The 56224-nt window shown below is 72.8% G+C and carries 50 protein-coding genes and 1 pseudogene (2 of these 51 only partly in view); 25 read left to right on the forward strand and 26 right to left on the reverse strand.

The window, feature by feature from the left end; genetic code table 11:
* A protein-coding gene (locus tag ABD832_RS21520) for a RibD family protein (protein WP_344898237.1) crosses the window boundary here: on the reverse strand, positions 1-350 show its 5' portion. 532 nt of this gene lie to the left of the window's left edge; only the first 350 of its 882 coding nucleotides appear in the window; it begins with the start codon at positions 348-350; its stop codon lies beyond the left edge, outside the window.
* A 132-nt stretch (positions 351-482) separates the two neighbouring features.
* On the opposite strand from ABD832_RS21520, the gene ABD832_RS21525 reads away from it, so the two are divergent.
* Complete coding sequence (locus ABD832_RS21525; RefSeq protein ID WP_344898239.1) at positions 483-1148, forward strand: AIM24 family protein; 666 nt, start codon at positions 483-485, stop codon at positions 1146-1148.
* Positions 1149-1349: 201 nt separating this feature from the next.
* Here ABD832_RS21525 and ABD832_RS21530 read toward each other — a convergent pair whose 3' ends face one another.
* A complete protein-coding gene (locus ABD832_RS21530) occupies positions 1350-2570 on the reverse strand; it encodes a damage-control phosphatase ARMT1 family protein (protein ID WP_344898241.1) in 1221 nt (406 codons plus the stop codon).
* Between the two features lie 96 nt (positions 2571-2666).
* Between ABD832_RS21530 and ABD832_RS21535 the strand changes: the two genes are divergently transcribed.
* Complete coding sequence (locus tag ABD832_RS21535) at positions 2667-3299, forward strand: helix-turn-helix domain-containing protein (protein ID WP_344898243.1); 633 nt, start codon at positions 2667-2669, stop codon at positions 3297-3299.
* On the opposite strand, the gene ABD832_RS21540 is transcribed toward ABD832_RS21535, so the two are convergent.
* The 8 genes and pseudogenes from ABD832_RS21540 to ABD832_RS21575 all read right to left on the reverse strand — a co-directional run bounded on the left by ABD832_RS21540 (position 3280) and on the right by ABD832_RS21575 (position 9441).
* The gene (locus ABD832_RS21540; protein ID WP_344898245.1) at positions 3280-4635 is read right to left on the reverse strand and encodes an FAD-dependent oxidoreductase; all 1356 of its coding nucleotides are present in this window, start codon (positions 4633-4635) and stop codon (positions 3280-3282) included. The two genes, ABD832_RS21535 and ABD832_RS21540, sit on opposite strands and share 20 nt — an antisense overlap.
* 43 nt (positions 4636-4678) lie before the next feature.
* Positions 4679-6025, reverse strand: coding sequence for a kynureninase (gene kynU / locus ABD832_RS21545; RefSeq protein ID WP_344898247.1), 1347 nt, complete (start codon positions 6023-6025; stop codon positions 4679-4681).
* Between the two features lie 229 nt (positions 6026-6254).
* Positions 6255-6863 (reverse strand): LLM class flavin-dependent oxidoreductase, encoded by a 609-nt coding sequence (locus tag ABD832_RS21550; protein ID WP_344898459.1) that lies wholly within the window; start codon positions 6861-6863, stop codon positions 6255-6257.
* A gap of 16 nt (positions 6864-6879) precedes the next feature.
* Positions 6880-7272 (reverse strand): annotated as a pseudogene (locus ABD832_RS21555) (LLM class flavin-dependent oxidoreductase); the annotation flags it as partial.
* A 9-nt stretch (positions 7273-7281) separates the two neighbouring features.
* Positions 7282-7692 carry a TIGR04076 family protein gene (locus tag ABD832_RS21560; RefSeq protein WP_344898249.1) on the reverse strand — a complete coding sequence of 137 codons (411 nt, stop codon included), beginning with the start codon at positions 7690-7692 and terminating at the stop codon, positions 7282-7284.
* Positions 7693-7749: 57 nt separating this feature from the next.
* Positions 7750-8175, reverse strand: a complete 426-nt coding sequence (locus tag ABD832_RS21565; protein WP_344898251.1) for a nuclear transport factor 2 family protein — start codon at positions 8173-8175, stop codon at positions 7750-7752.
* Positions 8176-8195: 20 nt separating this feature from the next.
* Positions 8196-8879 (reverse strand): amidohydrolase family protein, encoded by a 684-nt coding sequence (locus ABD832_RS21570; protein ID WP_344898253.1) that lies wholly within the window; start codon positions 8877-8879, stop codon positions 8196-8198.
* Positions 8773-9441 carry an amidohydrolase family protein gene (locus tag ABD832_RS21575; protein WP_344898255.1) on the reverse strand — a complete coding sequence of 223 codons (669 nt, stop codon included), beginning with the start codon at positions 9439-9441 and terminating at the stop codon, positions 8773-8775. The genes ABD832_RS21570 and ABD832_RS21575 overlap by 107 nt, the downstream gene beginning before the upstream one ends.
* 753 nt (positions 9442-10194) lie before the next feature.
* Between ABD832_RS21575 and ABD832_RS21580 the strand changes: the two genes are divergently transcribed.
* The 7 genes from ABD832_RS21580 to ABD832_RS21610 all read left to right on the forward strand — a co-directional run bounded on the left by ABD832_RS21580 (position 10195) and on the right by ABD832_RS21610 (position 18353).
* Positions 10195-11790 (forward strand): ABC transporter substrate-binding protein, encoded by a 1596-nt coding sequence (locus ABD832_RS21580; protein ID WP_344898257.1) that lies wholly within the window; start codon positions 10195-10197, stop codon positions 11788-11790.
* A 13-nt stretch (positions 11791-11803) separates the two neighbouring features.
* Positions 11804-12868 (forward strand): ABC transporter permease, encoded by a 1065-nt coding sequence (locus ABD832_RS21585; protein ID WP_344898259.1) that lies wholly within the window; start codon positions 11804-11806, stop codon positions 12866-12868.
* Positions 12869-12890: 22 nt separating this feature from the next.
* The gene (locus ABD832_RS21590) at positions 12891-13880 is read left to right on the forward strand and encodes an ABC transporter permease (RefSeq protein ID WP_344898261.1); all 990 of its coding nucleotides are present in this window, start codon (positions 12891-12893) and stop codon (positions 13878-13880) included.
* On the forward strand, positions 13877-14917 hold the full coding sequence (locus tag ABD832_RS21595; protein ID WP_344898263.1) for an ABC transporter ATP-binding protein: 1041 nt from the start codon (positions 13877-13879) through the stop codon (positions 14915-14917). Before ABD832_RS21590 ends, ABD832_RS21595 begins: the two co-directional genes overlap by 4 nt.
* Positions 14914-15879 carry an ABC transporter ATP-binding protein gene (locus tag ABD832_RS21600; RefSeq protein ID WP_344898265.1) on the forward strand — a complete coding sequence of 322 codons (966 nt, stop codon included), beginning with the start codon at positions 14914-14916 and terminating at the stop codon, positions 15877-15879. Before ABD832_RS21595 ends, ABD832_RS21600 begins: the two co-directional genes overlap by 4 nt.
* Before the next feature lie 183 nt (positions 15880-16062).
* The gene (locus ABD832_RS21605) at positions 16063-17277 is read left to right on the forward strand and encodes a metal-dependent hydrolase family protein (protein WP_344898267.1); all 1215 of its coding nucleotides are present in this window, start codon (positions 16063-16065) and stop codon (positions 17275-17277) included.
* Positions 17278-17291: 14 nt separating this feature from the next.
* The gene (locus tag ABD832_RS21610) at positions 17292-18353 is read left to right on the forward strand and encodes a LacI family DNA-binding transcriptional regulator (RefSeq protein ID WP_344898269.1); all 1062 of its coding nucleotides are present in this window, start codon (positions 17292-17294) and stop codon (positions 18351-18353) included.
* An 88-nt stretch (positions 18354-18441) separates the two neighbouring features.
* Here ABD832_RS21610 and araA read toward each other — a convergent pair whose 3' ends face one another.
* From araA to ABD832_RS21645, 7 genes are all read right to left on the reverse strand, one after another.
* Positions 18442-19938: an L-arabinose isomerase gene (araA, locus tag ABD832_RS21615; RefSeq protein ID WP_344898271.1), complete on the reverse strand. Its 1497-nt coding sequence runs from the start codon at positions 19936-19938 to the stop codon at positions 18442-18444.
* On the reverse strand, positions 19935-20606 hold the full coding sequence (locus ABD832_RS21620; RefSeq protein WP_344898273.1) for an L-ribulose-5-phosphate 4-epimerase: 672 nt from the start codon (positions 20604-20606) through the stop codon (positions 19935-19937). Before ABD832_RS21620 ends, araA begins: the two co-directional genes overlap by 4 nt.
* Positions 20603-22285 carry a ribulokinase gene (araB, locus tag ABD832_RS21625; RefSeq protein WP_344898275.1) on the reverse strand — a complete coding sequence of 561 codons (1683 nt, stop codon included), beginning with the start codon at positions 22283-22285 and terminating at the stop codon, positions 20603-20605. Before araB ends, ABD832_RS21620 begins: the two co-directional genes overlap by 4 nt.
* Positions 22282-23343, reverse strand: a complete 1062-nt coding sequence (locus ABD832_RS21630) for an ABC transporter permease subunit (RefSeq protein ID WP_344898277.1) — start codon at positions 23341-23343, stop codon at positions 22282-22284. The genes araB and ABD832_RS21630 overlap by 4 nt, the downstream gene beginning before the upstream one ends.
* Entirely contained in the window at positions 23340-24392 is a 1053-nt protein-coding gene (locus tag ABD832_RS21635; protein ID WP_344898279.1) for an ABC transporter permease, read from the reverse strand. The genes ABD832_RS21630 and ABD832_RS21635 overlap by 4 nt, the downstream gene beginning before the upstream one ends.
* A complete protein-coding gene (locus ABD832_RS21640) occupies positions 24389-25906 on the reverse strand; it encodes a sugar ABC transporter ATP-binding protein (RefSeq protein ID WP_344898281.1) in 1518 nt (505 codons plus the stop codon). The genes ABD832_RS21635 and ABD832_RS21640 overlap by 4 nt, the downstream gene beginning before the upstream one ends.
* A gap of 310 nt (positions 25907-26216) precedes the next feature.
* Positions 26217-27206: a LacI family DNA-binding transcriptional regulator gene (locus ABD832_RS21645; RefSeq protein WP_413224548.1), complete on the reverse strand. Its 990-nt coding sequence runs from the start codon at positions 27204-27206 to the stop codon at positions 26217-26219.
* 235 nt (positions 27207-27441) lie between these two features.
* Here ABD832_RS21645 and chvE point away from each other — a divergent pair, with 235 nt between their 5' ends.
* The 4 genes from chvE to ABD832_RS21665 all read left to right on the forward strand — a co-directional run bounded on the left by chvE (position 27442) and on the right by ABD832_RS21665 (position 32839).
* Entirely contained in the window at positions 27442-28578 is a 1137-nt protein-coding gene (gene chvE / locus ABD832_RS21650; RefSeq protein ID WP_344898285.1) for a multiple monosaccharide ABC transporter substrate-binding protein, read from the forward strand.
* 104 nt (positions 28579-28682) lie between these two features.
* Positions 28683-30212, forward strand: coding sequence for a multiple monosaccharide ABC transporter ATP-binding protein (gene mmsA, locus ABD832_RS21655; RefSeq protein WP_344898287.1), 1530 nt, complete (start codon positions 28683-28685; stop codon positions 30210-30212).
* Positions 30213-30221: 9 nt separating this feature from the next.
* Positions 30222-31475, forward strand: a complete 1254-nt coding sequence (gene mmsB, locus ABD832_RS21660; protein ID WP_344898289.1) for a multiple monosaccharide ABC transporter permease — start codon at positions 30222-30224, stop codon at positions 31473-31475.
* Positions 31476-31723: 248 nt separating this feature from the next.
* The gene (locus ABD832_RS21665) at positions 31724-32839 is read left to right on the forward strand and encodes a TerC family protein (protein ID WP_344898291.1); all 1116 of its coding nucleotides are present in this window, start codon (positions 31724-31726) and stop codon (positions 32837-32839) included.
* A gap of 40 nt (positions 32840-32879) precedes the next feature.
* Here ABD832_RS21665 and ABD832_RS21670 read toward each other — a convergent pair whose 3' ends face one another.
* Positions 32880-33665, reverse strand: a complete 786-nt coding sequence (locus tag ABD832_RS21670) for a maleylpyruvate isomerase family mycothiol-dependent enzyme (RefSeq protein WP_344898293.1) — start codon at positions 33663-33665, stop codon at positions 32880-32882.
* Between the two features lie 253 nt (positions 33666-33918).
* Here ABD832_RS21670 and ABD832_RS21675 point away from each other — a divergent pair, with 253 nt between their 5' ends.
* Both ABD832_RS21675 and ABD832_RS21680 read left to right on the forward strand, forming a co-directional pair.
* Positions 33919-34629 (forward strand): TetR/AcrR family transcriptional regulator, encoded by a 711-nt coding sequence (locus ABD832_RS21675; RefSeq protein ID WP_344898295.1) that lies wholly within the window; start codon positions 33919-33921, stop codon positions 34627-34629.
* A gap of 34 nt (positions 34630-34663) precedes the next feature.
* Positions 34664-36943, forward strand: a complete 2280-nt coding sequence (locus ABD832_RS21680) for an SDR family NAD(P)-dependent oxidoreductase (RefSeq protein WP_344898297.1) — start codon at positions 34664-34666, stop codon at positions 36941-36943.
* A 52-nt stretch (positions 36944-36995) separates the two neighbouring features.
* Here the strand turns inward: ABD832_RS21680 and ABD832_RS21685 are convergent, their stop codons facing one another.
* Together ABD832_RS21685 and ABD832_RS21690 are read right to left on the reverse strand one after the other, a co-directional pair.
* Entirely contained in the window at positions 36996-37667 is a 672-nt protein-coding gene (locus tag ABD832_RS21685) for an ArsR/SmtB family transcription factor (RefSeq protein ID WP_344898299.1), read from the reverse strand.
* Positions 37668-37671: 4 nt separating this feature from the next.
* Positions 37672-38166, reverse strand: coding sequence for a cupin domain-containing protein (locus tag ABD832_RS21690; protein ID WP_344898301.1), 495 nt, complete (start codon positions 38164-38166; stop codon positions 37672-37674).
* A gap of 255 nt (positions 38167-38421) precedes the next feature.
* Here ABD832_RS21690 and ABD832_RS21695 point away from each other — a divergent pair, with 255 nt between their 5' ends.
* From ABD832_RS21695 to ABD832_RS21720, 6 genes are all read left to right on the forward strand, one after another.
* Entirely contained in the window at positions 38422-39018 is a 597-nt protein-coding gene (locus ABD832_RS21695; RefSeq protein ID WP_344898303.1) for a DUF1349 domain-containing protein, read from the forward strand.
* 233 nt (positions 39019-39251) lie between these two features.
* A complete protein-coding gene (locus tag ABD832_RS21700) occupies positions 39252-40838 on the forward strand; it encodes a golvesin C-terminal-like domain-containing protein (RefSeq protein WP_344898305.1) in 1587 nt (528 codons plus the stop codon).
* Between the two features lie 226 nt (positions 40839-41064).
* Positions 41065-42063 (forward strand): FecCD family ABC transporter permease, encoded by a 999-nt coding sequence (locus ABD832_RS21705; RefSeq protein WP_344898307.1) that lies wholly within the window; start codon positions 41065-41067, stop codon positions 42061-42063.
* A complete protein-coding gene (locus tag ABD832_RS21710) occupies positions 42060-43094 on the forward strand; it encodes a FecCD family ABC transporter permease (protein WP_344898309.1) in 1035 nt (344 codons plus the stop codon). Before ABD832_RS21705 ends, ABD832_RS21710 begins: the two co-directional genes overlap by 4 nt.
* Positions 43091-44977 (forward strand): ABC transporter transmembrane domain-containing protein, encoded by a 1887-nt coding sequence (locus ABD832_RS21715; protein ID WP_344898311.1) that lies wholly within the window; start codon positions 43091-43093, stop codon positions 44975-44977. Before ABD832_RS21710 ends, ABD832_RS21715 begins: the two co-directional genes overlap by 4 nt.
* Complete coding sequence (locus tag ABD832_RS21720) at positions 44974-46731, forward strand: ABC transporter ATP-binding protein (RefSeq protein WP_344898313.1); 1758 nt, start codon at positions 44974-44976, stop codon at positions 46729-46731. Before ABD832_RS21715 ends, ABD832_RS21720 begins: the two co-directional genes overlap by 4 nt.
* Positions 46732-46858: 127 nt before the next feature.
* On the opposite strand, the gene ABD832_RS21725 is transcribed toward ABD832_RS21720, so the two are convergent.
* From ABD832_RS21725 to ABD832_RS21735, 3 genes are all read right to left on the reverse strand, one after another.
* Positions 46859-48055 (reverse strand): NAD(P)/FAD-dependent oxidoreductase, encoded by a 1197-nt coding sequence (locus tag ABD832_RS21725; protein WP_344898315.1) that lies wholly within the window; start codon positions 48053-48055, stop codon positions 46859-46861.
* Positions 48056-48148: 93 nt separating this feature from the next.
* On the reverse strand, positions 48149-49093 hold the full coding sequence (locus tag ABD832_RS21730) for an RNA polymerase sigma-70 factor (protein WP_344898317.1): 945 nt from the start codon (positions 49091-49093) through the stop codon (positions 48149-48151).
* 112 nt (positions 49094-49205) lie between these two features.
* Positions 49206-50228 carry an ABC transporter substrate-binding protein gene (locus ABD832_RS21735; RefSeq protein ID WP_344898319.1) on the reverse strand — a complete coding sequence of 341 codons (1023 nt, stop codon included), beginning with the start codon at positions 50226-50228 and terminating at the stop codon, positions 49206-49208.
* Positions 50229-50465: 237 nt separating this feature from the next.
* On the opposite strand from ABD832_RS21735, the gene ABD832_RS21740 reads away from it, so the two are divergent.
* Together ABD832_RS21740 and ABD832_RS21745 are read left to right on the forward strand one after the other, a co-directional pair.
* Positions 50466-50768 carry a hypothetical protein gene (locus ABD832_RS21740; RefSeq protein ID WP_344898321.1) on the forward strand — a complete coding sequence of 101 codons (303 nt, stop codon included), beginning with the start codon at positions 50466-50468 and terminating at the stop codon, positions 50766-50768.
* Between the two features lie 359 nt (positions 50769-51127).
* Positions 51128-51352: a DUF5999 family protein gene (locus tag ABD832_RS21745; protein WP_344898323.1), complete on the forward strand. Its 225-nt coding sequence runs from the start codon at positions 51128-51130 to the stop codon at positions 51350-51352.
* 49 nt (positions 51353-51401) lie between these two features.
* Here ABD832_RS21745 and ABD832_RS21750 read toward each other — a convergent pair whose 3' ends face one another.
* Positions 51402-52190 (reverse strand): GNAT family N-acetyltransferase, encoded by a 789-nt coding sequence (locus tag ABD832_RS21750; RefSeq protein WP_344898325.1) that lies wholly within the window; start codon positions 52188-52190, stop codon positions 51402-51404.
* A gap of 363 nt (positions 52191-52553) precedes the next feature.
* Positions 52554-53141, reverse strand: coding sequence for a TetR/AcrR family transcriptional regulator (locus tag ABD832_RS21755; protein WP_344898326.1), 588 nt, complete (start codon positions 53139-53141; stop codon positions 52554-52556).
* A 117-nt stretch (positions 53142-53258) separates the two neighbouring features.
* On the opposite strand from ABD832_RS21755, the gene ABD832_RS21760 reads away from it, so the two are divergent.
* Together ABD832_RS21760 and ABD832_RS21765 are read left to right on the forward strand one after the other, a co-directional pair.
* Positions 53259-54128 carry an alpha/beta fold hydrolase gene (locus ABD832_RS21760; RefSeq protein WP_344898328.1) on the forward strand — a complete coding sequence of 290 codons (870 nt, stop codon included), beginning with the start codon at positions 53259-53261 and terminating at the stop codon, positions 54126-54128.
* A gap of 214 nt (positions 54129-54342) precedes the next feature.
* Positions 54343-55125 carry a hypothetical protein gene (locus ABD832_RS21765; protein WP_344898329.1) on the forward strand — a complete coding sequence of 261 codons (783 nt, stop codon included), beginning with the start codon at positions 54343-54345 and terminating at the stop codon, positions 55123-55125.
* 184 nt (positions 55126-55309) lie between these two features.
* On the opposite strand, the gene yczR is transcribed toward ABD832_RS21765, so the two are convergent.
* Positions 55310-56224, reverse strand: the 3' portion of a protein-coding gene (yczR, locus tag ABD832_RS21770) for a MocR-like transcription factor YczR (RefSeq protein ID WP_344898331.1). It continues 573 nt past the right edge of the window; 915 of the gene's 1488 nt are visible here — the last part of the coding sequence; the start codon falls outside the window, past its right edge; its stop codon occupies positions 55310-55312.

The raw sequence follows: 56224 nt of genomic DNA on the forward strand, positions 1-56224 counted from the left end.
GCCACGGCCGGGGAGGCCGCGTACACGATCCTGGGCGCGTCACCGGCCGTGAAGAAGGCGGCGGAGGGGTCCAGGTCGCCGGTGGCCGTCAGCGTCACCTTCGCGGGCGACGGCGGCAGGCCGCGCGCGACCCGCTCCCGCCTGCGCTCGGGCGACCGGACCAGCAGCCGGGGATCGTCACGCCGTACGGTCTCCGCGCCGACCAGGATCGCGTCGCAGGTCGCGCGGACCGCGTCCACCCGGTCGAAGTCCTCGTCGTTGGAGAGCAGGAGCCGCCGCGGCGTGCGGTCGTCGATGTGGCCGTCGACGGACATCGCGCAGCTCAGCAGCACGTACGGACGCTCGTCCACGCTCTCCTCCGGGGTCGTGGCACCGGCTCCCCGCGCCGGGCACCGGCCGATGGTAACAACCGGACGGGAACTCCGGGGCGGCCGGATTCGTCGTTCAGGGTGCGACGTCCCCGACGCTGAGAGGCATCCTCCGTGCGCAGTTCGTTCTTCGGAAATCTCGACCACGGCCACTTTCCCGGCCACTTCACCCTGCAGAACAGCAAGATGCTGCGGGTGGAGCTGAACGGGGAGGTGATGGCCCGGCAGGGGTCGATGGTCGCCTTCCAGGGGCAGATGGACTTCGACTACGCGGGGGGCGGGGTCGGCCGGATGCTGAAGAAGATGGTCACCGGCGAGGGCGCGCCGCTGATGCGCGTCCGCGGCCAGGGAGCCCTCTTCGTCGCCTACAACGCCGACGACGTGCACCTGTTCTACCTGGAGAACGAGGCGATCACCGTCAACGGCTCCAACCTGCTCGCCTTCGACCCGCAGCTCACCTGGGACATCCAGCGCGTGCAAGGCGCGGGCATCGCCACCGGCGGCCTGTTCAACACCACGATCACCGGGACCGGCTGGGTGGCCGTCACCGCGCACGGCGCCCCGGTGCTGCTCGACACCTCCCACGCGCCGACCTTCGCCGACAGCCAGTCCGCGGTCTGCTGGAGCGCCGGGCTTCAGGTGGGCGTCAACCGCACCATGAAGGTGGGGGCGCTCATCGGGCGCGGGAGCGGTGAGGCCGCGCAGCTCGCGTTCCGGGGGCAGGGGTTCGTCCTCGTCCAGGCGAGCGAGGGGCCGCTCCTTCCCCAGTCCTCCGGCTGAGCCGTCAGGGCCCCGCGGGCGGGACCCGGCCGTCCCGGTGTCCCACCCGGGGCATCGGACGGGTCCCGCACCGGACCGGCACGCGGGCCCCCGGGGCCGCCCTGGACGAGCCGGCTCGCCCCTTCCCCGTCAGGCCCGCATCGGACCGGCACGCGCACGCCGACACCGCCCCGGAGCCGAGCCGGCCCGTGGCCCCGCCCCTCAGGCCCTGGCCTGGATCAGCGCGTGGGTGCCGGTGGTCAGCCAGGGGCGGCCCGTCCGTTCCAGGGCCTCGACCGTCCCGCCGGTCAGGCCGACCGCGACCTCGGACTTCAGGGTGCGCAGCGCCGCGACCGGGCCGGGGAAGTACGCGGTGGTCTCGGCGAACGGGGTGGTGTGCGGCCAGGCCCGGTCCCCGACGAGGCGGCGGTAGTTCAGGTCGCCCTTCATGATCGTCAATGACGCGGAGGCGAAGTCGTCGCGCATGCCGACCGGCATCTCGCGGTAGGGCAGCGGCGCGCAGGAGAAGGCGTGCGCCCGCAGCACCAGCCGGTCCGACCCGATCGCCGCCCGCAGCCTGCCCGCGACCCGTCCCGCCTCGCCGCCCGCGGCCGCCATGCGCCGCAGGCAGGCCAGGACGTCGGTCACGGTGGCGTCGGACACGTAGTACGGCAGGGGCTTGACGTGCAGGATCACCTGGCCCGTCCCGCGGGCGTGCAGCAGGTGGTCGATCAGGACGAGGTCGGGGAGCAGCTCGCTCCCGGCGTTGTCGGCGACCAGGCAGACCCGCCCGGTACCGGCCAGCGACCACAGCAGCGCGCTGTCGTCGGCCACCAGCCCGGCCTCCCGGTCGGCGAGGTCGGGTCCGGCCGAGATCCGGAAGACCAGGTCGGCCCGGTTGCCCCACAGCGCCCGCAGGATCAGCGCCTGGTCCCGCTCCCCGGCGGGTGCGTCGGCCAGTGCGTCGAGCTCCCGGAGCTCCTCGTCGACGGCCTCGCCCTCCAGCTCGGCCTGTTTGAAGGGCTCGAACGGGTCCACGCCGCGCCACGGCCCCGGCTCGAAGTAGCCGACCGCCGACAGCAGCCTGCGGTAGAAGTAGCTCTCCGCCCACAGGAACGGCACCTCGTCCCAGCGCCGCCCGATGTGGCCGCGGTCCCAGCTCTCCCAGAGGTCGCGGTCGTGCGCGGAGTCCTCCGGCGGCGCCATGATCCCCTCGATCTCCTCCAGGAGCGCGTCCAGTGCCCGGTTGCGGCGGGCGTCGTACGGGGTGGCCTCGCGGACCCTGGCGATCAGGGAGGGGTGCCGCTCGTGCAGCACCCGCCAGGTGAAGGAGCCGGGGACGTCGCTCATCACCTCCGGCGGCTCGTACGGTGCCGGGAGGCCCCCCAGCCGCTGCCGGACATAACCGACACCGCCGACACCGCCGACTTCACCGTCTGCCATTTCCCACTCCCTTTTGACGCGCGAGGACTCTTGCTGTGAAATATGTTTAGCTACAGCGAACAGGCGGCCACGCCGCTCGACGGAGGGGAGCCGCAGGTGGGCACATCGGAGCGCCGGGGCGGGGTGGAGCTGGACCGTCACGACGCCGTCGGAGCCCGGATGCGGCAGTTCCGCAAGGAGCGCGGTCTGACACTACGCGGTCTGGCCACCCACTCCGGGCTCTCGATCGGGTTTCTCTCGCAGGTCGAGCGGGGCATCTCCTCGATCGGCCTGACCGCGCTCAACAGCGTGGCCACGGCGCTGGACCGGAGCGTGGCGGAGTTCTTCAACGACGCCCCGGCCGAGGAGGGCGGGGAGGAGGACCGGCGGGCACCGGCCTCCCCGCTGCCGAGCCACTTCACCCTCACCCGCTCCAGCACGGCCGCCACCGAGTACATCTCGGGCCAGCAGACCTACCGCATGCTCTCGGCCAGGGGCCCGAACCTGGTGCTCGAACCGCTGCTGGTGCACATCGCGCCCGGCGGCAGGCGGGAGAACTCCTACGGCCACGCCGGTGAGGAGTTCGCCTTCGTCCTGGAGGGCGAGCTGCTGTACGAGGTCGACGGCGTCGAGCACCGGCTTCATCCGGGCGACAGCGTCCATCTGAGGTCGACCGTCCCGCACAGCATGTTCAACGACACCGACCGGGTCACCACGGTCGTGTCCGTGGTCACGCCCCGCCTCTTCTGAGGCGCCGCAGCAGCCCGGTGGTCACCGCCGCCGCGACCGGTACACCGAGCACAATGCCGAGCGCGACGGCCGCGACCGCCCGGTTCTGGCGGGCGATGCGCCGCCTGACCTCGGCGTAGGGCACCGTGCTGAACGACACGAGCTCGTAGCGGGAGACGTAGCGGCCGGGCAGCAGCCGCTCCAGGCCGTGTTCGAGGCGCTTGCGCAGCAGGAACGACCGGGAGGCGACCTTGTCGCGCATCTCGACGAAGTTCTCCAGCGCGAGCTCGGCGATGGTGTCGGCGTGCTCCTTGCGGCGGCTCCCGTACAGGGCCAGGGCCGCGGGGAAGTCGTCGCCGGTCTCCTCCAGGCAGCGGTCGAGTTCCACGCAGTCCTCGAAGCCGCAGTTGGCCCCCTGGCCGTAGAAGGGCACGATGGCGTGGGCCGCGTCGCCGAGCAGCCCGGTCACCGCGCCCGCGCCGCGCACGTGCCAGGGCCGGGCCCGTACGGTGACCAGGCGCCCGATCGGGTTGTGCGCGTAGTCGTCCGCGAGGTCGGGCATCAGGGTGCGGGCGTCGGGGTAGACGGCGGCGAAGAACTCCTCGAACCGCTCGGCGGTGTCCAGCTCCTCGAAGCTGCCGGGCCCGCTCCGGGGCCAGAACAGCGTGCAGGTGAACGACCGGTCCGGGTTGGGAAGCGCGATCATCATGGCCTTGCCGCGCGGCCAGATGTGCAGCGCGCCCGGGTCGAGGGCGAACTCGCCGTCGCGCGCGGGGATCGTCAGCTCCTTGTAGCCGTAGTCGAGGTGGTCCTGGGTGACCTCGACCCCGCCGGGCAGCCGCAGCCGCTCGCGGACCGCGCTGTAGGCACCGTCGGCGGCGAGCACGACCGTGGCGGTACGGGTGACCGGGCCGCCGGGCGTGTCGAACTCCATCCGGCCGGAGTCGGCGTCGAGCCCGGTCAGCCGGTGCTCGAACAGGGCCTGGACGCCGGGCATGGCCAGGGACGCCTCCAGCAGGGTGCGGTTGAGGTCGGAGCGGCTGATGGAGTTGATCGCCCGCTCCCCTCCGGCGCTGTAGGACTGGAAGCCGAGCGTGCCGTCGGGGGCGTGCATCATCCGGCCGGACATCGGCAGCGCGGTCTCCAGCACGGTCCGGTCCAGCCCGATCCGGCGCAGCGCGTCGATCCCCCGCTCGGAGATGGCCAGGTTGATCGAGCGCCCGCGTTCCGGCGCCGCCGAGCGCGGGTCGGGCCTGCGCTCGTACAGCACGACGCGGTGGCCGCGCCGGGCCAGGTAGCAGGCCGTCAGGCAGCCGACCAGCCCGGCGCCGACCACGGCGACCTCCTCGGACCTCATGACGACCCCCCGCGGGACCTCGTACGGGACCTCAGCGGGCACCTCATGACGGGCTCACCTCCGCGGCGAGCGCTTCGGCCGCCCGCCAGCAGTCGTGGAACGTGGAGTACATGGGCACCGGGGCCAGCCGGATGACGTCCGGGCGCCGCACGTCGGCGAGGACGCCGTGCACCCGGTGCAGCCGGTCGGCGAGGCCGGCGGCGTCGGCGTCCCCGCCACTCCCTGCACCCCCGCGGCCCCCGCCCACCCGCAGGGAGAGCTGGGCGCCGCGCCGGGCCGGGTCGGCGGGGGTGACGATCTCCAGCGGGCGGTCCCGGATCACCTCGGTGAGCAGCCGTTCCAGGTACCCGGTCAGCGCCAGGCTGCGTTCGCGCAGCCTGGCCATCCCGGTCTCGGCGAACATCCGCAGCGAGACCCGGACCGGGGCCATGGCCAGGATCGGCGGGTTGGAGATCTGCCAGGCGTCGGCCGTGGGGACGGGCACCAGCTCGGGCCGCATCTCGAAGCGGGTCGCCTGCTCGGTGCTCCACCACCCGGCCAGCCGGGGCAGATCCGGGTCGGTCACGTGGCGCCGGTGCACGAAGCAGCCCGCGACGGCGCCGGGCCCGGCGTTGAGGTACTTGTACGAGCACCAGGCCGCGAAGTCCACGTCCCAGTCGTGCAGCGCGAGCGGCACGTTGCCGACCGCGTGCGCCAGGTCCCAGCCGACCCGGCACCCGGCCGCGTGCCCGGCGGCGGTGATGGCGGGGATGTCGAGGAACTCGCCGGTCAGGTAGTTGACCCCGCCCAGCAGGACGAGCGCCACCCGGTGCCCCTCGCGGGCCAGGTGGCCGACGACGTCCTCGGTGCGCAGGCAGTCCTCGCCCGGACGGGGGCGCAGCCGGACCACGGTCTCGTCGGGGTCGAGGCCGTGGTGGACGGCCTGGCTGCGTACCGCGTAGCTGTCGGAGGAGAAGGCGTGGTCCTCGATGAGGATGCGGGTCCGCTCGCCCTCGGGGCGGTAGAACGTCGCCATCATCAGGTGCAGGTTCACCGTGAGGGAGTTCATCACCACGGTCTCCTCGGGGGCGGCGCCCACCAGCGTGGCGGCGTCCTCGCGCAGTTCCGCGTGGTAGGGCAGCCAGGGGTGGGTCGCCCGGTGGTGCCCCTCGACCGCGTGCAGCGCCCAGTCGTCCAGCTCCGCCAGGACCGCGGCACGGACGGCGCGGGGTTGCAGGCCCAGCGAGTTGCCCGCGAAGTAGGCGACCTCGGGGTGACGGGCGGACGCGGGCAGGGGCGGCAGGAGGAACTCGGCGCGGCGGCAGGTCGTGTCCCGGGCGTCGGCGTCCAGCGCTTCCTGCTCGCCGGGCCCTCCGGTCCTGGTCGCCGGGCCTGCGGTGCGCTCGCTCATCGCGTCATCTCCTTACGTCCCCTTCATGTTCACTCATGCTGAACGCAGGTGAAATCGGGAGTACGAGAGGATTCGGGGCGTTCGCTTTACGGATGGAAGGTTCTGCGGGCATCGGGTTTCGAGGTGACGGAGCGTCACCTCCCGGGGCTCGCGAGGGGTATACCCGTTCCGCTCGCCCGGTCACCCCGCCCACCCCGGCCCCGGCCGCCCGGCCCTAGGGGCGGGGCCGTCACCGGCGGCCCCGGGTGCGGTCCAGCAGCGGCAGCACCGCACCGCCCAGCAGCTCCACCCCGCCGTCGTCGGTCAGCCCGTGCGGGGTGCCGAACTCCACCCGGTGCGCGCCCGCGTCGATCAGGGCCTGGGCCTGGGCGGCCACCTGCTCCGGGGTGCCGGAGAAGGCGAACAGGTCGAGCACGTCGTCGGGGATCAGCCGCCCGGCGTCCTCGTCCCGCCCGGCGTCGACCAGCTCCTTGACCCGGCCGAGCAGGTCGGCGGGGACCCCCGCGGTCGGATCGAGGTCCGCGACCACCGCGAGGTACATGGCGACCTCGGTGCGGGCCCTGGCGCGGGCCGCGGCGCCGTCGGCGTCCACCACGGTCACCGCCCCCAGCACGACGCCGACCTCACCGGGGTCGCGCCCGGCCGGGACGGCCCCGGCCGCGACCCGCTCGCGGATCACCCCGACCATCGCCGGGTTCGCGCTGCCGCCCACCTTGATCTCGTCGGCGATCCGGCCGGCCAGGGCCGCTCCCTTCGGCCCCCAGGCGCCCAGCAGCAGCGGCGGGCGGGGACGCCGTACCGGGTAGCGCAGCCGGGTACCGGGCGCGAGGCGGAACATCTCCCCCTCGAACCCCCCCGGCGTCACCGGCCAGCAGCAGCCGGACCACCCGCGCGGCCTCCGCCAGCGCGGTCAGCGGGCGGGGCTGGGCGATGCCCACCGCGCCGAGCCAGGTGCCGCGCGCCAGCCCCAGGTAGGCGCGGCCGTGCGAGGCCAGGTCCAGCGCGGCGAGCTGCCCGGCGATCTCGTACGGGGCCAGCGAGTACGGGTTGAGGCAGGCCGCGCCGAGCCGTACCCGCTCGGTGGCGGCGGCCATCTCCAGCAGCGGGAAGATCGGCGGCTGGTACATCAGGTCGCCGAACACGCTCAGCACGTCGAAGCCGTGCTCCTCGGCGCGGCGCGCGAGCCGCGCGTAGTCACCGGCCCGCTTGTCGCTCTGCAGGCCGAGGCCGATCTCGGCGGTGCTCATGGGGTCCCCTCAGGTCAGGTCGGCGGAGTTCATCCGGCGGCGGCCGGTCCGCTCGACCCGCATCACCAGCCGTTCCTCCGGGTCGGGGCAGCAGAACAGGGAGTCGCGCGCCAGCCAGTCCCCGGGGGCCAGGTCGCGCTGCTTGGCCGCGAGGAAGGGCAGGACCGCGGCGAGCGCGTAGACGCAGAAGTGCTTGCCGTCGGGGAGCCGCAGGTGCGCGCTCCGTTCCAGGGTGAAGCAGTCGCCCACCTCCATCCCGCAGACGGACCTGCCCTCGATGCGGTCGACCACGACCCGCAGGTCGTACAGCTCCATGTCACCACCGGAGGCGCCGTCAGTGCCGTCAGCGCCGTCAGTCCCCTCGGCTCCGGAGGTGCCGTCGGCGACACCTCCGGCGCCGGTGTTCGCGTCGTCGCCCATGCCCGTCCCCTTTCCGGCCCGTGCGGGCCGCGGATCCCTTCCGCCCATGCCGTGTCCTCACCCGTGCCCGGTGAGCAGTTCCGAGTGGTGGTGGACGATGAGCCAGTCACCGCCGACGCGGCGGAGCACGTCGGTCACCCTGCTGTGCTGGGCGGGCCCGCCCGTCGGCTCGGCGACCAGCACGTACCGCGCCACCCCGGTGTCGCCCCACACGTCGATCCGCTTGTCCTCGGCCGCCAGCCGGTCGAGTCCGGGACGGGCGCCCGAGGTGTCCCGGCCGTCCCGGTAGGCGTCCAGCTCCGAGCGGGTCCGCAGCGGTCCCGGCAGATGCGTCTCCCAGGTGGTCACCTCGGCGTGCAGGTGCCGGTCGAACCGGGCGCGGTCGGCGGCCAGGAAGGCGTCGTACATGTCGTCGATGCCCGCGGCGATCGCGGTGGCGTCCGCCCCGGCGTCCGTTGCGGAATCGATTGCGCCGTTGCTCACGGGCCCTCCCGTCCGGTTGCTCACGGTCTCTCCCATCCCGACCGGTCGTCGCGGACGACCCGGCCCGCCTTCATCACCCAGCGGACCCCGCGGAAGGCCGAGGTGGCCTCCAGGGGGTCGGCGTCCATGGCGATGAGGTCCGCGTACTTCCCCGCCTCGACGGTGCCGAGGTCGGCGTCGGCGCCAAGCCAGCGCACCGGGCCGAGCGTCCCGGCGTGCAGCGCCCCGGCCGGGCCGAGCCCGCCGTCGGACATGAACTCCAGCTCCCGCACCGTGGCGTTGGTCCCCTCGAACGCCCAGAACGGCGGCATGTCGCTGCCCAGCAGGACCTCCACCCCGGCGTCGAGGGCCATGGCGTAGCTCTCCAGGTGCCGGGGTCCGGCGCCGAGCGAGCGGCACTGCATCCACCCGGGCACGCCCAGCTCGTCGAAGAACTCCTTGCAGCGGGTGACGAGCAACGTCGGCACCAGGGCCGTCCCGTGCCGGGCCATCAGCTCCGCCACCTCGGGGGTGAGCTGGTAGCCGTGCTCCACGCAGTCCAGGCCCAGCTCGACGGCCTCGGCGATCACCGCCGCCGGTCCGGCGTGCGCGGTGACCTTACGGCCCCAGGCGTGCGCGGTCCGCAGCGCGGCGGCCATCTCGTCGGAGAACAGCTGCGGGGTGTCGATCCTCTCGTGCTCCCCGGCGATCCCCCCGGAGATCATGATCTTGATGAGGTCCGCGCCGGCCTTGATCTGAGCGCGTACCCCCCGGCGGAACCCGTCGGCGCCGTCGCACTCCAGGGTGTCGCCGCCCTCGTGCCCGTGGCCCCCCGGTGCAGACCAGGGCGCGGCCCGCGGTGAAGATGCGCGGGCCGGTCGCCCTGCCCGCCTCGATCGCCCGCCGCAGCGCGAAGTCGGCGTGGTCCTTCTCGGCGACGCACCGCACCGTGGTGACCCCGCAGTGCAGGGTCCGGCGGGCACCGTCGGCCATGTAGAGGGCCAGCTCGTGCGCGGTCATGTCCCTGACGCCGTCGCCGGCCCGTCCGGGCAGCGACAGGGACAGGTGGGTGTGCATGTTGACCAGGCCGGGGGTGACGTGCGCGCCGCCGAGGTCGATCACCCGGGCGTCACCGGCCAGGCCCGTCACCTCCTCGCGGGGGCCGGCCGCGGCGATCCGGTCGCCCCGGACCCACACCGCCGCGTCGGCGACACGCCCCTCGGCGGTGCTCCCCCGTGCGGCACGGGCGTCGGTGACCGTGCAGTTGACGATGACCACGTCGTTCATCGGGGCCTCCACTCCGTAGGTCCGGCGGGTGACGTCCGCCGGGACGCGGTCGTCGGCCGTGTCCCGGCGGACCCGGTCCCGATCATGCCCGGCCGGTCCCCGCGCCCGGCTCCGGAGCGGTACCCGCCCCGGCCGCGCGATCGAGCCCCTCCGGCCCTCGTCGCGGACGTCGTGCCCCATCGCGAGGACGTCGTGAACGCGGACGTCGTGAACGGGGAGCGGCGCCGGGGCGCCCCGCGGGCGGCCGTGGACGGCCCGCCCGTTCCGCACATGCCGTATGTTCTATCAGACGCGAGTTCAGTGAACAAGCGAACAACGATCGTTCACGAGCAAACCCCTTGCTCAGAGCGTGTACGATGAAAAAGAAAGATCGTTTCACCGACTTCTGTTCATGGAATTTCACACAAACGTCTCCGATACGTGACCGAGGCGCCCTAGCCTTCGAGGCAGGATCGAACCGGTCCCCGGCCCTCCGGCACGCGACGGGGCCCTGCGGGACCGCGTCGTTCCGGGGCTCCGCCACCGCGGACCACCCCGGGGCCCGAGGGGGCGGGACGGCCGCGGGTTCCGGCGTGCCCGGACGCCTGCCGGGCCCCGCTTTGCAGAAACATTTCCGAAAGATTACATATACGCTCACCTGTGGTTTTATCGGTTGAAGCCTTGACATAAAAGAGGTTGACCGGAATCGTTTGCGTCCTTGCGGAACCGTCTCGCGCCATGAGCCCGGTACGCGACGTATGAGAGGCGGACAGGATGGTTGGTCGTAGAGGTCTCGCGGTCCTCGGCCTGGGCGTGGTGGCCGCGCTGACCGCCGCCTGCGGCGGCGGCGGAGGAGCGGCGGGCACGGCTCCCACGAGCGGCGGGACGGGCGGTGCGGCGGGCGGCGGCACGCTGGTCGTCGACACCTCGTTCCAGTTGAAGACCGCCGACCCGGCCCGGCAGTTCGAGCCCACGGCGCAGACGGTGCTCTATCCCGTCTACGAGACGCTGGTGACCTACAAGGGGGCCGACGTCAAGACGGCCGTCCCCGGGGTGGCCGAGCTGCCCAAGATCGACGAGAGCTTCAAGAAGTTCACCTTCACCCTGCGCGACGGCGTCAAGTTCAGCGACGGCACCCCGATGACGGCCAAGGACGTCGTCTACACCTTCGAGCGGATCGCCGGCCTCAAGGGCAACCCGTCCTTCCTGCTCGACGGCATCAAGACCGAGGCCCCCGACGACAAGACCGTGGTGCTGACCACCGAGAAGCCCGACTCGGCGCTGATGGCCAAGCTCTCCAACCCCGCGCTCGGCATCGAGAACAGCGCGGCGGTCGAGAAGATGGGCGGCACCAAGGACGCCGAGAGCGACAAGGCCGAGCCGGAGTTCGCCAAGGCCTCCTACGGCAGCGGCCCGTACAAGATCACCAAGTTCGACGCGGCCAGCGAGGTCGTGCTGGAGCGCAACGACGGCTACTGGGGCACCAAGCCCGTCTACAGCAAGATCGTCGTGCGTAACGTCCAGGCGAACGTGCAGCAGCTCAACCTCACCCAGGGTGGCAGCCAGCTCGCGCTGGACCTGCGGCCCGACCAGGCCACCTCGCTGGGCGAGAACGTGACGGTCAACAAGACCGCCGCCGCCGACATCGCGTTCCTGCTGGTCAACGACGACCCCGCGGTCTCGTCGACCACCTCGAACAAGGACTTCCAGGAGGCCGTGCGCTACGGCGTCGACTACGCGGGCCTGCTGAACCTGGTGGGCGAGGGCGCGGTCCAGCCGGGCGGCGTCGTCCCCTCGATGTTCTCCGGGGCGCTCGCGCCGGCCGACGCCGTCAAGCGCGACGTCGCCCGCGCCAAGGCGGCGCTCGCCAAGTCGGGCATCTCCTCCCCCTCGGTGAAGCTGAACTACGCCTCCGACCTGACCTACAAGGGCGTGGGCATGGCCGACATCGCGGCCCGCCTCCAGCAGAACCTCAAGGAGGTCGGCATCGACGTGCAGCTCGACGGCAAGCCGGTGACCACCGCGCTCGACTCCTACCGCGCCGGCAAGGACGAGCTGAGCCTGCAGTGGTGGGGACCGGACTACAACCACCCCAACGACTACCTGCTGTTCACCCCGGGCCAGATGGTGGGCCTTCGGGCCGGCTGGAAGGAGAACGCGGCGCCGGAGATCACCGAGCTCGCCGACAAGGCCGAGACCGCCGCCGACGCCACCCGCGACGCCGACTTCCAGGCGCTGCAGAAGGCCATGAACGCAGAAGGCCCCTTCATCCCGCTGTTCCAGCCGTCGGCCGTGGTCGCGGGCGCCAAGCAGCTCGGCCCGCTCGACTACAACCCCCTGTGGACCGTCGACCTGACCACGCTGCGCTAGCCGGCGCCGATCGATGACGTCGTTCCTCACACCGGTCGCCGGACGGTGGTACGCGTTACCGGGCCTGCTCCGGTTCACGCTCCGCCGGCTGGCGGCCGGCATCCTCCTCGTCCTCGGCATCACGCTGGTCTCGTTCGTGCTGACCCAGCTGGTGCCGGGCGACCCGGTCACGGCCAACCTGGGCGAGCGCGCCGCCGCCGACCCCGCGGTCGTCGAGGCCTGGCGCCGCCAGCACGGCCTGGACCTGCCGCTGCCGCAGCAGTACCTGAACTACCTGGGCAACCTGCTCGGCGGCGACCTGGGCACCTCCCAGCAGAGCCACCGGCCGGTCACCCAGGACCTCGCCCAGTTCATGTCGGCCACCTTCGAGCTGGCCCTGGCCGCGATCGCGGTGGCGCTCGTGCTCGGCGTCGGCCTCGGCGTGCTGGCCGCCATGCGCCGCGACCGGCTCGCCGACCAGATCATCCGGGTCGTCTCGCTGGCCGGGGTCTCGGTGCCGACGTTCTGGCTCTCGCTGGTGGCGATGTACGTGTTCTACGCCCGTCTCGGCATCTCGCCGGGCTCGGGCCGGCTGAACCCGGGCACCACCCCGCCACCGGACGTCACCGGCCTCTACACCGTCGACGCCGTGCTGAGCGGCCAGTGGACCGTGCTCGGCGAGGCCGCCGCCCACCTGTGGCTGCCCGCCCTGGTGCTGGCGATCTTCACCATCGGGTCGCTGACCCGTTTCACCCGGGCCTCGGTGCTGGAGGTGGTGGGCAACGACTACGTGCGGGCCGGCCGGGCCAAGGGCCTGTCGCCGTCGTACGTCACGTTCGGCTACATCCTCCGTCCCGCGCTGGTCAGCGTGATCACCGTGGCCGGGCTGGCGTTCGGCAACCTGCTGGGCGGCGCGGTGCTGGTGGAGACGGTGTTCTCCTGGCCGGGACTGGGCGCCTACGCCTACCGGGGCGCGCTGACCCTCGACCTCCCGGCGATCATGGGCGTGAGCCTGGTGGTGGCCGTGGTCTACGTGGTCGTCAACTTCGTGGTCGACCTGCTCTACGCGGTCGTCGACCCCAGAATCAGGCTGGGGTGAGTCCCTCGTGAAGCCCGCAGGCATGAAGCCCGGAGACGCGGAGCCCGGAGGCGTGGGCCCCGGAGGCGTGGAGCCCGGAGGCGTGGGCCCCGGAGGCGTGGACCTCGCGACGGTGAACGCGGGAACGCCGGGCCTCAGGGCCTCCGCGCGTGCCGCCCGCCGCCTGGACCGTGAGGACGCCTCGGCGATGCGCTCGCCCTGGCTCAGGCCGCTGGGCGTGATCGGCCTGGTCATCCTGGCGCTGTTCCTGTTCCTGGCGATCGCGGCCCCGCTGGTCGCGCCGTACGACCCCATCGCGCAGGACTCGATGAAGCTGCTCCCGCCCTCGGCCGAGCACTGGTTCGGCACCGACCAGATCGGCCGCGACGTGTTCAGCCGGGTGATCTACGGGGCCCGGCTCTCGCTGCCGGTCGCCCTGCTGCTGGTCGCCGTCGCCTGCGCGGTGGGCACCCTGCTCGGCGCGATCGCCGGTTACTTCGGCGGCTGGGCCGAGGGGCTGATCATGCGCAGCGCCGACCTGGTCTTCGCCTTCCCCGGGATCATCCTGGCGATGGCCGTGGTGGCGGCGCTCGGGCCCGACCTGGTCAACGCGGTGCTGGCGGTCGTGATCGTGAGCTGGCCCGCCTACTCGCGGGTCGTGCGCGGCATGATCCTCAGCATGAGGGAGGAGAACTACGTGCACGCCAGCCGGTTGCTGGGCGCCTCCAGCCTGCGCACCCTCTGGGTCGACGTACGGCCCGGCGTGGTCGGGCCGATCGTGGTCCTGGCCGCGCTCGACGTGGGCAACGCCGTGCTGACCCTGTCGGGGCTGTCGTTCCTCGGCCTGGGCGCCCGCCCGCCGGTCGCGGAGTGGGGGTCCATGGTGGCCAGCGGCGCGCAGTACTTCGACAAGTGGTGGCTCGGCGTCTTCCCCGGCCTGGCGATCCTGCTGGTCGTGCTGGCCGCGAACTTCCTCGGCGACACCGTCCGCGACGTGCTCGACCCGCGCTCGGCACGCAGGGGGCGGGCATGAGCGCCCCCTCGGAGCCGGCCGGCGCGCCCGCGCCCGTCCTGGACGTCCGCGACCTCACCGTCACGCTGCCGCGCCGCGGCGGCGCCCGGCTGTCGGCCGTCAGCGGCATGAACCTCGTCCTGCGTCCCGGTGAGATCGTCGGGCTGGCCGGGGAGAGCGGCAGCGGCAAGACGATGACCGCGCTCGCCGCGCTCGGCCTGCTCCCCGGCGGGGCACGGACCACCGGGGAGATCCTCTTCGAGGGCCGCGACCTGCTGGCGCTGCCGCAGCGGGCACTGCGCGACGTGCGCGGACGCGACATCGCCATGGTGTTCCAGGACCCGATGACGTCCCTGCACCCGATGCTCACCGTCGAGCGGCAGATCACCGACCACCTGCGCCACCACCGCAGGGTGAGCAGGGCCGACGCCCGCGCGCGGGCGCTGGAGCTGCTGGAGACCGTGCGCATCCCCGGCCCCGAGCAGGCGCTGCGCTCCTACCCGCACCGGTTCTCCGGCGGCATGCGCCAGCGCATCGCGATCGCGGTGGCGCTGGCCTGCGACCCGAAGGTGATCATCGCCGACGAGCCGACCACCGCGCTCGACGTCACCGTGCAGGCCGGCATCCTGCGGCTGCTCGACCGGCTTCGCCGGGAGCGGGACATGTCGGTGCTGCTGATCACCCACGACCTGGGGGTGATGTCCTCGCTGGCCGACCGGATCTCGGTCATGTACGCCGGCCGGGTCGTGGAGAACGGCCCGCGCCGGGATGTGCTGACCGAGCCCCGCCACCCCTACACGCGCGGCCTGCTGGACGCGCTGCCGCACCCGGAGGAGGAGACCTCCGAGCTCCGTCCCATCCCGGGCCAGCCGCCCTCCGCCGGTACGACGCCCGCTGGCTGCCCCTTCCACCCCCGGTGCGCGTGGGCGCGCGAGTCGTGCGTCGAGCGGCTGCCCGGCCTCGTCGAGCTGGCGCCCGCGCACTCGGCCGCCTGCCCGGTCGACCCGTTCGGCCCGCCGCTCTCCGGTCCGCCGCTCTCCCGGGAGGTCCCCTCATGACCCTGCTCGACATGAGGGACCTGGTCGTCACCTACCAGACGCCGGGCAGGCCGCCGGTGACCGCGGTCGCGGGAGCCGGGCTCTCCGTCGAACGAGGGCAGATCGTCGGCCTGGTCGGCGAGTCGGGCTGCGGCAAGTCCACCCTGGGCAAGGCCGCGGTGGGCCTGCTGGCCCCGTCGTCGGGCACGGTCGTCTTCGACGGGACACCGGTGGCGCCGCTCACCCGGCGGGCCAGGCCGGTCGCCCAGCGCCGGCTGCAGATGATCTTCCAGGACCCGTTCTCGTCGCTGAACCCCCGCCGGAGCGTCGGCGAGCAGATCAACGACGGGCTGCGGCTCGCCGGTCACCGGCGCGACGCCGGGCGGGTACGGGAGCTGCTGGAGCGCGTCGCGCTGCCGGTCGACGCGGCCGGCCGCTACCCGCACGAGTTCAGCGGCGGCCAGCGCCAGCGGATCGCGATCGCGCGGGCGCTGGCCGCCGAGCCGAGCTGCATCGTCGCGGACGAGCCCATCTCGGCGCTGGACGCCTCGGCGCAGGCGTCGGTGGCCACGCTCCTGGTCGGCCTGGCCAGGGAGCTCGACATGGGCCTGCTGTTCATCTCACACGACCTGGCGATCGTGCGGCAGATCGCCGACGTGACCACCGTCATGTACCTGGGCACCATCGCCGAGCACGGCCCCACCCACGAGCTGTGGGCCCGTCCCCGGCACCCGTACACCCGGGCGCTCATCGACGCGGTGCCCAGGCCCGACGGTTCCGGGACGCTCCCGGCGCCGCTCCCCGGTGACGTGCCCGACCCGGCCGCGCCCCCCACGGGGTGCCGGTTCCACCCGCGCTGCCCGCTCGCCCTGCCCGAGTGCGCCGTCCGGGTGCCGGAACGGCTGGAGGTCGCCCCCGGGCACAGCGTCGCCTGCCCGGTGGTGAAGGAGCCGCTCACCGTCCCGCTCACCCCCCGCCCCTGACCCGCCCTCCGCACCCGCGGCCGGGGTGCTCCCGCCCCGGCCGCACGTCCCGTCCCCCGCCCCCTCCCCCCCGTCCCGGCCACGCCCCCCGTGCCCGTCCCGGCCACGCCCCGTGCCCGTCGCGGTCACGTCCCCGCTCCCGTCCTGCCCGTCCGTCCCCCTGTCCCGGAAGGAGCCCCCACCGTGTGGCTCGCGAACTGCAACATCGTCGACGTGGAGTCCGGCACGGTCCTGCGCGGCCGGAGCGTCCGGACCGACGACGGGCTCATCGCCGAGATCACCTCCGGTGGCCCTCCCCCGGGTGCCGACGTCCACGACCTCGGGGGCCGCTACCTGCTGCCCGGCCTCATCTCCTGCCACACGCACCTGTCGGTCGTCTACCCGTTCTCGGCGACGGACGAGGCCGAGAACCCCGCGCTCACCGCGTACCGCTCGGCGGTCCGCGCCCAGGACGCGCTGCGCGCGGGGGTCACCACACTGCGGTGCGTGCACGAGCAGAACCGCGCGGACCTGCTGCTGCGCGAGGCCGCGGCGCACGGCTGGATCGACGCCCCGCGGATCTTCGGCGCGGGCCGGGCGATCTCCCGTCCCGAGGGGCACGGCAAGGGCGGCGCCTGCGCGTACGCCACCGGCGCCGGGGAGTTCGGCGCGGCGGCCAGGCAGGAGCTGCGGGCGGGCGCCGACCACCTGAAGATCTTCATCACCGGCGGGCTGGCGCACGAGGGCGAGGACTTCGCCGAGCCGGAGATGACCGACGAGGAGATCCGGGCGACGGTGGAGGCGGCCCACGAGCACGACACCTACGTCGCCGCGCACGCCGGGGCCTGGCAGGCCATCAGGCAGGCCCTCGCCCAGGGGGTACGGTCCTTCGAGCACGCCTACGACCTGGACGAGGAGACCGCGCGGCGGATGCGCGAGGCCGGGGCGTTCCTGACCCCGACGCTCTGCGTGACGCGCTCGGAGGGCTGGATGCGGGCCAAGGGGTTCGAGGAGTTCTCCATCCGCAACGCCCTGGACGCGGCCGACCGGCACCTGGACAGCATCCGCACGGCCGTGCGCGAGGGCGTGCCGATCGTGGCCGGCACCGACTACCCGCCGGGCGACGACGTGGACGGGGTCAGCGCGCACGTGCACGAGATGCTCCTGCTGGCGACCGCCGGGCTGAGCAACCTCGACGTGATCCGGTCCGCGTCGCTGACCGCGGCCGAGCTGGTGGGGGCCTCGTCCCGTCTGGGCCGGATCGCCCCCGGCTACGCCGCGGACCTCATCGCGCTGCGCGACGATCCCCTTCGTGATCTGAATGCGTACCGGGACGTGTCGTTCGTCGGCATCGGGGGCCGTATCATCCGAGATGATGATCTAGGGGACACCCGGACGGCCGGACAGCGCCGGCCCTGAGGAACGGTGAGGACATGGCCGCCACGCTCCGCGACGTCGCGGCAGCCGCCGGGGTTTCGGTGAGCACGGCCAGCCGCGCGCTCTCGGGGTCCTCGGAGATCTCCGAGTCGACGCGCCTGCGGGTCTCCAGGACCGCCCGCTCCCTGGGCTACCGGCGCAACCTGGCCGCCGCGAGCCTGCGGACCCGCCGCTCCGGGCTGGTCGGGCTGGTGCTCAACAACCTGGTCAACAACACCTTCCACACGGTCGTGGAGGCCGTGCAGCGGCGCCTGGTCGCCTCGGGCTACCAGGCGCTGCTCTGCATCACCAACGCCGACCCCGCGGTCGAGGCGGACTACCTGCGGCTGCTGCGCGACCACCAGGTCGACAGCGTCCTGATCGTGGGCACCGGCCGGAACGTCAAGGAGGTCAACGAGCTGCGCGCCTCGGGGATCACCGTCATCGACCTGATCCGGGAGATCGAGGGCTCGCAGGGGCCGGCCGTGCTCGCCGCCGACCGCGAGGGCGCCGTGTCGGCCACCCGCCACCTGCTCGACCTGGGGCACCGCAGGATCGCGTTCGTGGGCGGGCCGCCCGAGACCACCTCGGGCCGTGACCGGTACGCCGGGTTCGTCCAGGCACTCGGTGACGCCGGCCTGACCCCGGACGCGGACCTGGTCCGGCGTGGCCCGTTCGAGGTGGCGTACGGGGCACGGGCCATGGGCGAGCTGCTGGGGGCGGAGCGGGCGCCGACCGCGCTGATGCTCGCCAACCACGAGGCCACCTACGGGGCCCTGCCGGTGCTGGCCAGGTCCGGTGTCGACGTCCCGTCCGCCCTGTCGGTCGTCGCGTTCGAGGACATGCCGCTGCTGGAGTGGTGGAGCCCGCCGATCACGGTCGTCGACACCGGCGCCCACGAGCTCGGCAGGCTCGCCGTCGAGCTCCTGCTGCGCTCGATCGACGGCCAGGAGCTGAAACCGCGCCGCTACACCGTCGGCGCCGAGCTCGTCGTCCGCTCCTCCACCGCGCCGCCCCCGTCGCCGCCCGTGTCCGTCGATCCGCCTCCCGGGGAGCCCCCGGCCACGGAGGCGGGCTGAGCGGCGCGTACGGCCCGTACCCCTGACAGGGGCACGGACCGGACCGGCCGGGCGGACGTCCGCCCGGGCCGGGGTCCCGGCGCTCCCCTCAGAGACCCTGGGCCAGGCGGTAGTACGCCTGGTTCCAGCGGATCTCCTTGGCGAACTGGCGGGGGGTGGTGTCGGCGTCGATGACCAGCAGCTCGACCCCGAGCATGTCGGAGAAGTCGGTGAGCTCCTCGACGGTCAGCGCGGCCGACAGCACGGTGTGGTGCGGCCCGCCCGCGGTCAGCCAGGCCTCCGCCGAGGTGCTCAGCGAGGGACGGGGCTTCCACACCGCGCGGGCGACGGGCAGGCTGGGCAGCGGCTGGGCCGGGGCGACCACGTCGATCTCGTTGGCCACGAGCCGGAACCGGTCCCCCATGTCGGCCAGGCCGAGCACCACGGCCGGGCCGGGCTCGGCGTCGAACACCAGCCGGACCGGGTCCTCGCGGCCGCCGATGCCCAGCGGGTGGATCTCGCAGGAGGGCACCCCGGAGGAGATCGTCGGGCAGACCTCCAGCATGTGCGCGCCCAGGATGACCTCCTCGCCGGGCGTCAGGTGGTAGGTGTAGTCCTCCATGAAGGAGGTGCCGCCCTCCAGGCCGGCCGACATCACCTTGAGCGTGCGGACCAGCACCGAGGTCTTCCAGTCGCCCTCGCCGCCGAAGCCGTAGCCGTCGCCCATCAGGCGCTGCACGGCCAGGCCGGGAAGCTGCCGCAGCCCGCCCAGGTCCTCGAAGTTGGTGGTGAACGCGCCGAAGCCGCCCTCGGTGAGGAAGTGGCGCAGCCCCAGCTCGATACGGGCGGCGTAGCGCAGCGCGTCGTGCCGCTCGCCCCCGGCGCGCAGCTCGGGAGCGACCTTGTAGGTGTCCTCGTACTCGGTGGTCAGCGTGTCCACGTCGGCGTCGGAGGAGGCGTCGACGACGGCGACCAGGTCGTTGACGCCGTAGGTGTTGACCGAGACGCCGAAGCGCCGCTGTGCCTCGACCTTGTCGCCCTCGGTGACGGCCACGTCGCGCATGTTGTCGCCGAAGCGGGCCAGCCGCAGCGTGCCCACCTCGGCGCGGCCTGCCGCGGCCCGTGCCCAGGCCGAGACGCGGGCGGCCACGGCCGGGTCGCTCACGTGCCCGGCGACGGTCTTGCGCGGCACGCCCAGCCGGGACTGGATGTAGCCGAACTCGCGGTCGCCGTGGGCGGCCTGGTTGAGGTTCATGAAGTCCATGTCGATGGAGCTCCACGGCAGTTCCACGTTGGCCTGGGTGTGCAGGTGCAGCAGCGGGGTGCGCAGCGCGTCCAGGCCGGCGATCCACATCTTCGCCGGGGAGAAGGTGTGCATCCAGGCGATGATCCCGATGCAGTCGTCGGCCGCGTTGGCCTCCAGGCACACCCGGCGGATCGCCGCGGCGTCGGTGAGCACCGGCTTCCACACCAGGCGGAACGCCAGCCGCTCGCCGAGCTCCTCGGCGATGCGCCGCGACTGCTCGGCGACCTGGGCCAGCGTCTCCTCTCCGTACAGCCCCTGGCTTCCGGTGAGGAACCAGATCTCACGCTCGTGGACGGTCAACGCGGACTCCTTTGCCCGTAGACGTTCTGGTAGCGGTCGTACAGACGGTCGATGTCGGGTCGCGCGATCGGCAGCGGCTCGCCGAGCTGGCGGGCCACGTGCACGGTGCGCGCGACGTCCTCGCACATCACCGCGGCCTTGACCGCGGCGCGGGCGTCGGCGCCGACGGTGAAGACGCCGTGGTTCTGCATCAGGACCGCCGGGGAGCGGTGGCCCTCCAGGGTGGCGACGATGCCCTTGCCGATGTCGTCCCCGCCGATCAGCGCGAACGGCCCGACCGGGATCTCGCCGCCGAACTCGTCGGCCATCGCCGTCAGCACGCACGGGATGGCCTCGCCGCGCGCGGCCCAGGCCGAGGCGTAGGTGGAGTGGGTGTGCACCACCCCGCCCACCTGCGGCATCGCCCGGTAGACGTAGGCGTGCGCGGCGGTGTCGCTGGAGGGCGACAGCTCGCCCTCGACCAGCTCGCCGTCCAGGTCGCACACCACGATCGACTCCGGTGTCAGGTCGTCGTAGGACACCCCGGACGGCTTGATGACGAACAGGTCCTCACCCGGGACCCGGCCGGAGACGTTGCCTGCGGTCCAGGCGACCAGGCCGTAGCGGACCAGCTCCTCGTGGAGACGGCACACCGTCTCCTGGAGCCTCCGTACCGTGACGCCGCTCACGCGTCCTCCTCCTTCTCGTCACCGGGTCGGCTCGCCTCGTAGCGCAGGGCCCGCAGGCCGTGCAGCATCGCTCCGTCGGCGAAGTGGTCGTGCAGCCGGCGGTACTCGGCGTACAGCCGGTCGTAGGCGTCGGCGCGGCCGGGGTCCGGCCGGTAGACGGTCTCGCCGCGCCCGCCCATCGCGGCCGACGCCGCGGTGATGTCGGGGTATGCCCCGGCCGCGACGGCGGCGTGGATCGCCGATCCCAGGGCACATCCCTGCTCGGAGCCGATCACCGAGATCGGGCGGCGCAGCACGTCCGCGTAGACCTGCATCAGGAAACGGTTCTTGATCAGCCCGCCGGCCGCGACGAAGTCGGTGACGGCCACCCCGGACGCCTCGAAGGTCTCCACGATCGTACGGGCGCCGAACGCGGTGGCCTCGATCAGCGCGCGGTAGGTGTCCTCGGGCCGGGTCGCGAGCGTCTGGCCGACGACCACGGCGGAGAGGTTGTGGTCGACCAGCACCGAGCGGTTGCCGTTGTGCCAGTCGAGCGCCACCAGGCCGTGCCGGCCGACCGGCTGGGCCGCGGCGAGCTCGGTGAGGTACCCGTGCACGCTCAGCCCGCGCCGCTCGGCCTCGCGCTCGTAGGAGCCGGGCACCGAGGTCTCGACGAACCAGCCGAAGATGTCGCCGACGCCCGACTGGCCGGCCTCGTACCCCCACAGTCCGGGCACGATGCCGTCGCGCACCACCCCGCACATGCCGGGGACCTCGGCCAGGGTGTCCGACGGCATGACGTGGCAGGTGGAGGTGCCCATGATGGCGACCATCTGGCCGGGACGGACCGCGTCGGCGGCGGCGGAGGTGACGTGGGCGTCCACGTTGCCGACCGAGATCGGGGTGCCCTCCGGCAGCTTGGTCCACTCGGCGGCGCGGGCGGTCAGCCGGCCCGCGAGGCCGCCGAGCGGCGACGGCTCGCCGCCGAGCTTGGCGGTGAAGCCGGTGAAGCCGGGGTCGAGCTCGGCGAGGAACTCCTTCGACGGGTACTGCCCGTCCTGGCGGACGGCCTTGTACCCGGCGGTGCAGACGTTGCGGGTCTCCACGCCGGTGAGCTCCCAGACGATCCAGTCGGCGGCCTCGATCCAGCGCTCGGCGCGGTCGTAGATCTCCGGGTCCTCCTGGAGGACCTGCAGGCCCTTGGCGAACGACCACTCCGAGGAGATCTTCCCGCCGTAGCGCGGCAGCCAGCTCTCCCCGCGGCGGGCGGCGACCGCGTTGATCCGGTCGGCGTGCGGCTGCGCCGAGTGGTGCTTCCACAGCTTGGGCCAGGCGTGCGGCCGGCCGGTGAACTCCTCCAGCTCGCACAGCGGGGTGCCGTCGGCGGTGGCCGGCAGCACGGTGCAGGCGGTGAAGTCGGTGCCCAGGCCGATGATCTGGGACGGGGAGACGCCGGCCGCGGCCACCGCCTCGGGCACCGCCGTGCGCAGCACGTCCCGCCAGTCCTCGGGCGACTGCAGCGCCCAGTCCGGGCCCAGGGGCGCTCCGCCCCCCGGCAGCCGGTCCTCGATCACCCGGTGGGCGTACTCGTGCACGGCGGAGCCGACCTCGGCGCCGTCGCTCACCCGCACCACCACGGCGCGGCCCGACAGCGTGCCGAAGTCGACCCCGACCGTGTAACGATCACTGTTAACGTTCACATGCTCTCCCGGGACATCAGGACCTCCGTGGACGGGGCCCCGGTGCGACCCCTCGCACCGGGGCCGTGGTTCAGGTGCGGCGGATCACGCCGAGGCGCTGCAGCAGGATGAAGGCGAACAGCAGCAGGCCGATGACGATCCTGGTCCACCAGGGACTGAGGGTCCCCTCGAAACTGATGATCGTCTGGATCAGCCCGAGGATGAGCACCCCCAGCACGGTGCCGACCAGGTATCCCGACCCCCCCGGTCAGCAGGGTGCCGCCGATCACCACCGCGGCGATCGCGTCCAGCTCCATGCCGACCGCGTGCAGCGGGTTGCCGGACAGCATGTAGAAGGAGATCAGCACCCCGCCCAGCGCCGAGCAGAAGCCGCTGATCGTGTAGACGGCGATCTTCGTTCTGGCCACCGGCAGTCCCATGAGCAGCGCCGACTGCTCACTGCCGCCGGTGGCGTACACGTTACGCCCCAGCCTGGTGTACTGCAGCACGTAGGCCCCGATGACGATCACCACGAACGCCACGATCACGCTGGGCGAGATGAACGCGCCGCCGGGCATGTCGATCCTGGTCTGGGCCAGGGCGGTGTAGGCGGGGTCGGTGATGGAGATCGACTCGGTGCCGATGACGTAGCACAGCCCGCGGGCCAGGAACATGCCGGCCAGCGTCACGATGAACGGCTGGATGTCGAAGTACTGGATCACGCAGCCCATGGCCAGGCCGATCACCGCGCCGATCAGCAGCACCAGCGGGATGACCAGCAGCGGGGACCAGCCCTTGTTCGTCACCAGGCTCGCCGAGACCATCGTGGCGAGCGCGGCCACCGCCCCCACCGACAGGTCGATGCCTCCGGTGAGGATGACGAACGTCATGCCGACCGCCAGGACCAGCAGGAACGCGTTGTCGACGAAGACGTTGAGCACCACCTGGCCGGAGGCGAAGCCCTCGTAGCGCAGGCCGCCGGCCGTGAACATCGCCAGGAAGAGCCCGGCGGTCACCAGCACCGGCACGTACGCCCTCGGGAACGGGCGGTTCAGGGAGAGAACGCTGGGGGTGGTCATGCCGGGATCCTCACCTTCGCATCGGTACCGGAGGAGGGGGCGGCGGGACGGCCGCGTTCCCTGCGGCGGAACACCTTCGCCCGGAAGGTGGGTGACTGCAGCAGGCACACCAGGACGATGACGAGCGCCTTGAACAGCAGCGTCGTCTCCGGCGGCACGCCGATGGAGTAGATCGTGGTGGTCAGCGTCTGGATGATCAGCGCGCCGAGCACGGTGCCGCCGAGCGAGAAGCGCCCGCCGACCAGCGAGGTGCCGCCGATCACGACGGCGAGGATCGCGTCGAGCTCGATCCACAGGCCGGCGGCGTTGCCGTCCGCGCTGGAGATGTTGGAGCTGATCATCAGCCCGGCGATGCCGGCGCACAGCCCGCAGAAGGTGTAGACCAGGATGATCAGGCCCCGGGAGCGGATGCCCGCCAGGCGGCTGGCCTCGGCGTTGCCGCCGACGGACTCGATCAGCAGGCCGAGCGCCAGGCGCCGGGTGAGGAACGCGGTCACCGCGAGCACGACCAGCACGATCAGGATGCCGAACGGCACGGTCAGCCAGTACCCGCCGCCGACGAGCTTGTACGGGGTGCTGTTGATCGTGATGATCTGGCCGTCGGTGATGAGCTGGGCGACCCCGCGGCCGGCGACCATCAGGATCAGCGTCGCGATGATCGGCTGGATGCCGATGCCGGCGACCAGGAAGCCGTTCCACACCCCCAGGACCAGGGAGAGGGCCAGCGCCAGGCCGATCGCGGTCAGGACGCCGCCCACGGCGTTCTGGTCCTCCAGCCCGCTGATCTGCAGGCAGGCCAGGGCTCCGGAGATGGCCACCACCGAGCCGACCGACAGGTCGATGCCGCCGGTGGCGATGACCAGCGTCATGCCGATCGCGACCAGGATCAGGGGGGCGCCGAAGCGGATGATGTCGATGAGGCTGCCGTAGAGGTGACCGCCCTTCATCTCCACCGACAGGAAACCGTCGGTGAAGACGACGTTGACGGCCAGCAGCAGCACGAGGATGAGGGCCGGCCAGAAAAGGCGGTGCCGGATCACCTGGTTCATGTGCGGGCTCCGCTCGCGATGGTCTGCATCAGTACGTCCGTGGTCAGGGCGTCGTCGTTGGGAAGCTGGGCCACCAGGTGCCGGTCGCGCAGCACGCCGACCCGGTGGCTCAGGCGCAGCACCTCCTCCAGCTCGGCGGAGATGAACAGCACGGCCATGCCCCCGTCGGACAGGGAGGCGACCAGCCGCTGGATCTCCGCCTTGGCCCCGACGTCGATGCCGCGGGTCGGCTCGTCCAGGATGAGCAGGCGCGGCTCGACGATGAGCCAGCGGGCCAGCAGCACCTTCTGCTGGTTGCCGCCGCTGAGGTTGCGGACGAGCTGCTCGGGGTTGGGCGGGGTGATCTTCAGGGCGGAGATGTACTTCTCCACCAGCTCGTCCTGGCGCCGCCGCGGCACCGGCCTGGCCCAGCCGCGCGCCGCCTGCAGGGCGAGGATGATGTTCTCCCGCACGGTCAGGTCGGCGATCAGGCCCTCGGTGCGCCGGTTCTCCGGGCAAAAGGCGATCTTGTGGGACGTGGCCGCGCGCGGGGTGCGCAGTGAGGTGGGCGTCCCGTCGACGACGACCTCGCCGGTGCCGGCGTGGTCGGCCCCGAAGAGCAGGCGGGCGATCTCGGTGCGGCCCGAGCCGAGCAGCCCGGCCAGCCCCAGCACCTCGCCCTCGTGGATGGTCAGGGTGAACGGCTCCACGGCCCCGGTCCGGCCGAGCTCGCGCGTCTCGACGACGACCTTGGCGTCCGGGGACAGGTCCTTGGGCTTGTCGTCGAGGCGTTCCAGGTCGGCGAGCGCCTGGCCGATCATCTTGCCGACCAGCTCGACCTGGCCGAGCTCGCTGGTGAGGTACTCGCCGACCAGCCGGCCGTTGCGCAGGATCGTCATCCGGTCGGCGATCTCGTAGATCTGGTCCAGGAAGTGCGAGACGAACAGGATGGCGATCCCCTCGTCCTTGAGCCGCCGCATCACCCGGAACAGCTGCGCGACCTCGCCGGCGTCCAGGCTGGAGGTGGGCTCGTCGAGGATGAGCACGCTCGCGGAGATGTCGACCGCCCGCGCGATCGCCACCATCTGCTGCACGGCCGGCGAGTACGACGACAGCGGCGCGTTCACGTCCAGGTCGAGCTCCAGGCGGGTGAGCAGCGCTGCGGCGCGGGTGCGCATCTCGCCCCAGCGGATGCGGCCCAGGCGGCGCGGCTCGCGCCCGATGAAGATGTTCTCCGCCACCGACAGGTTCGGGCAGAGGTTGATCTCCTGGTAGACCGTGCTGATCCCGGCCCGCTGCGCCTCCAGCGGGCCGGTGAAGGATACGGGCCTGCCGGCCAGCTCGATCTCGCCGGCGTCGATGTGGTGCACGCCGGTGAGGACCTTGATCAGGGTGGACTTGCCCGCGCCGTTCTCGCCCATCAGGGCGTGCACCTCGCCCGGCAGGAGCCGGAAGTCCACGCCGTCCAGCGCCTTGACGCCGGGGAACTCCTTGCTGATGCCGGTCATACGCAGGATCGGATCGGGTGCGGTCATACGACGTCCCTTGTGCTCGCGGGGACGGGCCGTCCGCCGGGGGCGGCTCGTCGGGTCGATGGTGAGGGGTGCGGGGGGCACGGACGTCCCGGCCCCCGACGAGGATCTCCGGGGCCCGGGCCGGAACCGGAACGGAGGCCCGAGCCGGAACGAGGGCCCGAGCCGGAACGGGAGCAGGAGCCGAGGCCGGTCCCGGCTCCGATGCCGGTCCCGAGGCGAGATCCGACGCCGGTCCCGAGGCGAGATCCGACGCCGATGCCGGCGCCGATGCCCGTGCCGGCCTCCGGTGCGGTTCGCGACACGTCCGCGCTCATCCGCCCGGCGGCGCGGTGCTGGCTCTGGCCACGAACCGCGGCGGGACGACGTGACGTTCGTGGGACCATTCCGCTCCCGCCTCCAGCTGCCTGAGCAGCACTTCGATGCTGTGCCCGCCGACCGCCCCGAAGTCCTGGCGGATCGTGGTGAGCGGGGGCGTGAAGAACTCCGACTCGGGGATGTCGTCGAACCCCACGATGCTGATCTGCTCGGGCACCCGCACGCCCCGCTCGGCGAAGGCCCGCAGTGCCCCCAGGGCCATCTGGTCGTTGGCGACGAACACCGCGGTGACCCCGGGCGTCCGCGCCAGGCGCAGTCCCGCCCGGTAGCCCGACCTCGGGCTCCAGTCGCCGGGCAGCGCCTCGGGGACGGGACGGCCGGCGGCGGCCAGCGTGCCGCGCCAGCCCTCCAGCCGTCCCTCGACCTCCAGCCAGTCCGGCGGTCCCGCGATGTGCCAGACGGTCTCGTGGCCCAGGTCGAGCAGGTGCCGGACGGCCAGGCGGGCGCCCTCCACCTGGTCGACGCTGACCACCGAGACGTCGCCGTCGTGGCCGCCCTCGACGGCGACCACGGGGATGTCGGTGGGCGCGTCGGCCAGCGCCGGGGCGGCCGAGCGTTGCGGCGCGACCACCACGATGCCGTCGACGCCCTGCTCGGCGAGGTAGCCGAGCGCGTCGCGCACGCCCGCGGTGTCGATGGTCTTGAGGCTGACCATGCTGACGAAGTAGCCGGCCGCCCTGGCCGCCTGCTCGATGCCGTAGACCATGCTGGCCGGGCCGTACAGGGTGGTGTCGAAGCTGACCACGCCCAGGGTGCGGGTGTGCCGGGTGACCAGGGCACGGGCGACCATGTTGCGGCGGTAGCCCAGCTCGTCGATCGCCTCCAGGACGCGGGCCCGGGTCTCGGCGCGCACGTTGGGGTGATCGTTGAGCACCCGGGAGACCGTCTGGTGGGAGACGCCCGCCTTCGTCGCGACGTCGGCCATCACCGGTGGGCGGCGGTCGCGGTTCGCGGTCACGGTCGGCTCCTTCTGGTGGCTTGGGACAGACTGTGAGCGTTAACAACACCCCGCGTCAAGCGTCTCCCGCGTTACGGTCCGGTTACACCAAGATCTTTGTTAACACCCTCTTGACGTGGTGGCCACTACCGCCTTAACTGACCCATACCCTTTTGTTAGCGCTCACATCTCCCGCGAGAAATACCCATACTGGAGGTATGCGATGAAGTTCGCGAAGCTGGCCACCGCAGCGGTGAGCCTGGCTCTCGCCATGGGGGTGACGGCCTGTGGTTCGAGCGTCAAGACCTCGGAGCAGGCCGCGACGAGCGGGGCCTCGGCCGCGCCCGCCGACACCCTGGTCGGCGTGACGATGCCCACCAAGTCCTCCGAGCGCTGGATCCACGACGGCGACAACGTCAAGAGCGCTCTGGAGAAGCTGGGCTACAAGGTCGACCTGCAGTACGCCGAGAACGACATCCCCACGCAGGTCAACCAGATCGAGAACCAGATCACCCGCGGCGCCAAGCTGCTGATCATCGCCTCGATCGACGGCACCGCCATCACCACCCAGCTCCAGCAGGCAGCCGACAAGAAGATCCCGGTCATCGCCTACGACCGGCTGATCCGCAACTCGCCGAACGTCGACTACTACGCCACCTTTGACAACTACAAGGTGGGCGTGCAGCAGGCTACCTCGCTGCTGGTCGGCCTCAAGCTGAAGAAGGAGGACGGCTCCGAGGGCGACGCCAAGGGCCCGTTCAACATCGAGGTCTTCGCCGGCTCGCCCGACGACAACAACGCCACGTTCTTCTTCAACGGCGCGATGGACACCCTCAAGCCCTACATCGACAAGGGCACCCTGGTCGTCAAGAGCAAGCAGACCGACTTCAAGACCGTCGCGATCCTGCGCTGGGACCCGGCCACCGCGCAGAAGCGCATGGAGGACCTGATCACCAAGTACTACTCCGGTGACACCAAGGTCCAGGGCGTGCTCTCCCCGTACGACGGCCTGTCCATCGGCATCCTGTCGGCCCTCAAGAGCAGCGGCTACGGCACCTCCGGCCAGCCCTACCCGATCGTGACCGGCCAGGACGGCGAGGTCGCCTCGGTCAAGTCGATCATCGCCGGTGAGCAGTACGCGACGATCTACAAGGACACCCGCCAGCTCGCCGCGGTCACCGTCGAGATGGCCGACGCCGTGCTCAAGGGCGGCAAGCCCGAGGTGAACAACACCAAGGACTACGACAACGGCAACAAGGTCGTGCCCTCCAACCTGCTGGAGCCGGTGATCGTGTACAAGGACAACTACAAGAAGGTCCTCATCGACTCCGGTTACTACACCGAGGACCAGCTCAAGTAGGACCGATCGGCACGACGGCGGACGGGACATCCGGCCGGTGGCGACCCCCGTCGCCGCCGGCCGGATGCTCGGAAGGTGGAGGGGACCTTGCGAAGGCGGGCGGCATGACCGACGACATACTCCGGATGCGCGGCATCACCAAGACGTTCCCGGGCGTCAAAGCCCTGCAGGACGTCAACCTGGTGGTCCGCAGGGGCGAGATACACGCGATCTGCGGGGAGAACGGCGCCGGCAAGTCGACGCTGATGAAGGTCCTCTCGGGGGTGTATCCGCACGGCTCGTACGAGGGCGAGATCTTCTTCGAGGGTGAGCAGTGCCGCTTCTCCGACATCAGGGACAGTGAGAAGCTCGGCATCGTGATCATCCACCAGGAGCTGGCGCTCAGCCCGTACCTGTCGATCGCGGAGAACATCTTCCTCGGCAACGAGCGGACCGGCCGCGGCCTGATCGACTGGAACCGGACCAACGCCGAGGCCACCGAGCTGCTGGAGCGCGTCGGGCTCCGGGAGAACCCGACGACGCTCGCGATGGACATCGGGGTGGGCAAGCAGCAGCTCGTGGAGATCGCCAAGGCGCTGTCGAAGCGGGTACGGCTGCTCATCCTCGACGAGCCGACCGCCTCGCTCAACGACGAGGACTCCGCGCACCTGCTCGACCTGCTGCGCGGGCTGCGCGACGAGGGCATCACCTCGGTGATCATCTCGCACAAGCTGAACGAGATCCGGGCCATCGCCGACTCCACCACGATCCTGCGGGACGGGCGGACGATCGAGACCCTGGACATGCGCGGCGACGACGTCAGCGAGGACCGCATCATCTCCGGCATGGTCGGCCGCGACCTGGAGCACCGCTTCCCGCCGCACGAGCCGGACATCGGCGAGGAGGTGCTGCGGATCGAGGACTGGACCGTGCACAGCCCCGCCGACCACGACCGCGTGGTGGTCGCCGGCGCCTCCCTGACGCTGCGCCGGGGCGAGATCGTCGGCCTGGCCGGCCTGATGGGCGCCGGCCGCACCGAGCTGGCGATGAGCGTGTTCGGCCGCAGCTACGGGGTGGGCATCACCGGCCGCGTCTACAAGAACGGCAGGGAGATCAAGGTCCGCACGGTCGGCGAGGCGATCGAGCACGGCATCGCGTACGCCACCGAGGACCGCAAGCGCTACGGGCTGAACCTGATCGAGGACATCAAGCGCAACGTCTCGGCCGCGGCGCTGGGCAAGCTGGCCAGGCGCGGCTGGGTGGACGACAACAGGGAGTACGAGGTCGCCGACGGCTTCCGGGAGAGCATGAACATCAAGGCTCCCAGCGTGCTGTCGGTCACCGGGAAGCTGAGCGGCGGCAACCAGCAGAAGGTCGTGCTGTCGAAGTGGATCTTCACCGACGCCGACGTGCTGATCCTCGACGAGCCCACCCGCGGCATCGACGTGGGTGCCAAGTACGAGATCTACTCGATCATCAACCGGCTCGCCGAGCAGGGAAAGGCCGTTCTGGTCATCTCCTCGGAGCTTCCCGAGCTGCTGGGCGTCTGCGACCGCATCTACGCCATGTCGGCCGGTCGCATCACCGGTGAGGTCTCCCGCGCGGAGGCCACCCCGGAGCGGCTCATGCAGTTCATGACCAAGGAAAAGGAATAGGGGAAGACAATGAGCAGCGGCAAGGTCCCGACAGAAACCGCGCCACCGACCGGCAGCCTTCCCCTGGTGCCCGCGAAGACGCCGGCGGGCCGTTTCTCGGTCAACCTGCGGCAGAGCGGCATCTACATCGCCTTCGCGCTGATCATCGTGCTGTTCTCCGTCCTGACCGACGGTGAGCTGCTCAGCCCGCAGAACATCTCCAACATCGTGGTGCAGAACTCCTACATCCTGATCCTGGCGATCGGCATGATCCTGATCATCATCGCCGGTCACATCGACCTGTCGGTGGGATCGGTGGTGGGGCTCACCGGCGCGATCGCGGCGGTGCTCATGGTCGACATGGACGTGGCGTGGCCGCTGGCGATCCTCGTCACGCTGGTCGCCGGCGCGCTCATCGGGGCCTGGCAGGGCTACTGGATCGCCTACTTCGGCATCCCGGCGTTCATCGTCACCCTGGCCGGAATGCTGATCTTCAGGGCGCTGACCCTGACCGTGCTCGGCAACCAGGGCATCGGCCCCTTCCCCGACCAGGTCCGCACCCTGGCCAACGGCTTCGTGCCCGGCTACTTCGGCAACATCGGCCTGGGCCCGCTCGGCGGCGCCGACCTGCTGACGCTGCTGGTCGGCCTGGTCGCGGTGGGCGGGCTGGCCGTCACCCAGTGGCGGGCCCGCCAGGCCCGGCTGGGCTACCGGCAGAAGGTCGACGCGCTACCGCTGTTCCTGCTGAAGATCGGTGCCGCCGCCGCGGTGGTGATGGTGGTCATCGTGCAGCTGGCCAGGTTCAAGAACCTGCCCTGGGTGCTGGTGCTGCTGGCGATCCTGGTGCTGGGCTACACGCTGATGACCAACCGCGCCGTCTTCGGCCGCCACATCTACGCCATCGGCGGCAACCTGAACGCGGCGAGCCTGTCCGGCATCAAGGTCAAGTCGGTCACGTTCTGGATCTTCGTCAACATGGGGGTGCTCGCCGCGCTCGCCGGGATCATCTTCGCCGGGCGGCTGAACCAGGCCGGCCCGACCGCGGGCGGCAACTTCGAGCTGGACGCCATCGCGGCCGCGTTCATCGGCGGCGCCGCCGTCCAGGGCGGGGTCGGCAGGGTGGTCGGTGCCCTCACCGGCGGCCTGATCATGGCCGTGATCAACAACGGCATGTCACTGATCGGCGCGCCCAGCGAGCGGGTCCTGCTCTTCAAGGGCCTGGTCCTGCTGGCCGCCGTGGCGCTGGACGTCTGGACCAAGCGCCGGGCCGGCGGGGGCGGCTGACCCCGGGCCCGAGGACGGCCGCCGGGCGCGGCGGCCGTCGGCCCGTCACCTGCGCACAGGCCCGGCACAGGCCCGGCACAGGCCGGTGCCGGGCCGGTGACCGGGCGCGGCCCGCCGGGCGGTGGCGCCATGGTCGCCGGGCGGTGGCGCCGTGGTCGCCGGGCGGTGGCGCCGTGGCCGCCGGGCATGGTGTGGAGCCCCTTACGCCGGGTAAGGCGAATGATCTCGGCCGGTATGAGGGGACACGGATGGCGATCGACTCGTTGGGCATGTGGATCGCGGTCATCGGTCTGGTGGTGGTACTGCTCGCGATCGACTTCGTGGTGGCCGCGCGACGCCCGCACGCGGTGGGCCTGCGCGAGGCCACCGCGTGGACGGTCTTCTACATCGGCGTGGCCATCGCCTTCGGCCTGGTCCTGTGGTGGCTGGCCGGGGCCACGCTCGCCACCGAGTACTTCGCCGGCTGGATGGTCGAGAAGAGCCTGTCCGTCGACAACCTCTTCGTCTTCGTGATCATCATGGCGCGGTTCTCCGTGCCGCCGGAACACCAGCAGAAGGTGCTGCTGTTCGGCATCGCCACCGCCCTGGTGCTGCGTGCCATCCTCATCGCGGTCGGCGCCGCCGCCATCACCCTCTTCTCCCCCACGTTCCTGGTCTTCGGCCTGCTGCTGATCTGGACGGCGATCCAGCTCGTCCGGCACCGGAACGAGGACCCCGACGTCGAGAACAACCCGCTGATCAACGGCGCGAACAAGGTGCTCCCGGTCACCGAGGAACTGCACGGCGGCAAGCTCGTCACCCACGAGGACGGCAAGCGGATGGTCACGCCGCTGTTCGTGGTATTCATCGCCATCGGCAGCACCGACCTGCTGTTCGCGCTCGACTCCATCCCCGCGGTCTTCGGCGTCACCAGCCACCCGCTCATCGTCTTCTCCGCGAACGCCTTCGCGCTGCTGGGACTGCGTGCCCTGTACTTCCTGATCGAGGGCCTGCTGGAACGGCTGGTCTACCTGTCGATCGGCCTGGCGGTCATCCTCGCCTTCATCGGCCTCAAGCTCATCCTGTCGTTCCTGCACGAGGACGTCTCGAAGTCCTTCCCCGAGGTCTCCACCCCGCTCTCCCTGGGTGTGATCTTCCTGGTGCTGCTGATCACCGTCATCGCCAGCATGCGCCGGGTGCGCGCCCACCCCGAGGAGCGCGCGCACGCGGGAACCCTGCACCGGCTGCGCCGCAAGGACGGGGACCGGCGCGACGCCCCGGACGGCGACCGGGACGGCGGCCGGGGCGACGACCGTGACGGGACGGGAGACCCGGCGGAGGACCGGGAGGAACGGCCGGGCCACCGGGGACCCGCCGCCGACTGAGAAGCCGGCGCGCGGCCCCGTACCGGCTCGTGTCTGCCTGTCAGGCCAGGCAGCGCAGGGCGTCCCTGAGCCGGGCCTCCATCGGGTGGTCCTCCGGCAGCCGTCCGACCGTCGCCTCCACGAACACCGGCAGGGAGAGCTCCTGGCTCGTCCCGTACGCGTGCACCCGGACCGCGTTCCCGCCGTTCCCGCCGCTCCCGGTGTCCCCCGTATTCCCGGCGCTCCCGGTGTCCCCGGCACCGCCGGTGCCGACGAGTTCGGCGCGGGCCTCGGCGTTCTGCTCGGCCAGCACGAAGACGCCCACCCTGGCCCGCCAGCGGGCCCGCGCCGCGGCCTCGTCCGGTGCGACGGGCGCGCCCACGTCGTCGGCGTGGGTGGCGTACTCCGAGGCGTAGTGGAAGGTCTGCGACCCCACCGGGTACGGCCCGGCGAAGGTCGGCAGCGAGGCGTCGCGGCCGAGCGCGCGCATCCGCCCGCGGGTGTCGCCGTTCTCGCGCCGCCACTCCTGGAGCACCTCCGCCACCGGCAGGTGCCTGCGCCGCTCCACGCACCACGCGTTGAAACCGTCGAAGCCCTCCCCCGCGCCCTCGCGCCGGAGCATCGCGGTGAACCCGTCGATGTCGTCGTCCAGGCAGGCGTGGTTGTACAGCTCCTCCCCCGCCAGGTGCCCCAGCACGTCGCGGACGGACCAGCCCTCCGCCCGCGAGGGACGTCTCCAGCCCTCCTCGCCGAGCCCGGAGAAGTAACGGTCGAGACGGGCCGCCTCGGCGTCGAAGAGGTCGAACGGGTCGAGATCTTCCAGGGAGTCCTTCGGTTCTGTCGTCATGCCCCGGCAGTACCCGGGGAACGGCCTTCCTCCCCCGCGTGACGGCCGGGCCCGCCCCGCCCCGGCCCAGGATCCGCTCCCCGGCCTCGGGTGCCCCCGCGTGACGATCCGGCATGCCTCGTCCCCGTCCAGGACCTCGCCCCGGCCTCGTAACCCGATCCCCACCCCGGGGTCCTCCTCCCGCTCCGGGACGCCGCGCCAATCCCCTCACCGATGGATTATGAGGCGGGGACGAGCCTGGCAGACTGTCCGCATGAGCAACAGCGAGGGACCGGAGGGCGCGGCGGCGCCCCGGACGCGCCGCCGGGGGCGCCCGCCCGCGGACCGGTCGGCGCCGTCCACGCGCGACCGCGTCCTCGCCGAGGCGACCACCCTGTTCGCCCGGCACGGCGCCGACGGCGTCTCCATGCGCGACATCGCCGCCCGGGTCGGGATCGACGTCTCCAGCGTGCACCACCACTTCCCGTCGAAGGCGTCGCTGTACGACGCCTGCTTCGCCCGCGTCTTCGAGCTGGAGCAGGCCACGCTCACCCCGCCGGTGCGGGCCTTCCTCGCCGCGGTGCGCTCCGAGCCGGCCGGCGACGTGGTCGGGGCCGCGCACGACCTGGTGGACGCGTTCGTCGACTTCCTCGACGAGCACCCGCAGACCACGTTCCTGTGGCTGCGGCGGTGGCTGGACCCGACCCTGCACCTGTCCCTGGACGAGGCGTACTCGCTGCCGATCTACGGCGAGATCGAGCGGGCCCTGCTGGAGGCGGCCACCCGGGGCCTCGTCGTCGAGCCGACCCCGCACATCACCGTGCGCAGCCTGGTCTGGGCGGCCCACGGCCACGTGACCGCCCTGAGCGCGCGCGGGGGCGACGCCGTCACGGCCGACCGTGAGAGACGCGAGTTCCGCGCCTACGCCCACCGTTTCGTCGACCGGTTCTACGCACCCCCTGGCGCGGGCGCCGCGGACGGCTAGTATTCCATCATCTGATGGAATATGGAGGCAGCGGATGACCTCGACGGAACCGGCCCCGGACGCGACCTCCGACACCGCGCCACCGGGCCCGGACACGGCCGCGGGGGCCGCGCCGAGCCGGGGTGCGCTCCCTGGCGTCACACACGCCCAGGGAGGCACGGCCGCGGACGTCACGCCGAGCCGGGAGGCACTCCCCGGCGGCGTACCCGCCCGGGGGGTCACGGCCGTGGTCGGCGGCGGCGCGGCGGGCATCGCCGCGGCCAAGGCCCTCGTCGAGGCCGGTCTGCCCGTCCTCGGCATCGAGCGTGCCGCCTCCCTCGGCGGCCTGTGGCGGCTGGAACCCGGCACCGCCTCCTACGAGAGCCTCCGTCTCAACACCAGCAGGGCGCGGACCGAGTTCTCCGACTTCCCCATGCCGCGCGACTGGCCCGACTACCCCGGCCGTGCCCTGATGCTGGAGTACCTGCTCTCGTACGCCGACCACTTCGGCGTCGGCGAGCGGTTCCGGTTCGGCACCGTCCTGGAGTCCGCCCGGCGCGTGGACGAGGGCTGGGAGCTGGAGCTGACCGGTCCCGAGGGCCCGTACCGCGAACGGGTGGAGCACCTGGTGGTGGCCAACGGGCACAACCACGAACCCCGCCTGCCCGACCCGCCGTACCCGGGGACGTTCACCGGCACCGAGTCCCACGCGCACGACTACGTCGGCCCGTCCGAGCTGGCCGGCAGGCGGGTGCTCGTCGTGGGCACCGGCAACTCCGCGATGGACATCGCCGCCGAGCTGGCCGGGCACGCGTCCACCGTGCTGCTCTCGGCCAGGCGGGGCGTGTGGGTGCTGCCGAAGCGGCTGCTCGGCCGTCCCTCCGACCAGCTCAACGGCGCCCTCGCCGCCCTGCTGCCCTGGCGGGCGCGCCAGGTCGTCTCCCAGGCGGTCCTCAGGGTGGCCGCCCCCAGGTACGCCGGGCCGCGCCTGCCCGCTCCCGCCCGGGGCGTGCTCCAGGACCACCCGACCCTGAGCGACGCCGTTCCCGAGCTGGTGGCGCGGGGGGACATCCTGCCGCGCGCGGGCATCGCCCGCCTGGACGGCACCCGGGTCCACTTCACCGACGGCCGGGCGGACGAGGTCGACCACATCGTCTGGTGCACCGGCTACCGGGCCGTGACGCCGTTCCTCGACCCCGCCCTGGTGCCCGACCCGTCGTCCCTGCTGCTGTACCGTCACGTCTTCCCGATCGGCGACGCCTCGATCAGCTACATCGGCCTGATGCAGTCGACCGGCTCGGCGCTGCCCGTCGTGGAGGCCCAGGCCCGTCTCCTGGCCGCCGTGCGCGCCGGGACCCACCGGCTGCCCGACCCCGGGACCGCGCGCGAGATCGCCTCGGCCGAGCTCGCCGCCGCGCGCGACCGCTGGGGGGACCGCAGGCCGCACATGCGCATCGACGTCGACCGCTACCTCCACGTCATGCGGCGCGAGCTGCGTCCCGCCGCGTCCCGTCCGCTGGCCGGGCGCCGGATCCTGGTCACCGGGGCGGCCGGCACCTTCGGCAGGGCGATGAGCGCCCGGTTCACCGCCCTGGGCGCGCGCGTGGCCGGCCTGGACATCGCCCGCCCCACAGGCTCCGGCGACGGGTCCGGTGTCCCGATCATCTCGTGCGACATCACCTCCCCCGAGTCCGTCGACGCGGCCGTGGCCGAGGCCGTGACGCTGCTGGGCGGCATCGACGTGCTGGTCAACAACGCGGGCCGGGGCGGGCCCGCGCCCGCCGAGCTCGCCCCCGGCGAGGAGGCCGAGGCGCAGCTGCGGCTGAACCTCCTCGGCGCCTGGCGGGTGACGGCCGCGGCCATGCCCCATCTCGTCCGCGCCCGCGGGCGGGTCGTCTTCATCGCCTCGCGGATGGCGGTCCTGCCGCTGCCGCTGGCGGCGGCGTACGGCGTCTCCAAGCGGGCGCTGGCGGCCTACGCCGACGCGCTCCGCCTGGAGGTCGGCACGCACGTCGGCGTGACGACGGTCTACCCGAGCATGGTCCGCAGCCCGATCCACGACAGCACCAGGCAGGCCGGGCTCTCCCTGGACGCGGTCTCCAGGCCGGAACCCGTGGAGGGCGTGGTGGACGCGGTCGTCGGCGCCCTCACCGCCCGCCGCGCGCCGCGCGACGTGGCCACCACCGCCCGGGGACGCGTCGAGATGATGGTCGGCAGGCACGCCCCGGCCCTGGCCGACCGTCTCGTACGCCGCACCGTCGCGGCCCGGATCGCGGCCGGTGACCTCTCGGGCGCGCCCCTGGCCGCGGGCATGGTCCGCAGGCACCGGTCGTAGGAGGACGCGGGGGCCTCGGGGCCTCGGGAGGCCGTACGGGACGCCCCCACCGTCACCTCGTCGCGGTCCCCTCCTCCAGCCGGTTGCCCGTACGCCGCCAGCGGGTGATCCCGCCCTCCAGGGTGCGCGCCCGCAGGCCGTGGTCGCGCAGCAGCAGCACGGCCTGCGGGGAGACCACACAGTAGGGCCCGCCGCAATAGGCCACGATCTCGGCGTCCCGGGGCAGCTCGCCGAGCCGGTCCCGCAGCTCGGCCAGCGGGACCGAGACCGCCCCCGGCACGTGGCCGCGGGCGTGCGCGGCGGCGGGGCGGACGTCGACGACCACGACGCCGGGGTCGGCCAGACGCCGCGCCAGCTCCTCGGCGGTCACCGGCTCCAGCGCCACGGGGTCGCCGAGGTGCCGGGACACGGCCTGTCTGAGGTCCGCGAGCCTGCCGGCGGCGAAGTCCTGCAGCTCCCCCAGGAACCGGGAGACCCGCTCGTCGGCCAGCCGGTAGTAGACCCGCGTCCCCTCCCTGCGGCTCGTCACCAGGTGGGCGGCGCGGAGCTGCTGCAGCTGGGCCGAGGTGTTCTTCAGCGGGACGTCGGCCTCCTGGGAGAGCTGCTCGACGGTGCGCTCGCCCGCGTCGAGCACGTCGAGCAGCCTCAGCCGCACGGGACTGGCCAGCGTCCTGCCGATGCGCGCGAGCTGCCGGTAGATGGGCTCCTCGGGGAACTCCGTCACGACGTCAGACCATGTACTGGTCGTGGCGGAGGTAGAGCTCCGTCCACTCGGCGTCGGTCAGGGTACGCCCGCCGGTCGCGATCTCGGCGAGCTCCTCGAAGTACGCCTCGCGGGGCGCTCCGGGCGTGAAGAGGATCAGCATGGAGGCCGGTTCGCCGGACGTGTTGCAGAAGCTGTGGACGCCGCCCTGCGGGACGTACAGGAAGTCCCCCGCGGTCGCGTCGGCCGTGCGCTCCCCGTTGGACAGCCGGACCGTCCCGGACAGGACGAAGAACGACTCGGAGATGGTCCTGTGGAAGTGGGGCGCCGGACCGGTCGGCTTGCCTGACATGTCCCATCGGTACAGGCCGAACTGCCCGTCCGTCGACGCGCCCGTGCCCAGGTAGTGCACCCGCGTCCCGCCCTCGCCCATCATCAGGTCCGGTTCGGCGCTCGCGGGCCGGAAGACCCCGCTGCTCTCGCCCCGCTCGCCCAGGTAACGCGCCCGTGGGTACGACATCCCGCCCCCGCCTCTCCGTCGGCCAATGTTCCAAAGAACCATAGAACAGTCGACGATCAAGGGGAAGACCCGACGAAGACGGGCCTGTCGGTCCCTCCCACGGGAGCGGTACCGTCGCATCCCGGAGAAGATCACCTCCCGGTGCGGGATCTCCCGGACGGGCCGCCGCGCGGCCGTCCGGTCGTTCCCGGACCCGGCCGACCGGGGCCACCGTGAGGAGATCGTTCCCGGTTCACCGCGAAGAGGGAGAGACACATGTCCGAGCCGGTCACCCTGCCCGCCTTCCCCGAGCCGCTGCGCTGGCTGAACCCGCCGGTCGGATGGAGCGCCGACGGTGACGACCTGTCCGTCGAGGCGGGCCCGAACACCGACCTGTTCACCGACCCGGGCGGGCCCGACCGCTTCGCCAACGCACCGGCCCTGGTCGGGCGCCTGGACGGGGACTTCACGCTGAGCGCCCGCGTCCGGGCCGACCTGCTGTCCACCTACGACGCCGGGGTCCTGCTGCTGTACGCCGGCGAGCACGCCTGGGCGAAGTTCTGCCTGGAGATGTCCCCGCAGGGCAGGCCCACGATCGTCTCCGTGGTGACCCGGGGGGTGTCCGACGACTGCAACTCCCTGACCGTGGAGGGGGACGACATCAGGCTGCGGATCTCACGGATCGGCTCCGCCTTCGCCTTCCACGTCTCCACGGGCACGGGCTTCTGGCACCTGGTCAGGTACTTCGCGCTCGACGGGGACCCGGAGGTCGGCTTCCTGGCGCAGTCGCCCACCGGCCAGGGCTGCACCGTCCGCTTCGAGGACATCCGCCGTTCGCCGGAACGCCTCGCGGACCTGCGAAACGGCGAGTGACCCCGTCTCACCTGCGCATATGTCGGCCTATCAGATCAAAAAGGGGAATTAATTAAAACAAACAAAGAAGTGTCAATTATTTACACGTATTGCGATTCTGCTTTACGGTGCCGAATCAGCCGGTGTCCGGACGGGCCCGAGTACCCGTCCCCGAACCCCACCGGGTCCCCGGGTCCTCTCGGACCCCCGGCCCGGGGCACCGGCCTCCGATCCCCGATTCCCGAGGAGGCTCCGTGCAGAACGCCCGGCCGCGCTCGCATCGCCGGTCAGCCGCCGTCCTGTCCGCCGTTCTCACCGTCCTGCTCACCGCACCCGTCCAGACGGCGTCCGCCGGGACGGCATCCGCCCGGACGGTGAGTGCCGACACGGTGAGCGCCGGGACGGCGGCCGTCCGGACGGCGGGTCCCCTGGCCGACGCCTTCGCCCGCGCCGCCGAGACGTACGACGTGCCGCGCGACCTGCTCGTGGCGCTCGCGTACGCGGAGACGCACCTCGACGGGCACGGCGGCGAGCCGAGCGCGAGCGGCGGGTACGGGGTCATGCACCTGGTCAGCAACCCCACCGCCCGCGTCCTGGAGCGCGCGGCCGAGCTGACCGGGCAACCGGCGGCGGCGCTGCGCGAGAACGACGCGGCCAACATCCGCGGGGGCGCCGCGGTGCTGCGCTCGCACGCCGACGCGCTCGGCCTCGACGCCACCGCCAGGAAGGACGCCGGCCGGTGGTACCGGGCCGTGGCCGAGTACGGCAACGCCTCCGGCCCGGAGACGGCCAGGCTGTACGCCGACACCGTCTACGACCTCCTCGGCAGCGGCGTGCGCGCCACCGTCGCGGGAGGCGAGGTCGTCACGGTGCCCCCGACCGAGCTGAGGGCGGACCGCGGCCCGCACGAGGGGCTGCGGGAGGCGGCCCCGCCGCCCGCGAGCCCGGACCACCCGGGCGCGAGGTGGGTGGCCGCCCACGCGGGCAACCGGACCGCCGCCGGGCGGCCGGGGACCCACCGGATCGACCGGGTCGTCGTCCACGTCACCCAGGGGGCCTACGCGGGCGCGATCTCCTGGTTCCAGAATCCCGCCGCCAGGGTCTCCGCGCACTACGTCGTCCGCTCCTCCGACGGCCAGATCACCCAGACGGTGCGCGACAGGGACGTGGCCTGGCACGCCGGGAACTGGTCGTACAACACCAGGTCCATCGGCATCGAGCACGAGGGGTTCGTCAGCGACGCCTCCTGGTTCACCGACGCGATGTACCGCGCGTCGGCGGCCCTGACCCGCGCCGTCTGCGACAGGTACGGCATCCCCAAGGACCGCGCGCACATCATCGGGCACAACCAGGTCCCCGGCGCCACGCACTCCGACCCGGGCTCGAAGTGGGACTGGGCCAGGTACATGCGGTACGTCACGGGGAACACCGCCCCCTGGTCGGCCACGGTCGACAACTCCACCTCCGGCGCGTTCACCGCGAGCGCGAGCTGGAGCTCGGCCTCCACGGCCGGGCGTCACGGCCCCGACCATCGCCGGGCGAGGCCGGCGACCTCCAGCGACGTCGCCCGCTACCGGTTCGCCGTCCCCTCCGCGGGCACCTACCGGGTCGAGGTCTGGTACCCGGCGGCCCCCGGGCACAACAGCGCCGCCCCGTACGTCGTCGCCACCTCCTCCGGGAGCAGGACGGTCCACGTCGACCAGCGCACCGGTGGCGGTGCCTGGCGGAGCATCGGCGCGTTCGCCCTGAAACGCGGGACGTACGACGCCGTCGGCGTCAGCAGGTGGACCTCCGGCAAGGGACTCGTCGTGGCCGACGCCGTACGCCTCACCCGCCTCTGACCCGTCCCCGTCCCACTCCCGCCCTACCCCGGCCCCGCTCCCGCTCGGGCCCGGTTCCGGCCTCGTGCTCACCGGACGGCGGTAATCGTGACCGTCGTCCGGTTTGTCGAAATTGACCGACCCCTATTAGGCTTACCTTAATTAGGAAAGGCTTACCTCTTTCAGGCGAGCTCTCCTCCCCGTCCGTCCAGAGCCGTCACGAAGCCGCCACGAAAGAGCCCCCCACATGTCCTCCGCACGGCGCGTCGCCCGGCTCTGGGCCTGCGTGGTGCTGCTGCTCGTCGCGTGCGTGCTGAGCCTGGCCCTGGGCACCCGCACCATCGGCCCGGGTGTCGTCTGGGACGCGCTCTTCCACTTCGCCGACACCGACGAGCAGGCGATCGTGCGCAACCTGCGCGTCCCCCGTACCGTCCTCGGCCTGCTGGTGGGGGTGGCGCTGGCGGTGTGCGGGGCGCTCATCCAGGCCGTGACGCGCAACCCGCTGGCCGACACGCAGATCCTCGGTGCCAACGCGGGCGCGGCGCTGTTCGTGGTGGTCGCGATCGGGTTCCTCGGGCTGACCGACATCTGGGCCTACGTCTGGTTCGCCTTCGCCGGGGTGGCCGTCGCGCTGGTGGCGGTCTACGCCTTGGGCTCGATGGGCAGGGGCGGTGCGACCCCGCTGCGGCTGACGCTCGCCGGGGTGGCGCTGGGTGCGGTGCTGGAGGGCCTGTCGGGCGGGATCAGGCTCGTGCGTCCCCGCGCCTTCGACTCCCTGCGTTTCTGGGACGTCGGCACGCTCGGCGGACGCGACCTGGACGTCGCCTGGGCCGTCACCCCGTTCGTCGGCGCCGGGCTGCTGCTGGCGCTGGTGGTGGCCAGGTCGCTCAACGCCGTCGCGATGGGCGACGACCTGGCCCGCGCCCTGGGCGCGAGGATCGTGATCACCAGGACCCTGGCCATGGTGGCGGTGATGCTGCTGGCCGGCGCGTCCACGGCCGCGGTGGGACCGATCGGGTTCGTCGGCCTGATGGTCCCGCACGCGGCCCGCCGGCTGGTCGGCACCGACCAGCGCTGGATCCTGGCCCTCAGCCTCGTCTGCGGCCCCGCCCTGCTGCTGGTCGCCGACGTCGTCGGACGGCTGGTCATCAGGCCGGCCGAGCTGCAGGCGGGCATCGTCACCGCGTTCGTCGGGGCACCCGTGCTGATCTGGATGGCCCGCAGGACCGGGTCGGGTGCGCTGTGACGGCCCGCAGGACCGTGGTGGTACGCCCCTGGCCCGCCCTGTCGATGCGCCTGTCCGTACGGACGGCCGTGGTGTGCGCGATCCTGGTCGCGACGGCGGTCGTGGTGGCGGTGTTCGCGCTGGGCACCGGCGAGTTCGCCCTCACCCCCGGCGAGGTCGTGGCGGTGCTGACCGGCCGGGAGACCGGGTTCGCCCGGCTGGTCGTCCTGGACTGGCGGCTGCCGCGCGTACTGCTGGCCCTGCTGGTGGGAGGGGCGCTCGGCCTGAGCGGCGCGGTCTTCCAGTCGCTGCTGCGCAACCCGCTGGGCAGCCCCGACGTGATCGGCTTCAACACCGGCGCCTACACCGGGGTCCTGTTCACGATCACGTTCGTGGGCCGCGACCACTGGCTGAGCGCGACGGGCGCCCTGGTGGGCGGGCTGGCCACGGCCGCGCTGGTCTACCTGCTGGCCTTCCGCCGCGGGGTGGCGGACCTGCGGCTGATCATCGTGGGGATCGGGGTGAGCGCGGTCCTGGCCTCGCTGAACGAGTGGTTCATCATCAAGGTGAACCTGCGCGCGGCCTACGCGGCGAACCTGTGGAGCCGGGGCAGCCTGAACGAGCTGCGCTGGCAGCAGGTCCCGCCCGTGCTGCTGGCCGTCGGCGCGCTCTGCCTGCTGCTGGTGGCCATGGGAGCGCGGCTGCGCGTCATGGAACTCGGCGAGGAGGCCGCCACCTCGCTGGGCGTGCGGAGCGGGCCGGCCAGGCTGGCCTACCTGGCGGTGGGCGTGGCGCTGACCGCCGTCGCGACCGCCACGGCCGGGCCCATCTCCTTCGTCGCGCTCGCGGCTCCGCAGATCGCGGCGCGCCTGACCCGTGCCCCCGGGATCGCGCTTGCCCCGGCCGCCCTGACCGGCGCGCTGCTGCTGCTGATCGGCGACTTCCTGGCGGTACGGCTCTTCTCTCCGACACAGCTACCGGTGGGGGTGGTGACCGTGAGCCTGGGCGGGGCCTATTTCGCGTGGCTGCTGGCTTCGAGGGCACGCGCATGACCGGGACGGACCGCGCGCGCACGACCAAGGGCACGACCAGGGGCACGACCAGGGGCACGACCACCCGTACGGACGTCGCGCGCGTGACCACCGGGCCGGGCGTCCTGCGCAGGACCATGAGGCGCAACCGCGCACGCCTGGGCGCGGGCACCGTGCTGCTGAGCCTGCACCAGGTGTGCGAGGCGAGCGTGCCGATCCTCATCGGGGTGATCGTCGACCGCGCGATCGGCCCGGGTGACACCGGGGCCCTGCTGTGGTGGCTGGCCGCGCTGGCCGCGCTGTTCACCGCCCTGACCCTGGCCTACCGGTACGGCGCGCGGACCCTCATGCGCGCCATCGCCCACGAGACCCACCTGCTGCGTCTGGAGCTCGCCGCGAAGATCATCGATCCGCGTGGCCTGGACACCGGCCTGCGCGCGGGCGAGCTGCTGACGATCTCCTCCAACGACGCCGACAACACCTCCGAGCTGCTGGACCACCTGCCGCGCGCGGTCGGCGCGCTGGTCGCGGCGGCGGTGTGCGCGGTGACGCTGCTGCTCATCGACCTGCCCCTCGGCCTGGCCGTCCTGGTCGCCACCCCCCTGACGCTGCTGGCGCTGCACGCCGGCACGCCGTACATCACCCGGCACGTCGCCGACCAGCAGGAGCTGGCCGGACGGGCCGCGTCCCTGGCCACCGACCTGGTCAGCGGTGTGCGGCCGCTGCGGGGCCTGGGCGCCGAGACCGCGGCCTCCCGGCGGTACGAGGTCGTCAGCCGGCTGTCGCTGGCGGCCGCGCTGCGGGCCGGCCGTACCCAGGGGATCTACGCGGCCGTCTCCAGCGCGGGCGGCGCGCTGCTGGCGTGCGGGGTCGCGGTGCTCGCCGGGTGGTTCGCGTTGCGCGGGCGGATCTCCGTCGGGGAGTTCCTGACGGTGATCGGGCTGGCGCAGTTCCTGATGGAACCCGTGGGCACGCTGACGATGGTGCCCGGCTGGGTGGCCGAGGCGCGCGCCTCGGCCGACCGGGTGGCGCGCGTGGCCGGTGCCCCCGTGCTGCTGCCCGCGGCCCGGCCGCTCTCCCTCCCCTCGCCCGCCGATGCCGTCACCGGCACGGCCCCGGACACCGCGGACGCCCCGGACACCCCCGGCACCGCGGACGCCACGGGCCCGTCCGAAGGCGACGTCCCCGCAGGGGGGACGTCCGGGCTGGAGGTCTCCGGGCTGAGCTACGACGTGCTGGAGGGCCTGGACCTGGTGGCCGGGCCGGGCGAGTTCGTCGGCGTCGTGGCCCACCGCCCCGCCGACGCCGACGCGCTGGTACGGGTGCTGTCCGGCCGGGTGGACCCCGCCGGGTACGGCGGGAGCGTGCGGATCGGCGGCCGGATCCTCGTCGAGCCCCACCACACCGACCTGTTCGAGGGCACCCTCGCCACCAACCTGACCCTGGGCGGCCGGCCGGGGGACCCGGAGGAGCTCGCGGCGGTCCTGGCCGCGTCGGCGGCCGGCGACGTCGTCGACGCCCATCCCGACGGCCTGGAACGCCAGGTGGTGGAGCGCGGCGCGAGCCTGTCGGGCGGCCAGCGCCAGCGGGTGGCCCTGGCCAGGGCGCTGCTGGCCCGCCCGCCGATCCTGGTGCTGCACGACCCGACCACGGCCGTGGACACGGTCACCGAACAGGACATCGCCCGGGGCCTGCGCTCCCTGCGCCACCCCGATACCTCCGGGGACGGGGGCGGCGCCGGGGACCGCGGTGTCTTCACCACCGTGGTCGTGACCACCAGCCCCGCCCTGCTCGCCGCCGCCGACCGGGTGGTCGTGCTGGACGGCGGCAGGGTGGTCGCCGAGGGCTCGCACGCCGACCTGGGCGCCACCGACGACGACTACCGGCGGACGGTCCAGCGATGAGCACTCCACCGGAAGGGCACCCGCTGCCGATCGCGAGCGGCCGCGAGACCTGGCACTGGACGCGCGCCCGCCTGCGCGAGCGGCGCGGCGCGGTGGCCGTGACGCTGCTCGTGGGCCTGCTCGGCGCGACGGCGTCGGTCGTCCCCGCGTACGTGCTGGGCGTCCTCGTCGACCGCGTGCGCGAGCAGTCGGGCACCTCGGTGATCGTCGCGGTCGCCGTGACGATCGCGGTGTCGGCCCTCGTCGGCGGGGCGGCCACCGGGCTGACGTCCTACCTGGTGGCCGGGCTGGGGGGCCGGGTCCTGGCCGTCCTCCGCGAGCGTACGGTGGCGAGCGCGCTGGCGCTCCCGCTCACCAGGCTGGAACGCGCGGGCCGGGGCGACCTGCTCTCCCGCGTCAGCGCGGACGCCGCCGAGGTCACCAGGGCCGTCTCCGACGTCGTCCCCGGTGTGATCACCTCGATCCTGCTCGGCACGCTGAGCCTGGCCGCGATGGCCGGCCTGGACTGGCGGCTCGGCCTGGCCGGGGCCGTCGCGGTGCCGCCGTACGTGCTGGCGCTGCGCTGGTACCTGCCGCGGGCCGCCCCTCACTACGCGCGGCAGCGCGCCACGGTCGCGCGCTCGTCGCAGCGGCTGGTGGAGAGCATGCAGGGCGTGCGCACGGTGCACGCCTACCGGGTGGAGGACGATCACCTGCGCGCCGTCGAGGCCGCCTCGCGTGAGTCGAGCCGGGTGTCGGTCGGGGTGCTGGACCTGTTCACCCGCTTCGTGGGCCGGGTCAACAGGGCCGAGTTCCTCGGCCTGACGGTCATCCTGGTCACCGGTTTCCTGCTGGTCCGCGCGGACGCCGTCACCGTCGGCGAGGCCGCCGCCGCGGCCGTGCTGTTCCACCGGCTGTTCAACCCGATCGGCATGCTGCTGTTCGTCTTCGACGAGGTGCAGGCGGCCGGGGCGAGCCTGGCCAGGCTGGTCGGCGTCGCCGGCCTGGAGCCCGCCCCGGAGCCCGAGGAGGGACCGGAACCGGCCGACGCCTCACTGGACCTGGTCGACGTGCGCTTCAGCTACGACGGCTCGGCCGAGGTCCTGCACGGCGTCACCCTGCACGTCCCCGCCGGGGCCCGGGTGGCCCTGGTCGGCTCGACCGGCGCGGGCAAGTCGACCCTGGCCGCCATCGCGGCCGGTTCGCTGCGCCCGACCGGCGGCCGGGTGCTGATCGGCGGGGTGCCGCCCTCCCTGCTGGGCACGGCCGGGCTGCGCCGGCACGTGGCGATCATCACGCAGGAGACCCACGTCTTCGCCGGGCCCCTCGTCGAGGACCTGCGCCTGGCCCGTCCCGGCGCGACGGCCGAGCAGGTCGCCTCGGCGCTGGAGACGGTCGGGGCGCTGCCGTGGGCGCTGGCGCTGCCCGACGGACTGGACACCGTGGTCGGGGAGGGCGGCCACGAGGTGTCGCCCGCCCAGGCGCAGCAGCTCGCCCTGGCCCGCCTGGTGCTGGCCGGCCCGGCCGTCGCGGTCCTGGACGAGGCCACCGCGGAGGCCGGAAGCATGGGCGCGCGCGTGCTGGAGGACTCGGCCGCCGCGGCCACCCGCGGCAGGACCACCCTGGTCGTCGCGCACCGGCTGACCCAGGCCGTCTCCGCCGACCGGGTCGTCGTCCTGGAGCACGGGCGGATCATCGAGGAGGGACCCCACGAGCGGCTGGTCGCCGCCGGAGGCCGTTACGCCCGGCTGTGGGAGGCCTGGGAGTCGCGCTGAGGAACGGCGGTCCCGCGCCGGTCGGCTCCGGCCGGGGCGGTCCGGAACCGTCAGGGGCCGTCCGGGGCCATCCGGGGCCGTCCCGGGCCGGAGCGCCGTTCCACCTCGTGCCGCTCCGCCCCGTGCCCTATGCCGGCTCCCTGACCGCCGGGCCCGTCACGGCCCGCTCCGGCACGACGCGCCGGCGCCGGGTCGGCAGCCCGACCGTCGGGTTGGACACGCTCCAGGCGGCGCCCTTGCAGATCAGCTCCTTGTAGACGGCGGCGAGCCGTCCTGTCAGAGCCGCCCGCACGGCGCGGTCGTCGGCGGTGACGTACTGGACCAGGCCCTCCCTGCGGCCCAGCGAGACGCACCGGTTGAAGTAGCGGATCGGCATCTTCAAAGGCCTTCCACCGGTCAGGCGCGCCACGATCGCGCCTGCGGCCTGCCACGCGGCCGCGCTTCCCGAGGCGCACGACATGCGTAGCGGCTTGTCACCGGGGCCCATCGCCATGGCCGCGTCGCCGACGACGTACACGTCCGGGTGCGATACCGAGCGCATGGTCGCGTCGACCACGATCTGGCCGGTGACGGCGACCTCCAGGCCGGTGGCCCTCGCGATCGGATGCACCGCGAAGCCGGTGGTCCACACGGTGACCGCGGCCGGGAGGGCCCCGCCGCCCGCGGTGGTGACGCGCTCGGTCTCGACGCCGGTGACGTCGGTGTGCTCGTGCACGGTGATCCCGAGCCCGTCGAGGACCCTGCGCAGGTGCTCGCGGCCCCTGGGCGAGAAATCGTCCCCCAGGCCACCGCGGACGGCGAGGGCCACGTCGAGGTCGGGGCGGGTCTCGGCGATCTCGGTCGCGGCCTCCAGGCCGGTGAGGCCGCCGCCGACGACGACCACGCTCCGCCCGGCGTCGAGGCGGGCCAGGCGCTCGCGCAGCCGGAGTGCTCCGGGACGGCCGGAGACGTCGTGGGCGTGCTCGGCGACGCCGGGGACGCCACCGGCGTTCCAGCCGCTGCCCAGGGCGTAGACGAGCGTGTCGTAGGCGAGTTCCTCGACGCCGTCCGCGTCGGTGACGGTGACGGCCTTGCGGTCGGCGTCGACGCCGGTGACCGTCGCGATCCTCGGCTCGACACCGGTGCCCGCGAACATCTCGGCCAGCGGCCGGGGCCTGAGGTCCTGGCCCGCCGCGAGCTGGTGCATGCGGACGCGTTCCACGAAGTCGGGCTCGGCGTTGACGACGGTGATGGCGACGTCCTCGCGGCGGAGCCGCCTGGCGAGGTAGCCGGCGGTGATGGCTCCGGCGTATCCGGCTCCGAGGACGATGATGCGGTGCTGCATGTCCCTGCTCCTGTCCTGTGCGGGTTCGTCCCTTGAACCGGACGGCGCGCCGTTTCCTGACAGGAGCGCGGTGTGAGGCGCCTCACACGCCGATCAGAAGGCGTTGAACAGGGGCTCCCCGTGGTCGCTGACCGCCCAGTACGCGGTCGCGCGTTCGAGCTTGTCGGGATTGACCTGGTTGTGGAGGGCGGCGACGCCCTCGGCGGTGACCTTCAGGCACATGACGCCGACGACCCGGCCGTCCAGGACGACCACGACGGCGGGGTCGCCGTTGGCGGTCCAGGCGTGAACCTCGGGCGAGCCGCCGGCCAGGGCGCGCTTGGCCTCGCCGGGTCTGAACAGGCCCCGCAGGAACTTCGCGACCGCGACGGCGCCCTCGAACGCCTTGGTGCGGGCCGGGATCTTGCCGCCGCCGTCGGCGATCGAGACGGCGTCCTCGGTGAGCAGGCGCACGAGCGGCTCGGTCCGGCCGCTGGTGGCGGCCGCGAGGAACTCCTCGACGATCCGCCGCGCGGCGGCCTCGTCGACCTCGGCGCGGACCCTGCCGTCCGCGACGTGCCTCCTGGCGCGGTGGAGGATCTGCTGGGCGGCGGCCTCGGTGATGCCGAGGATGTCGGCGATCTCCCGGTGCGGGTAGCCGAACGCCTCCCGCAGCACGTACACCGCCCGCTCGTTGGGGGTCAGGCGCTCCATGAGCACGAGGACCGCGTACGAGACCGACTCGCGCTGCTCGGCGGTCTCGGCCGGGCCGAGCATCGGGTCCCCGGCGAGCAGCGGCTCGGGGAGCCACTGGCCCACGTAGGTCTCGCGGCGGGCCCGCGCCGAGGTGAGCTGGTTGAGGCACAGGTTGGTGAGGACCTTCGTCAGCCAGGCCTCGGGGACCTCGATGCGGCCGACGTCCGCGGCCTGCCAGCGCAGGAACGTCTCCTGCACGGCGTCCTGGGCGTCCCCGGCGGAGCCGAGGAGGCGGTAGGCGATGGCCTCCAGGCGTGGCCTGGAGGCCTCGAACCGGTCGACGTCGTCCGCGGTCAGGGCCATGGCCCGATCCTAGGTGGCGGGGTCGCCGGGTCGTGGCGCGGCTCGGCCCTGGCGGCGGCCTCCCGGGACGCGTGCCGGGACACGAGCCGGGACACGAGCCGGGACGGTGTCCCTACGACAGGTCGCCGACCACGGTGGCCGGGTCGCCGTCCACGGCGTTGGCGAGCTGCGGGACGAGGGCGTCCAGCGCGTACAGCAGGGCGTCGGGGCCGCTGTAGGACAGCGCGCCGCCCAGCGGGGTGTCGAAGCTGCAGTAGAGGGTGCGGTCGGTCCTGACGACGTCCAGCCGGGAGAAGGCGGGCGAGGTCATCATGGTCTTCCTGGTCGCGCCGTTGACGAACAGCACGTCCTTGTCGACGAGGTCGAGGCGCTCGTCGCTGAGCTCGTTCGCGACCTCCTGGGCACCGAAGCCGAGGGCGTCGAACAGCGCGCGGCGCGGGTCCTTGGCCGGGAGGATCCAGTGCTGGCCCTTGTCCGGGCCGAAGTCGACCGCCATGACCTTGCCCGCGAACTCGGGGTGCGCCTTCTTCGCGTCCTCGATCCTCGCGTTGACCTTGTCGACCAGCGCCTGGGCCTCGGCGGCCTTGCCCAGGGCCTTGCCGGTGGTCAGCGTCTGCACGTCCCACGGCGTCTGCTCGTCGGGGTAGGCGGCGGCCTGCACGACCGTCGGGGCGATCGACGACAGCTTCTCGTACGTCTCCTTGGAGATCGTCTCGTAGATGGCGAGGATCAGGTCGGGGCGCTGCTTGGCAATGGCCTCGAAGTTCAGCTCGGCGGAGAAGGTGGGCAGGGGCCGGCCGTTCAGCTTCGGCGTGACCCAGGGGTAGGTGGCGTACTCGTCGAACCACGCCCGCGTGCTGACGGGCACGACGCCGAGGGAGAGCACGAAGTCCTGGTCGTTCCATCCGACGGTGACGACCCGCCGGGGCTGGGCCGGGACGGTGGTGGAGCCGAACTTGTGCTCGATCGAGACGGGGAAGGCCGCGCCTCCCGGCGAGGCGGCCGGCTGCTGCGCGGACGACGGGGGCTCCGGGGACGCTGGGGCCGCCGGGGAACCGCACGCCGCCAGCGTGAAGGTTCCCGCCACCAGTGCCGCGACGAGCCGTGATCGGAGGAAGGGGACGCCGGCCTTCATGGTGCTCCTCGGAAGTTCTTGAACGTCCGATTAGGTTAGCATTACCTAAGTAGTTTGGGACGGGCAGACTCATCGGATCTGGACGAGCCGCATCCCCGCCCGCGCGTCTCCAGGTGATCCGCAAGTGGCTTCCAAGGGTGCCCGTGAACCCTCTGAAGGGACATCACGCGCCCCGTACGCGATCCTTCGCGGATCGACGCTCACGGACGCGCGCCTCCTCACGAAGGGCGGAACAGAATGAGAACTCGTCGTCTGGCCACGGCGGTGCTGATCGCGGGCGGCCTGACCCTCGGCGCCATGGCCGCTCCCGCGACGGCCGCGACGGTGTCGGCCGGGACGGTCTCGGCCGGGACGGTCTCGGCCGGGACGGTGTCGGCGGCCGACTCCGCGCGGCTCGCCGAGAGCTGGTACTACGCGGGCAACTACAGGATGCGCAGTTTCTGCGCCAACGCCGGCGTCAGGGCCGTCTTCAACGGCGCCCTCGACTTCGAGTGCAGGGCCGCCGCCGGCATCTCCTTCGACCTCTACCTCCTCCACTAGGAGGCGCACCCCGGCCCCGCCTTCGGCCCCCGACCACGGGACGGAGGCGGGGGCGGGGCCGGACGCCCGCGGGGACGGGGCCTGCCGCCTGCGGGGACCGGCTGGCGGGACGGGCCCGCGCACGGCGACGCCGTCACGGGGTGCCGGGATGGCGGGACGCGCCCGTGCACGGTGACGCCGTCACGGGGTGGCGGGCCCGCGCACGGACGGCGCTGTCCCGACCCCTATGAACCCGTACTTTCACACACAGCGACGTTAGGGGTATTTGTACGAGGACCCGCGGACGGTTCCAGGGTGATAGTGGGAGGTGTTCGACGGCGAGCAGCCGTCATCCGCCGAGCCGACCATCGAGGTCCGCCATGTGTCAGCACGAACCCCGCTGCCCCTCCGCGTACGCGTCCGACCGCGAGGCCGCCCGCCCCGTCGCCTTCCGTCCCGAGCAGGGATGGAGCCTGCTGTGCAACGGCGTCGTCCTGTTCGACGACACCGGCGAGCTCCTGCCCGACGGCCGCGCCGTCGCCCCGCACCGCCCGGCCGTCGCCCCGCACCGGTCCGCCCGTCCCCTGTTGTCCCCGGTCGCCTGACCGATCCGGAGCCGGGCGGGACAGTGTCGTCCGTGTCCCGCCCGTGTCCTCACCCTTCGAGCGCCATGTACAGACGGGTGCCCCGGGGCCGGTAGCCGACGCGTTCGTAGACGCGGCGTGACCCCTCGCCCCCGTACTCCAGCCACACCGACCCCGCTCCGCGGGCGAACATGACCTCGGTGAGCGCGGCGGTGACCGCGACGGCGACACCACGGCCGCGGAAGGCGGGGCGGGTGCCCACGCCCGACAGCTCGGCGGTGCCCACGGCCGGCGCGGAGCAGCAGGCCCCACCGGCGCAATCTCCGCCGGGTGCCCGGACGAACCGCACCGCACCACCGCTCTCCTGGATGTGACGCAGCCGGGCCGCGCCTTCCGGGGAGGAGACGAACTCGCCGTCGAACGCCTCGGACAGGGCCGCGTCGATCGAGGCGTAGTCCTCGTCGGTGGACGGGACCTCCACCGGGAGCGGGGCCGCGGCCCGCGCGGACGCACCGGTGACCGGCGCCGTCGGTGGCGGCACCGTCAGCGTGGCCGGGGTGCAGACCAGGTACTCGTGCACCGCCTCCGTGGTGAACCCCGCCTCGCGCAGCGCGGCCTCCACGGCAGGGGCTGCGTCCGGCGCGAACTCCAGCCGCGGCTTGAGGCCGCGCTCGCGGAACGCCTCGACCAGCGACGCGACGTCCCGGCCGGTCGGCCGTGCGCCGGGTACGGGGGTCGCGTAGTTGAGGTAGGGACTGGTGCTGTCGCGCTGGAACCCCGCGACGAAGCCTGCGGTCTGGACGACCACGGGACGGCGGTGAAGGTTGGCGACGGTGAAATTCTGGACGTCGATGTCCATGATGATGGTGACCTCACGCAGATGACATGGTGGGCGCGCTCCCGCCGGACGTGCCGGATCGGATGGGACGCGCGGGATCGTCAGACCCGGCATCGGTCCGTGGCCGTCCCCGTACCGGGACGGAGCGGTGTGTCGGGACACCGCGCGTGGGGTCGCCGCGAGAGGGGCGTGGCACCGATGCCGCCGGTGCTGCGAGAGAGCAGACCGGTCAGTGCCGGCGGCGACCGCGAAGGGGCGCCGAGACCATGGCCTCAATCCTTTGTCATGTGTACGTGCGTGCCGAGAAGCGTGGCCAACCCTGCCACGGTGCCGAAGGGCGCGCAACCGGATAAGTCGGATAAGGGCGTGCCCCGTCCGGCGGTCTCACCCCCTGTAGGAGCCGATGAGCCTGGCCAGGTGCTCGCCCGCGACCAGCAGCGGTGTCTCGCTCTTGAAGACCTGCGCGGTGAGCTCGGCGCCCTCCAGGGTGTTGATGATCGTGATGGCCAGGTCGCGCGCGTCGTCCTCCGGGAATCCGGCTTCGCGAAGGGTGTCCGCCACGAGGTCGCGCCAGTGCTGGAAGGCCTGGGCCACGGCCTGCTCGATCTCGGGTGCCCTGCCCACGGTCTCCAGGGCGGTGGCGCTGATCGGGCAGCCGTCCACCCAGCCGGAGTCGCGCAGGTGGCCGGCGAGCGCGCGGGCGCAGGCGGCGACGGCCTTCGCCGGGTCGGCCTCCCCGGACAGCGACGCCGACAGCATGTCGGCGAACTCCTGGTCGGCGTGCTGGACCGCGGCCACGGCCAGCGCCTGCTTGCCGCCGGGGAAGAAGTGGTAGACCGAACCCAGCGTGGCCCCGGCCTCCTGGGAGACCTGCTTGATACCGGTTCCCTCGTATCCCTGTCGCTGCATCAGCAGGGAGGCGGTGCGGAGGATGCGCTCCCGGGTCCCCAGCTGTGGTGTGTCCTCCGCCATGGGGAACAGCGTACTGGATAGAGCGTTCGTTCCAGCTTGTGAACCGCCCGGACGTCGTGCTAGCTTCCTCGCTAGTTAGAACGTTCGTTTTAGAGGATCTCCACGAGAGGGAGCGAGATGGAACACAAGCGGATCACCGTCAACGGCCTGGACCTGGCCTACGTCGAAGCGGGAGAAGGGCCGCTCGCCCTGATGTTGCACGGTTTCGACACACCCAGGCTGTACCGGTACCTCATGCCCGCGCTGGCCGAGGCGGGCTACCACGCCGTGGTCCCCACCATGAGGGGGTTCGCCCCCTCCCAGGTGCCGCCGGACGGCAGCATGCGCCTTCCCGACCTCATCGCCGACGTCAACGGCCTGCACGAGGCGCTCGGCGGCGATTCCGGCGCGGTCCTGATCGGGCACGACTGGGGCGGCTTCACGACCTGGGGCGCCGCCACCGCGGCTCCCGAACGGTGGTCCAGGGTGGTCGTCGGCGACGTCCCGCCGCTGCGGTTCTACGACCGTCACGCCGCCGACCCCGACAGGATCGAGCGGTACATCCACTTCTACTTCTTCCAGATGGCCCTGGCGGACCAGATCGTGGCGATCGACGACTTCGCGTACCTCGACTGGCTCTGGGACCACTGGACGGGTAACGTCCCCGGCTACGACTCCGCCGAGGACCGCAAGGCGATGAAGGAGGCGCTCGGCAGCCCCGAGCGGCTGCACCTGGGGCTGGAGCTCTACCGGCAGAACTTCCCCGCCGCGACGTTCGGCACCCCGCAGTGGGAGATGGCCCAGGTGCTGAACGAGCTGCCCACCCAGCCCACCCTCTACCTCCACGGCACCGAGGACCCCGTGGTCGACGAGGAGACGCTCGCCGACATCGTCGCCGTGCTGCCGCCGGGCTCGGACGGCGCGATGATCGAGGGCGCCGGCCACTTCCTCCTCTCCGAGAAGCCGGAGGAGGTCAACCGGCGCATCCTCGCCTTCCTGGCCCGCTGACCGCGCCCCGCCGCGGGGCGGCCGCCGCCCGACGGCCCGCCCCGCGCCGCGTTCGGGCCGCGGTCAGGTCGCGGTCGGATCGCGTCCGGGCCGGGCTCGCGGGTCCTGTCGGTCCGCACGGGGGGTGGCGGTCATGGCACGGGGCGCTCTTACAGGGCTTTTAGGGGTGTTGATGCATGGTTGTCATGTTGCACACCTATCGGGAGGAAGAACCATGGCACCTGAGCCGGATCGATTCAGCTCCGCGGAGACACTGGCGAACGAACCATCCAGGCGCCGCCTCCCCCGTTCCCTGCTGCTCGCCGCCACCAGCGCGCTCGTCGTGATCACGGGCGCCGGCGTCGCCACGGCGGCGGCGTTCTCCCCCTCACCGGCTCCGACGCCCACGGCCGGTGCCCCCACCACGGCACCGACCGCGAGCCCGTCCGGGGCACCCTCCGACGAGGTGCCCGGACGGCACCGGGGCCGGGGGCACCTGATGGGCCCGGGCGGCCCCTCCATCCACGGCGAGTTCGTCGTACCGGACGGTGCGGGCGCGTACGTGACCGTCGCCACCCAGTACGGCGAGGTCACGGCCGTCGACCAGGACTCGATCACGGTCAGGAGCGAGGACGGTCACACCAGGGAGTACGTGGTCGACGGCACCACCCGGGTCGGCCGGGGCGGCACCGGCATCGACACGATCAAGACCGGCCAGAAGGTCCGGGTCATGGCGAAGGTGAACGGCGGGACGGCCACCGCCGTGATGATCCGCGACACGGCCGTGCGCGACCGGTTCGGCATGCGCGGCGACCGCGGTGAACGCGGTGAACGGGGTGAACGGCAGCACGGCCACGGCCACCGGCCCGGCGGGCCCCCGCCCGTGCCCGCCACCCCGCCCGCGCCGGACACCCCGTCGGCACCCGCGACCCCGCCCGCGAACCCGTCCACGCCCGCCACCCCGCAGGCACCGGCCACCCCGGCCGCACCGTCCGCGCCGTCCGCGCCGGCCTCCTGACCCGATCGACCCGGGGCCGCGACGGAGCACCGGCGGCCGTGCCGAAGCACGTCCGTCCGTGATGAAGCGCGACGGACGTGGTGAAGCACGGACGGACGCGACGAAGCACGGACGGACGTGATGGTGATGAGACACCGACGGACGCGACGGAGCACCGGCGGCCGTGGCGTGGGCGGTCCGGTCGTCAGGCGACCCAGTTCGGCCGCCGGTCGGCCGACGGGATCGGCAGGCCCCCGGCGAGGGTGGCGGCCATGCGGTGCACGGCTTCGCGCAGGACGTCCGGGGGCATCGTGTAGGGGATGCGCAGACGCTGCTCGAAGACGCCCGGTTCGGTGGCGAAGTAGGCGCCGCCCTCGATCCGCACCCCGTGGTCCAGGGCCCGCTCGGCCAGGGCCGAGGCGATGGGCTCGCCCAGGTCGACCCAGAGCGACAGGCCACCGGGCGGCGTCCGCCAGGTCCACCGCGGGATGCGCTCGGACAGGGCGGTGACCAGGGCGGCGCGCTGCTCGCGCAGGCGTTCCAGGCGGGCCGGCAGCAGTTCCTCGTCCCGTTCCAGGAGGTCGAGGGCCAGGAGCTGGTCCAGGACCGAACCGCCCAGGTCGGTGGCGATGCGCTGACCGGCCAGCTCGGTGACGAGACGCGCCGGGGCGCGCAGCCAGCCGATGCGCAGGCCGCCCCAGTGGGTCTTGCTCATCGAGCCGACGGTGACGACCTGCCCGGCCCCTCCGGGCGTGGCGTACGAGGCGAAGGGCGGCGGGGCGGGGACGTCGAGGGCGAGGTCGGCCAGGGTCTCGTCGACGACCAGCCAGGTGCCGGAACGCCGGGCGGCGCGCAGGACGCGGGCGCGCTCGTGGCCGGGCATGAGCAGGCCGGTCGGGTTGTGGAAGTCGGGGATCAGGTAGGCCAGCTGCGGCACCGTCTGGCGCAGGGTGGACTCGACGATCTCGACGTCCCAGCCGTCCTCGGTCATCGGGACCGACACGGTGCGCAGCCGGGCACGGCGCAGCGCCTCCAGCGCGTTCGGGTAGGACGGGTTCTCGGTCATCACCCGGTCGCCGGGCCGGCACAGCAGCCCCAGGACGAGCGTGAGCGCGTGCTG

The organism is Streptosporangium longisporum (assembly GCF_039534895.1).
Taxonomy (GTDB): domain Bacteria; phylum Actinomycetota; class Actinomycetes; order Streptosporangiales; family Streptosporangiaceae; genus Streptosporangium; species Streptosporangium longisporum.

Excerpts from the sequence above, each read along its gene's own strand:
- ABD832_RS21730 (WP_344898317.1), bottom strand. The coding sequence starts at position 49,093 with ATGGCCCTGACCGCGGACGACGTCGACCGGTTCGAGGCCTCCAGGCCA.
- ABD832_RS21630 (WP_344898277.1), bottom strand. The coding sequence starts at position 23,343 with ATGACCACCCCCAGCGTTCTCTCCCTGAACCGCCCGTTCCCGAGGGCG.
- ABD832_RS21580 (WP_344898257.1), top strand. The coding sequence starts at position 10,195 with ATGGTTGGTCGTAGAGGTCTCGCGGTCCTCGGCCTGGGCGTGGTGGCC.
- ABD832_RS21590 (WP_344898261.1), top strand. The coding sequence starts at position 12,891 with ATGAAGCCCGGAGACGCGGAGCCCGGAGGCGTGGGCCCCGGAGGCGTG.
- ABD832_RS21745 (WP_344898323.1), top strand. The coding sequence starts at position 51,128 with ATGTGTCAGCACGAACCCCGCTGCCCCTCCGCGTACGCGTCCGACCGC.
- mmsA (WP_344898287.1), top strand. The coding sequence starts at position 28,683 with ATGACCGACGACATACTCCGGATGCGCGGCATCACCAAGACGTTCCCG.
- ABD832_RS21665 (WP_344898291.1), top strand. The coding sequence starts at position 31,724 with ATGGCGATCGACTCGTTGGGCATGTGGATCGCGGTCATCGGTCTGGTG.
- ABD832_RS21755 (WP_344898326.1), bottom strand. The coding sequence starts at position 53,141 with ATGGCGGAGGACACACCACAGCTGGGGACCCGGGAGCGCATCCTCCGC.
- ABD832_RS21725 (WP_344898315.1), bottom strand. The coding sequence starts at position 48,055 with ATGCAGCACCGCATCATCGTCCTCGGAGCCGGATACGCCGGAGCCATC.
- ABD832_RS21610 (WP_344898269.1), top strand. The coding sequence starts at position 17,292 with ATGGCCGCCACGCTCCGCGACGTCGCGGCAGCCGCCGGGGTTTCGGTG.
- mmsB (WP_344898289.1), top strand. The coding sequence starts at position 30,222 with ATGAGCAGCGGCAAGGTCCCGACAGAAACCGCGCCACCGACCGGCAGC.
- ABD832_RS21760 (WP_344898328.1), top strand. The coding sequence starts at position 53,259 with ATGGAACACAAGCGGATCACCGTCAACGGCCTGGACCTGGCCTACGTC.
- ABD832_RS21570 (WP_344898253.1), bottom strand. The coding sequence starts at position 8,879 with ATGATCTCCGGGGGGATCGCCGGGGAGCACGAGAGGATCGACACCCCG.
- ABD832_RS21530 (WP_344898241.1), bottom strand. The coding sequence starts at position 2,570 with ATGGCAGACGGTGAAGTCGGCGGTGTCGGCGGTGTCGGTTATGTCCGG.
- ABD832_RS21750 (WP_344898325.1), bottom strand. The coding sequence starts at position 52,190 with ATGGACATCGACGTCCAGAATTTCACCGTCGCCAACCTTCACCGCCGT.
- ABD832_RS21740 (WP_344898321.1), top strand. The coding sequence starts at position 50,466 with ATGAGAACTCGTCGTCTGGCCACGGCGGTGCTGATCGCGGGCGGCCTG.
- chvE (WP_344898285.1), top strand. The coding sequence starts at position 27,442 with ATGAAGTTCGCGAAGCTGGCCACCGCAGCGGTGAGCCTGGCTCTCGCC.
- ABD832_RS21640 (WP_344898281.1), bottom strand. The coding sequence starts at position 25,906 with ATGACCGCACCCGATCCGATCCTGCGTATGACCGGCATCAGCAAGGAG.
- ABD832_RS21690 (WP_344898301.1), bottom strand. The coding sequence starts at position 38,166 with ATGTCGTACCCACGGGCGCGTTACCTGGGCGAGCGGGGCGAGAGCAGC.
- ABD832_RS21715 (WP_344898311.1), top strand. The coding sequence starts at position 43,091 with ATGACCGGGACGGACCGCGCGCGCACGACCAAGGGCACGACCAGGGGC.
- kynU (WP_344898247.1), bottom strand. The coding sequence starts at position 6,025 with ATGAGCGAGCGCACCGCAGGCCCGGCGACCAGGACCGGAGGGCCCGGC.
- ABD832_RS21705 (WP_344898307.1), top strand. The coding sequence starts at position 41,065 with ATGTCCTCCGCACGGCGCGTCGCCCGGCTCTGGGCCTGCGTGGTGCTG.
- ABD832_RS21540 (WP_344898245.1), bottom strand. The coding sequence starts at position 4,635 with ATGAGGTCCGAGGAGGTCGCCGTGGTCGGCGCCGGGCTGGTCGGCTGC.
- ABD832_RS21550 (WP_344898459.1), bottom strand. The coding sequence starts at position 6,863 with ATGTTCCGCCTCGCGCCCGGTACCCGGCTGCGCTACCCGGTACGGCGT.
- ABD832_RS21675 (WP_344898295.1), top strand. The coding sequence starts at position 33,919 with ATGAGCAACAGCGAGGGACCGGAGGGCGCGGCGGCGCCCCGGACGCGC.
- ABD832_RS21575 (WP_344898255.1), bottom strand. The coding sequence starts at position 9,441 with ATGAACGACGTGGTCATCGTCAACTGCACGGTCACCGACGCCCGTGCC.
- ABD832_RS21735 (WP_344898319.1), bottom strand. The coding sequence starts at position 50,228 with ATGAAGGCCGGCGTCCCCTTCCTCCGATCACGGCTCGTCGCGGCACTG.
- ABD832_RS21680 (WP_344898297.1), top strand. The coding sequence starts at position 34,664 with ATGACCTCGACGGAACCGGCCCCGGACGCGACCTCCGACACCGCGCCA.
- ABD832_RS21670 (WP_344898293.1), bottom strand. The coding sequence starts at position 33,665 with ATGACGACAGAACCGAAGGACTCCCTGGAAGATCTCGACCCGTTCGAC.
- ABD832_RS21600 (WP_344898265.1), top strand. The coding sequence starts at position 14,914 with ATGACCCTGCTCGACATGAGGGACCTGGTCGTCACCTACCAGACGCCG.
- ABD832_RS21595 (WP_344898263.1), top strand. The coding sequence starts at position 13,877 with ATGAGCGCCCCCTCGGAGCCGGCCGGCGCGCCCGCGCCCGTCCTGGAC.
- ABD832_RS21585 (WP_344898259.1), top strand. The coding sequence starts at position 11,804 with ATGACGTCGTTCCTCACACCGGTCGCCGGACGGTGGTACGCGTTACCG.
- ABD832_RS21720 (WP_344898313.1), top strand. The coding sequence starts at position 44,974 with ATGAGCACTCCACCGGAAGGGCACCCGCTGCCGATCGCGAGCGGCCGC.
- ABD832_RS21765 (WP_344898329.1), top strand. The coding sequence starts at position 54,343 with ATGGCACCTGAGCCGGATCGATTCAGCTCCGCGGAGACACTGGCGAAC.
- ABD832_RS21695 (WP_344898303.1), top strand. The coding sequence starts at position 38,422 with ATGTCCGAGCCGGTCACCCTGCCCGCCTTCCCCGAGCCGCTGCGCTGG.
- ABD832_RS21560 (WP_344898249.1), bottom strand. The coding sequence starts at position 7,692 with ATGGGCGACGACGCGAACACCGGCGCCGGAGGTGTCGCCGACGGCACC.
- ABD832_RS21645 (WP_413224548.1), bottom strand. The coding sequence starts at position 27,206 with ATGGCCGACGTCGCGACGAAGGCGGGCGTCTCCCACCAGACGGTCTCC.
- ABD832_RS21635 (WP_344898279.1), bottom strand. The coding sequence starts at position 24,392 with ATGAACCAGGTGATCCGGCACCGCCTTTTCTGGCCGGCCCTCATCCTC.